Origin of the sequence: Sphingobacterium chuzhouense, assembly GCF_014692525.1 — a bacterium.
GTDB classification, from domain to species: Bacteria; Bacteroidota; Bacteroidia; order Sphingobacteriales; family Sphingobacteriaceae; genus Sphingobacterium; species Sphingobacterium chuzhouense.
The window spans coordinates 807,399-865,069 of the sequence record NZ_JACNYL010000002.1 but is presented as its reverse complement, the minus strand read 5'-3'; the positions used below and the strand labels follow the sequence as shown (position 1 = coordinate 865,069).

General features: G+C 40.3%; 56 protein-coding genes (2 of these 56 cut by a window edge). 31 read left to right on the top strand and 25 right to left on the bottom strand.

Translation table 11 applies throughout. From position 1 onward, the window contains the following. The 5 genes from H8B21_RS10125 to H8B21_RS10105 all read left to right on the top strand — a co-directional run. Window positions 1-703, top strand: the end of a protein-coding gene (locus tag H8B21_RS10125) for an FAD-binding and (Fe-S)-binding domain-containing protein (protein ID WP_317170387.1). The gene continues 2,219 nt to the left of window position 1, outside the view; 703 of the gene's 2,922 nt are visible here — the last part of the coding sequence; its start codon lies beyond the left edge, outside the window; the stop codon is at window positions 701-703. A 45-nt stretch (window positions 704-748) separates the two neighbouring features. Beyond that, window positions 749-1,390: a hypothetical protein gene (locus tag H8B21_RS10120; RefSeq protein ID WP_190313629.1), complete on the top strand. Its 642-nt coding sequence runs from the start codon at window positions 749-751 to the stop codon at window positions 1,388-1,390. 12 nt (window positions 1,391-1,402) lie between these two features. After that, window positions 1,403-2,218 carry an alpha/beta hydrolase gene (locus H8B21_RS10115; protein ID WP_190313628.1) on the top strand — a complete coding sequence of 272 codons (816 nt, stop codon included), beginning with the start codon at window positions 1,403-1,405 and terminating at the stop codon, window positions 2,216-2,218. Between the two features lie 8 nt (window positions 2,219-2,226). Then, window positions 2,227-4,545 carry a TonB-dependent receptor gene (locus tag H8B21_RS10110; RefSeq protein ID WP_190313627.1) on the top strand — a complete coding sequence of 773 codons (2,319 nt, stop codon included), beginning with the start codon at window positions 2,227-2,229 and terminating at the stop codon, window positions 4,543-4,545. A gap of 76 nt (window positions 4,546-4,621) precedes the next feature. Beyond that, window positions 4,622-5,374, top strand: coding sequence for a DUF4249 domain-containing protein (locus H8B21_RS10105; RefSeq protein WP_380906780.1), 753 nt, complete (start codon window positions 4,622-4,624; stop codon window positions 5,372-5,374). 1 nt (window position 5,375) lies between these two features. Here the strand turns inward: H8B21_RS10105 and H8B21_RS10100 are convergent, their stop codons facing one another. After that, complete coding sequence (locus tag H8B21_RS10100) at window positions 5,376-5,984, bottom strand: polysaccharide deacetylase family protein (protein ID WP_190313625.1); 609 nt, start codon at window positions 5,982-5,984, stop codon at window positions 5,376-5,378. A gap of 58 nt (window positions 5,985-6,042) precedes the next feature. On the opposite strand from H8B21_RS10100, the gene H8B21_RS10095 reads away from it, so the two are divergent. From H8B21_RS10095 to H8B21_RS10080, 4 genes are read left to right on the top strand one after another with little or no spacing between them, the layout of a single operon-like run. Continuing rightward, a complete protein-coding gene (locus H8B21_RS10095) occupies window positions 6,043-7,413 on the top strand; it encodes a TolC family protein (RefSeq protein ID WP_190313624.1) in 1,371 nt (456 codons plus the stop codon). A 10-nt stretch (window positions 7,414-7,423) separates the two neighbouring features. Further along, window positions 7,424-8,737 (top strand): efflux RND transporter periplasmic adaptor subunit, encoded by a 1,314-nt coding sequence (locus tag H8B21_RS10090; RefSeq protein ID WP_190313623.1) that lies wholly within the window; start codon window positions 7,424-7,426, stop codon window positions 8,735-8,737. Between the two features lie 7 nt (window positions 8,738-8,744). Further along, window positions 8,745-9,632 carry a helix-hairpin-helix domain-containing protein gene (locus tag H8B21_RS10085; RefSeq protein ID WP_190313622.1) on the top strand — a complete coding sequence of 296 codons (888 nt, stop codon included), beginning with the start codon at window positions 8,745-8,747 and terminating at the stop codon, window positions 9,630-9,632. Between the two features lie 5 nt (window positions 9,633-9,637). Continuing rightward, on the top strand, window positions 9,638-10,171 hold the full coding sequence (locus H8B21_RS10080; protein ID WP_190313621.1) for an adenine phosphoribosyltransferase: 534 nt from the start codon (window positions 9,638-9,640) through the stop codon (window positions 10,169-10,171). On the opposite strand, the gene H8B21_RS10075 is transcribed toward H8B21_RS10080, so the two are convergent. Together H8B21_RS10075 and gpmI are read right to left on the bottom strand one after the other, a co-directional pair. Beyond that, window positions 10,131-10,724 carry a hypothetical protein gene (locus H8B21_RS10075; RefSeq protein ID WP_190313620.1) on the bottom strand — a complete coding sequence of 198 codons (594 nt, stop codon included), beginning with the start codon at window positions 10,722-10,724 and terminating at the stop codon, window positions 10,131-10,133. The genes H8B21_RS10080 and H8B21_RS10075 overlap by 41 nt on opposite strands. After that, on the bottom strand, window positions 10,711-12,246 hold the full coding sequence (gene gpmI, locus H8B21_RS10070; protein ID WP_190313619.1) for a 2,3-bisphosphoglycerate-independent phosphoglycerate mutase: 1,536 nt from the start codon (window positions 12,244-12,246) through the stop codon (window positions 10,711-10,713). The genes H8B21_RS10075 and gpmI overlap by 14 nt, the downstream gene beginning before the upstream one ends. A gap of 269 nt (window positions 12,247-12,515) precedes the next feature. On the opposite strand from gpmI, the gene H8B21_RS10065 reads away from it, so the two are divergent. The 4 genes from H8B21_RS10065 (at window position 12,516) to H8B21_RS10050 (ending at window position 15,414) form a co-directional block, all read left to right on the top strand. Further along, window positions 12,516-12,908, top strand: coding sequence for a DUF4783 domain-containing protein (locus tag H8B21_RS10065; protein WP_223814950.1), 393 nt, complete (start codon window positions 12,516-12,518; stop codon window positions 12,906-12,908). 82 nt (window positions 12,909-12,990) lie between these two features. Then, window positions 12,991-13,845: a carboxylating nicotinate-nucleotide diphosphorylase gene (gene nadC, locus H8B21_RS10060; protein ID WP_190313617.1), complete on the top strand. Its 855-nt coding sequence runs from the start codon at window positions 12,991-12,993 to the stop codon at window positions 13,843-13,845. Between the two features lie 27 nt (window positions 13,846-13,872). Next, a complete protein-coding gene (gene plsY, locus H8B21_RS10055; protein ID WP_190313616.1) occupies window positions 13,873-14,520 on the top strand; it encodes a glycerol-3-phosphate 1-O-acyltransferase PlsY in 648 nt (215 codons plus the stop codon). Window positions 14,521-14,607: 87 nt separating this feature from the next. After that, complete coding sequence (locus H8B21_RS10050) at window positions 14,608-15,414, top strand: M48 family metallopeptidase (RefSeq protein WP_190313615.1); 807 nt, start codon at window positions 14,608-14,610, stop codon at window positions 15,412-15,414. Window positions 15,415-15,449: 35 nt separating this feature from the next. Here H8B21_RS10050 and H8B21_RS10045 read toward each other — a convergent pair whose 3' ends face one another. The 6 genes from H8B21_RS10045 to H8B21_RS10020 form a co-directional block, all read right to left on the bottom strand. Then, entirely contained in the window at window positions 15,450-17,117 is a 1,668-nt protein-coding gene (locus H8B21_RS10045; RefSeq protein ID WP_190313614.1) for a DNA polymerase/3'-5' exonuclease PolX, read from the bottom strand. Window positions 17,118-17,120: 3 nt separating this feature from the next. Beyond that, window positions 17,121-18,434: an NAD(P)/FAD-dependent oxidoreductase gene (locus tag H8B21_RS10040; RefSeq protein WP_190313613.1), complete on the bottom strand. Its 1,314-nt coding sequence runs from the start codon at window positions 18,432-18,434 to the stop codon at window positions 17,121-17,123. A gap of 68 nt (window positions 18,435-18,502) precedes the next feature. Continuing rightward, window positions 18,503-18,832 (bottom strand): 2Fe-2S iron-sulfur cluster-binding protein, encoded by a 330-nt coding sequence (locus H8B21_RS10035; protein WP_190313612.1) that lies wholly within the window; start codon window positions 18,830-18,832, stop codon window positions 18,503-18,505. Beyond that, window positions 18,833-19,837, bottom strand: coding sequence for an NAD(P)/FAD-dependent oxidoreductase (locus H8B21_RS10030; RefSeq protein ID WP_190313611.1), 1,005 nt, complete (start codon window positions 19,835-19,837; stop codon window positions 18,833-18,835). It lies immediately after the preceding gene. Window positions 19,838-19,848: 11 nt separating this feature from the next. Then, window positions 19,849-20,292, bottom strand: coding sequence for a MarR family winged helix-turn-helix transcriptional regulator (locus H8B21_RS10025; protein ID WP_190313610.1), 444 nt, complete (start codon window positions 20,290-20,292; stop codon window positions 19,849-19,851). A 171-nt stretch (window positions 20,293-20,463) separates the two neighbouring features. Next, window positions 20,464-21,459 carry an acyl-ACP desaturase gene (locus H8B21_RS10020; protein ID WP_190313609.1) on the bottom strand — a complete coding sequence of 332 codons (996 nt, stop codon included), beginning with the start codon at window positions 21,457-21,459 and terminating at the stop codon, window positions 20,464-20,466. 100 nt (window positions 21,460-21,559) lie between these two features. On the opposite strand from H8B21_RS10020, the gene H8B21_RS10015 reads away from it, so the two are divergent. Further along, entirely contained in the window at window positions 21,560-22,783 is a 1,224-nt protein-coding gene (locus H8B21_RS10015) for a cysteine desulfurase (RefSeq protein WP_190313608.1), read from the top strand. A gap of 2 nt (window positions 22,784-22,785) precedes the next feature. Then, on the top strand, window positions 22,786-23,205 hold the full coding sequence (locus H8B21_RS10010) for a SufE family protein (RefSeq protein WP_165294341.1): 420 nt from the start codon (window positions 22,786-22,788) through the stop codon (window positions 23,203-23,205). 14 nt (window positions 23,206-23,219) lie between these two features. Here H8B21_RS10010 and murI read toward each other — a convergent pair whose 3' ends face one another. Then, a complete protein-coding gene (gene murI / locus H8B21_RS10005) occupies window positions 23,220-24,044 on the bottom strand; it encodes a glutamate racemase (protein ID WP_190313607.1) in 825 nt (274 codons plus the stop codon). A gap of 140 nt (window positions 24,045-24,184) precedes the next feature. On the opposite strand from murI, the gene H8B21_RS10000 reads away from it, so the two are divergent. Both H8B21_RS10000 and aroQ read left to right on the top strand, forming a co-directional pair. Next, window positions 24,185-25,813, top strand: a complete 1,629-nt coding sequence (locus H8B21_RS10000) for a gliding motility protein RemB (protein WP_223814949.1) — start codon at window positions 24,185-24,187, stop codon at window positions 25,811-25,813. Window positions 25,814-25,850: 37 nt separating this feature from the next. Continuing rightward, window positions 25,851-26,267 (top strand): type II 3-dehydroquinate dehydratase, encoded by a 417-nt coding sequence (gene aroQ, locus H8B21_RS09995; RefSeq protein WP_190313606.1) that lies wholly within the window; start codon window positions 25,851-25,853, stop codon window positions 26,265-26,267. Between the two features lie 18 nt (window positions 26,268-26,285). On the opposite strand, the gene lgt is transcribed toward aroQ, so the two are convergent. After that, the gene (gene lgt, locus H8B21_RS09990; RefSeq protein ID WP_190313605.1) at window positions 26,286-27,107 is read right to left on the bottom strand and encodes a prolipoprotein diacylglyceryl transferase; all 822 of its coding nucleotides are present in this window, start codon (window positions 27,105-27,107) and stop codon (window positions 26,286-26,288) included. A 170-nt stretch (window positions 27,108-27,277) separates the two neighbouring features. Between lgt and H8B21_RS09985 the strand changes: the two genes are divergently transcribed. Genes H8B21_RS09985 through H8B21_RS09975 form a run of 3 tightly spaced genes read left to right on the top strand, consistent with a single transcriptional unit; the run spans window position 27,278 to window position 30,296 of the window. Continuing rightward, window positions 27,278-28,396, top strand: a complete 1,119-nt coding sequence (locus H8B21_RS09985) for a M42 family metallopeptidase (RefSeq protein ID WP_190313604.1) — start codon at window positions 27,278-27,280, stop codon at window positions 28,394-28,396. 39 nt (window positions 28,397-28,435) lie between these two features. Then, complete coding sequence (locus tag H8B21_RS09980) at window positions 28,436-28,777, top strand: DUF3467 domain-containing protein (RefSeq protein WP_223814948.1); 342 nt, start codon at window positions 28,436-28,438, stop codon at window positions 28,775-28,777. Window positions 28,778-28,784: 7 nt separating this feature from the next. Then, on the top strand, window positions 28,785-30,296 hold the full coding sequence (locus H8B21_RS09975; protein WP_190313603.1) for a bifunctional GNAT family N-acetyltransferase/carbon-nitrogen hydrolase family protein: 1,512 nt from the start codon (window positions 28,785-28,787) through the stop codon (window positions 30,294-30,296). Window positions 30,297-30,314: 18 nt separating this feature from the next. On the opposite strand, the gene H8B21_RS09970 is transcribed toward H8B21_RS09975, so the two are convergent. Next, on the bottom strand, window positions 30,315-30,758 hold the full coding sequence (locus tag H8B21_RS09970; RefSeq protein ID WP_190313602.1) for an acyl-CoA thioesterase: 444 nt from the start codon (window positions 30,756-30,758) through the stop codon (window positions 30,315-30,317). A 50-nt stretch (window positions 30,759-30,808) separates the two neighbouring features. Then, a complete protein-coding gene (locus H8B21_RS09965; RefSeq protein WP_190313601.1) occupies window positions 30,809-32,074 on the bottom strand; it encodes a DUF819 family protein in 1,266 nt (421 codons plus the stop codon). A gap of 65 nt (window positions 32,075-32,139) precedes the next feature. On the opposite strand from H8B21_RS09965, the gene H8B21_RS09960 reads away from it, so the two are divergent. Continuing rightward, complete coding sequence (locus H8B21_RS09960) at window positions 32,140-33,417, top strand: Gfo/Idh/MocA family protein (RefSeq protein ID WP_190313600.1); 1,278 nt, start codon at window positions 32,140-32,142, stop codon at window positions 33,415-33,417. A gap of 2 nt (window positions 33,418-33,419) precedes the next feature. After that, the gene (locus H8B21_RS09955; RefSeq protein ID WP_190313599.1) at window positions 33,420-34,493 is read left to right on the top strand and encodes a Gfo/Idh/MocA family protein; all 1,074 of its coding nucleotides are present in this window, start codon (window positions 33,420-33,422) and stop codon (window positions 34,491-34,493) included. A gap of 5 nt (window positions 34,494-34,498) precedes the next feature. Here the strand turns inward: H8B21_RS09955 and H8B21_RS09950 are convergent, their stop codons facing one another. Continuing rightward, window positions 34,499-35,122, bottom strand: coding sequence for a 7-carboxy-7-deazaguanine synthase QueE (locus H8B21_RS09950; protein ID WP_190313598.1), 624 nt, complete (start codon window positions 35,120-35,122; stop codon window positions 34,499-34,501). 191 nt (window positions 35,123-35,313) lie between these two features. Here H8B21_RS09950 and thrS point away from each other — a divergent pair, with 191 nt between their 5' ends. From thrS to H8B21_RS09925, 5 genes are all read left to right on the top strand, one after another. Then, window positions 35,314-37,239 carry a threonine--tRNA ligase gene (thrS, locus tag H8B21_RS09945; protein ID WP_190313597.1) on the top strand — a complete coding sequence of 642 codons (1,926 nt, stop codon included), beginning with the start codon at window positions 35,314-35,316 and terminating at the stop codon, window positions 37,237-37,239. 47 nt (window positions 37,240-37,286) lie between these two features. Beyond that, entirely contained in the window at window positions 37,287-37,814 is a 528-nt protein-coding gene (infC, locus tag H8B21_RS09940) for a translation initiation factor IF-3 (RefSeq protein ID WP_380906790.1), read from the top strand. A gap of 42 nt (window positions 37,815-37,856) precedes the next feature. Next, window positions 37,857-38,057 carry a 50S ribosomal protein L35 gene (rpmI, locus tag H8B21_RS09935; protein ID WP_105715938.1) on the top strand — a complete coding sequence of 67 codons (201 nt, stop codon included), beginning with the start codon at window positions 37,857-37,859 and terminating at the stop codon, window positions 38,055-38,057. A gap of 101 nt (window positions 38,058-38,158) precedes the next feature. Then, the gene (gene rplT / locus H8B21_RS09930) at window positions 38,159-38,503 is read left to right on the top strand and encodes a 50S ribosomal protein L20 (protein ID WP_105724249.1); all 345 of its coding nucleotides are present in this window, start codon (window positions 38,159-38,161) and stop codon (window positions 38,501-38,503) included. A 238-nt stretch (window positions 38,504-38,741) separates the two neighbouring features. Beyond that, window positions 38,742-39,332: an RNA polymerase sigma-70 factor gene (locus tag H8B21_RS09925; protein WP_190313595.1), complete on the top strand. Its 591-nt coding sequence runs from the start codon at window positions 38,742-38,744 to the stop codon at window positions 39,330-39,332. A gap of 47 nt (window positions 39,333-39,379) precedes the next feature. Here the strand turns inward: H8B21_RS09925 and H8B21_RS09920 are convergent, their stop codons facing one another. From H8B21_RS09920 to H8B21_RS09900, 5 genes are all read right to left on the bottom strand, one after another. Then, window positions 39,380-40,201, bottom strand: coding sequence for an endonuclease/exonuclease/phosphatase family protein (locus H8B21_RS09920; protein WP_190313594.1), 822 nt, complete (start codon window positions 40,199-40,201; stop codon window positions 39,380-39,382). Between the two features lie 77 nt (window positions 40,202-40,278). Further along, window positions 40,279-41,304, bottom strand: coding sequence for a BT_3987 domain-containing protein (locus H8B21_RS09915; RefSeq protein ID WP_190313593.1), 1,026 nt, complete (start codon window positions 41,302-41,304; stop codon window positions 40,279-40,281). Between the two features lie 36 nt (window positions 41,305-41,340). After that, window positions 41,341-43,209, bottom strand: coding sequence for a RagB/SusD family nutrient uptake outer membrane protein (locus H8B21_RS09910; RefSeq protein WP_190313592.1), 1,869 nt, complete (start codon window positions 43,207-43,209; stop codon window positions 41,341-41,343). A gap of 10 nt (window positions 43,210-43,219) precedes the next feature. Then, entirely contained in the window at window positions 43,220-46,540 is a 3,321-nt protein-coding gene (locus H8B21_RS09905; RefSeq protein WP_223814947.1) for a SusC/RagA family TonB-linked outer membrane protein, read from the bottom strand. A 169-nt stretch (window positions 46,541-46,709) separates the two neighbouring features. Continuing rightward, complete coding sequence (locus H8B21_RS09900; RefSeq protein WP_190313590.1) at window positions 46,710-47,768, bottom strand: FecR family protein; 1,059 nt, start codon at window positions 47,766-47,768, stop codon at window positions 46,710-46,712. Between the two features lie 210 nt (window positions 47,769-47,978). On the opposite strand from H8B21_RS09900, the gene H8B21_RS09895 reads away from it, so the two are divergent. The 3 genes from H8B21_RS09895 to H8B21_RS09885 all read left to right on the top strand — a co-directional run bounded on the left by H8B21_RS09895 (window position 47,979) and on the right by H8B21_RS09885 (window position 50,339). Further along, window positions 47,979-48,155, top strand: coding sequence for a hypothetical protein (locus H8B21_RS09895; protein ID WP_190313589.1), 177 nt, complete (start codon window positions 47,979-47,981; stop codon window positions 48,153-48,155). 187 nt (window positions 48,156-48,342) lie between these two features. Then, a complete protein-coding gene (locus tag H8B21_RS09890; RefSeq protein ID WP_190313588.1) occupies window positions 48,343-49,518 on the top strand; it encodes an FN3 domain-containing metallophosphoesterase family protein in 1,176 nt (391 codons plus the stop codon). Between the two features lie 251 nt (window positions 49,519-49,769). Then, window positions 49,770-50,339 carry an RNA polymerase sigma factor gene (locus H8B21_RS09885; protein ID WP_223814946.1) on the top strand — a complete coding sequence of 190 codons (570 nt, stop codon included), beginning with the start codon at window positions 49,770-49,772 and terminating at the stop codon, window positions 50,337-50,339. Window positions 50,340-50,408: 69 nt separating this feature from the next. Here H8B21_RS09885 and H8B21_RS09880 read toward each other — a convergent pair whose 3' ends face one another. The 6 genes from H8B21_RS09880 to H8B21_RS09855 all read right to left on the bottom strand — a co-directional run bounded on the left by H8B21_RS09880 (window position 50,409) and on the right by H8B21_RS09855 (window position 56,900). Further along, window positions 50,409-50,990: an OmpH family outer membrane protein gene (locus H8B21_RS09880; protein ID WP_190313586.1), complete on the bottom strand. Its 582-nt coding sequence runs from the start codon at window positions 50,988-50,990 to the stop codon at window positions 50,409-50,411. Window positions 50,991-51,108: 118 nt separating this feature from the next. Next, the gene (locus tag H8B21_RS09875) at window positions 51,109-51,642 is read right to left on the bottom strand and encodes an OmpH family outer membrane protein (RefSeq protein ID WP_190313585.1); all 534 of its coding nucleotides are present in this window, start codon (window positions 51,640-51,642) and stop codon (window positions 51,109-51,111) included. Window positions 51,643-51,779: 137 nt separating this feature from the next. Then, window positions 51,780-54,368 carry an outer membrane protein assembly factor BamA gene (gene bamA / locus H8B21_RS09870; protein ID WP_190313584.1) on the bottom strand — a complete coding sequence of 863 codons (2,589 nt, stop codon included), beginning with the start codon at window positions 54,366-54,368 and terminating at the stop codon, window positions 51,780-51,782. Window positions 54,369-54,493: 125 nt separating this feature from the next. Beyond that, on the bottom strand, window positions 54,494-55,231 hold the full coding sequence (locus H8B21_RS09865; protein WP_190313583.1) for an isoprenyl transferase: 738 nt from the start codon (window positions 55,229-55,231) through the stop codon (window positions 54,494-54,496). Window positions 55,232-55,324: 93 nt separating this feature from the next. Continuing rightward, the gene (locus tag H8B21_RS09860) at window positions 55,325-56,218 is read right to left on the bottom strand and encodes an NAD kinase (RefSeq protein WP_190313582.1); all 894 of its coding nucleotides are present in this window, start codon (window positions 56,216-56,218) and stop codon (window positions 55,325-55,327) included. 19 nt (window positions 56,219-56,237) lie between these two features. Further along, a complete protein-coding gene (locus H8B21_RS09855; protein ID WP_190313581.1) occupies window positions 56,238-56,900 on the bottom strand; it encodes a CBS domain-containing protein in 663 nt (220 codons plus the stop codon). A 194-nt stretch (window positions 56,901-57,094) separates the two neighbouring features. Between H8B21_RS09855 and H8B21_RS09850 the strand changes: the two genes are divergently transcribed. Continuing rightward, on the top strand, window positions 57,095-57,671 hold the 5' portion of the coding sequence (locus H8B21_RS09850) for a 1-acyl-sn-glycerol-3-phosphate acyltransferase (protein ID WP_190313580.1). Its footprint extends 257 nt past the window's final position; only the first 577 of its 834 coding nucleotides appear in the window; it begins with the start codon at window positions 57,095-57,097; its stop codon lies beyond the right edge, outside the window.

Genomic DNA, 57,671 nt, shown 5'->3' with positions numbered 1-57,671 from the left:
TACGGAATATAACGATACGGCGATTGGCATAACAGCACATAAATTGTTAACCTCATTGGGATATGACGTCATTATACCGAAGCATGTAGAAAGTGGACGGACGTATTTATCCAAAGGTTTTGTCAAGGAAGCTAAGAAAATTGCCGAAAGAAACGTAGAACTCTTAAAAGATCTGATAACAGAAGACACACCGCTTTTAGGGATAGAACCGTCGGCGATCATCACGTTTCGGGATGAATATGTAGAGTTAGTAGGTACGCATTTGCGGGTTGAGGCGCAGACATTGTCTAAGTATACGTTAATGATTGACGAGTTTCTTATCAGAGAAATAGAACTTGGAAGGATCCGGCAAGAACAGTTTACAAAAGGGACGAAAAAAGTTAAATTGCATGGACATTGTTATCAAAAGGCATTTCATCTAGTTGGTTATACAGAAAAATTATTGTCGTTTCCCCAAAATTATAGCGTGGAGGTCATTCCTTCAGGCTGTTGTGGTATGGCGGGTTCTTTCGGCTATGAGGAAGAACACTATGAGGTATCGATGAAAGTCGGGGAACTCGTGCTGTTGCCTGCAGTGCGTGCTACGGATGAACAAACCCTTATTGCTGCTGCGGGAACATCCTGCCGCCATCAAATTAAGGATGGCACGGGACGGAAATCGTATCATCCCGTAGAAATATTATATGACGCTTTGGTACAGTAAACAATTTATTCGTATTTTGTGATTCAATAAACAATACATTTGGATATGAAAACTACATTTTTACAGGCAGCTGCGGTCATGATGCTGGCATCGACATTAACGGGCTGTGGAAATAACCAAAAAGATGGCGAAAAAACGACGGAGGAGGCATTGACAGCCAACCTTAGGCAGTATGTAGCCACTTCTACAACGGATAATCCAGCAATATTTTTATCGTTGGTGAAATCGACAGAAACGGAATCTTCGATGGTATATACTGCAAAATCTTTGAACGACAAGGATACGCTCGCACTTCAAATCGAAATCAGCAAAAATATTCCGGGAGGTATATTTGAAGATGGAGAGGTGAACGAGGAAAAAGCCTTCCAGGAGGGGGCTATCAAATTTAGTTCAGTTGGAGAAGAATCAGACAATTTTGTAAAGGCTATAGCGGCTCTTTACGAAGAACCGGTTGATAATGGGATGACAGATGCTGTACTAGAGCCTCTAGTATTCTCTTCCAATAAAACCGCCGTGGATTTAACGGGCAACGGGACTTATGCATTTAAGCTATTTTTTGCTAACAGTGTAGGCGAAGAAGCAGAAGTGTTTGCGGAATTGAATCTGTACAACCGCTCCTTTAAAATGTGGGCGAAAGATGCGGAGCAACATCCACGGATATTGTCGGCGTTTACAGGTGGTTTGTAAGAAAAGTTGGGCATGAAGAAACATATTTTTCTTTTGCTGGCAGTAATTGCCAGTATACTGCAATTACATGCGGCAACGGTTGATACAATCACTGTACGGAGCGCACGGATGGGTAAGGATGTCAAAGCTGTTGTTGTTTCTCCAGAAAATAAAAAGGCAACCTCTACACTTTATTTGCTGCATGGGCATTCGGGTAATTACGCCAGTTGGCTGAAAACCGCTCCTCATATCAAACAACTTGTGGATACCTACGGATATATGGTCGTTTGTCCTGACGGCGGTTTCAATAGTTGGTATTGGGATACGGAAGATAAAGATTATCAGTATGAAACATTTATTACCAAAGAACTTGTACCTTTTGTTGAGCAGCAGTATCAGGTTGGATCCGACCGTGTCAATCGGGCGATAACAGGATTGAGTATGGGGGGGCATGGTGCTTTGTATCTAGCTTTTCGTCACCAAGATCTATTTGCTTTCGCAGGTAGCACATCCGGAGGTGTAGATATTCGTCCTTTTCCAAATAACTGGAGCATGAAAAAACATCTCGGTGATTATCACGAAAAACCGGAGGTTTGGGACGCACATACGGTTATCGAATTAACACATCTCATTAAGCCGCAATCGCTTAATTTGTTTATTGATTGTGGAACAGAAGATTTCTTTTTTCAAGTGAATAATAAGCTACATGAAAAGCTTACTTATATGAATATACCGCATCACTATCTCACCATGCCGGGTAAACATAATCACGAATACTGGGCGAAATCCATTGATTTTCAAATGGCTTTTTTTGCGCAGTGTTTCCAAGATCAAAGCGTAAAGAAATAAGTCGTTAGATGAATAGGTTGTGGTTGATTTTTGTGGTTCTGTTTATGGGTATAGATGCTTTTGCGCAACAAGTCGTACTCAGTGGAATCGTTCGTGACGCCGGCTCGGGAGAAACATTAATCGGTGCGGTTGTCTCGGTGGAACCAGGTAGGCAAACAGCTAGTACCAACGCGTACGGCTTTTATTCATTAACACTTCCGGAGGGAAAGCATCAGGTTACCTTTAGTTACATTGGTTACCAATCCTACTCGGAGGAGATTGATTTAAGCAGTAGCCAACGTTTAAATGTAGAGCTCCGGCGAGGGGATAACACATTAGAGGAAGTGGTTGTCTCTGCAGAGCGGAAGGATAATAATGTTTCTAATCCGCAAATGGGCGTACTTAATTTTACAATGGAAGAAGTTAAGAATGTTCCTGTTGTTTTTGGTGAAAGGGATTTGCTAAAGACCATACAACTGTTGCCCGGGGTGCAGAGTGCCGGAGAGGGGACATCTAATTTTTACGTCCGTGGCGGTGGTGGTGATCAAAATCTTATTTTGCTTGATGAGGCAACGGTCTACAATGCCTCTCATTTATTGGGATTTTTCTCTACGTTCAACTCCGATGCGATTAAAGATGTGCAGCTTTATAAAGGTGGTATCCCGGCTCAATTCGGAGGGCGTATATCGTCCGTCTTAGACATCGCGATGATGGATGGCAATCAAAAGAAATTAACAACGGAAGGGGGAATAGGCTTGATCGCTTCCCGTCTGAAAGTAGAAGCTCCTTTAATCAAAGATAAAAGCTCGTTTATGATCAGCGGACGCCGAACCTATGCCGATATGTTCTTAAAGCTGTCAAATGACGAAGATGTCAAGAAAAGCAAGCTCTATTTCTATGATCTCAATGCGAAACTCAATTTCAGGTTTAATGATAAGAACACGCTCTATCTATCGGGTTACTTTGGAAAAGATGATTTAGGCTATTCCAACCTCTTTAATTTTGATTGGGGAAATGCTACAGCAACAGTTCGATGGAATCATATTTTTAATGATAAACTCTTTAGTAACACCTCACTGATATATAGTGATTTTAGTTATAATGTACAGGTATCTAGCGATGATAGTAACTTTGGTATAGCATCCAAGATCCGTAACTGGAATTTTAAACAGGATTTTTCCTATTATCAAAATCCGATAAGCACTTGGCGTTTTGGTGTCCATGCTCTGCAACAGTCCATTTACCCTGCCAGTATAACAGCAGGTGAGAACACATCCGTTAATTCCGTTGACGTGGACAGTCGTCAAGGAATAGAGGCCGCAGCATATGTGTCGCATACCTGGAGTCCGGCTGATTGGCTGTCATTGCTGTATGGCGTTCGCGTTAACGACTTTATGGTGATGGGTCCGGGTACATTTTATACCTATGACGAAGATGGGGAGGTTATCGCAGAACAATTTTATAACAAAGGAACAGTAGCCAGGCATTATTTGAATATCGAACCACGTTTTTCGGCTAGTTTCCTGTTAAGTGAGCGACATAGTATCAAAGCATCTTACAACCGTATTGCACAAAATCTACATCAATTGACCAACACAACGGCAAGTTTGCCTACGGATCAATATGTGGTGAGCAGTTTGAATATTAAACCGCAAATCGCTGATCAGGTTGCTGTAGGGTACTTCCGGAATTTTAAAGACAACCGATATGAATTTTCGTTAGAGACCTATTATAAATACATGGATAACCAGATAGATTTCCGAAATGGAGCCGATTTGCAGGCTAATCAATATCTGGAAGGTGATCTGTTGTACGGGATCGGGAGATCTTATGGTATCGAAGCATATCTTCGGAAAAGTACAGGCAAGTTGCATGGATGGATCAGTTATACCCTGGCAAGAAGTGAACGTAAGTTTGACGAGATTGACAATGGACAATGGTTTAGAGCACGTCAAGATAGAACACATGACGTTTCCGTGGTCAGTATGTACGAACTTTCGAAAAAATGGACGTTGGGAGCGACGTTCGTATATCATACGGGAAATGCCGTGACGTTTCCGAGTGGTAAATATGAGGTTGATGGAAAAACAATGTTCTATTATACCGAGAGGAATGGCTATCGTATGCCCAATTATCATCGGTTGGATTTGTCAGCTACTTATGAGCCTGTCCTCTCTGATAAGCGTTTTCGTTCGAGTTGGACATTTGGTGTCTACAATGCTTACAATAGAAAGAATGCGTACATTATTGACTTCCGTGAGAACAAGAACAATACAAATATAACGGAGGCATATAAAATAGCGCTCTTTGGTATTATTCCGTCCGTTACATGGAATTTTAAATTCTGATAATATGAATGTAAAGAGCTACATCTATATATTATGCACATTGTTATTTTTTTCCGCGTGCGAAGAAATAATAGATGTGAACTTAAATGATGCAGATCCTAGGGTGGTAATTGAGGCAAACCTCTCTGATTTGCAATCTATCCAACGTATAAGAGTATCGAAGACTGTTGCTTTTGATGAGCCGATCAATTCGGTTGGTGTAACGGATGCGGTTGTACTTGTGCTCGATAGTAGGGGAGGATATCATAATTTTCAGCATGAAAAAGATGGGGATTATGTAGCTAGGGATTTTACGCCGGCATCGGGGCAAAGCTATTCTTTGTATGTGGAAGTGGATGGAGAATCTTTTCATTCCTCTTGTCATATGCCAACATATGTCGAGGTAGACTCTACGGGTATTGCCCGGGAGAATATTCTAGGAGATAGCTACTACTTTGCAACTTTTAAGTTTAACGACCCTCAAAATACACCTAATTATTACAAGTATGATATTTCCATCAATGATGCAAATTTTCGCTTTTCTAGCGTGTTTCAGGATAAATTCAATGACGGTTTGTATGTAACGCACCAAGTTTCCGATTTAAATACGGATTTGGAACCGGGGGATTACATTTCTGTGCGACGCTATTGTATCGATGAAAAAGTATTTGACTATTGGAATGAGTACCAAAGTACAAATCCTGGTTCTGCTGCTCCGGGAAACCCAACATCAAATATATCCAATAATGCGCTTGGTTATTTTTCTGTAGCTTCAGCACAAGAATTTCGATTGCAGATTGTGGACATGGATTTCGATTGGGATAATCTTGACGACAGCTCGTTACCATAAATTACAACGCCCCAAAATCATACCCCTTTTGTTTCAAATAGGTAATTACTTTAGGTAGCGCATACGATACGCGTGGCATGGCCTTGATATTGTCATGGAAGACAATAACAGAACCATTTTTTACATGACGAATCACATTTTGATAGCATTTTTCGGGACTTATGTATTCATCGAAATCACCCGAAAGGACATCCCAAAAGACCACCTCGTACGTCTTGTGCAACATCTTCAGCTGTGACTTTTTTGCTCGGGCATAAGGCGGGCGAAATAAGGCTGTTCCTGTTAGTTGCTGGCATTTTGCTATGTTATCCAGATAAATATCATCTTCTGTATCCCACCCGCGAAGATGGTTATATGTATGGTTTCCTACCTGATGTCCTTCGGCGAGGATACGTTCAAAAATCGCTGGATTCTTTTTTATATTATCGCCGACGCAAAAAAAAGTTGCTTTGATTTTGTGCTCAGCAAGCGTATCAAGTATGAAAGGTGTAACTTCCGGGATCGGCCCATCATCAAAAGTAAGGTATACTTTCTGTTCTTTTCTCGATTTATTGAACGTTACTTTTGGATAGTACCATCTTAAAAAAAAAGGAGCAGTAACAAAATACATGTTGATAATATCAGATATTTGTCCCAAATTTAAAAATCATTTATGCTTAATTAATCAAATGAGACAAAAAATATCCTATTATATTGTATTATTTTTCATTTTGTTGGTTATCGGGTCCCCCTTGGGATATGGACAAGTAACATTACAGGAAGCCATAGAGACAACGCTTGAGCGTAATCTACAAATTAAACAAGCAGAATTTGGGTATCAATTAAGCGAACAGGATCTTTATCAATCAAAATCAGAATTGTATCCAAACTTGAGTATTGGTGCTGATAATTCCTATAATTATGGTTTGACCTTTGATCAGACCTCGGGACAACTGATCCGCGGAAACTTCTGGACAACCACAGCAGGAGCGCAGTTATCTTCGAGTGTCGCCCTATTTCAAGGCTTCCAAAAAATCAACCAAATTAAAGCGAATAAAATAAAACTTGCTGTCGACGCGACGGAAGTTGAAAAAGTTAAAAACGACTTAATTTTATCTGTGGTGACCAACTATTTGGAGGCGATTACAAATGGGGAGTTGTACGAAGCGGCACAGCAACAGGTTAAGCTTTCCAGGGAACAGCTACGACAGGACAGTATACAATTTCAGGTTGGTAATAAGACATTGGCTGATTTATCACAGGCCGAAAATCAGGTGGCAACGGATGAACTGAATATTATGTCTTCTGAAAATGCTTATGAACTTTCGTTGCTCAACTTAAAACAACTCATGGAATTATCACCGGATACTACATTTAGCTTGGAAAGACCTAGTATAGCTGATATCATGGCGGAATATGCGATTGCTTCCTTCGATAATGTATTTAAAAAAGCGATGCTGACTCAACCTGTAATTGAACAGGCTGGCTATAACAAGGAGCTGGCGAAGAAAAATATAGATATTGCTAAAGGGGCTTATTACCCTACGCTGAATTTGTCTGCTGGATACGGCTCGAATTATTCTTCGCGTGCGTATGATCAGTTTCTGGTGGGGGACTTGATCGTGTCAGAAAAAATCCCGTTCTTCAATCAGGTTGATTTAAACAAATCGTTTCGTGGCGGTCTCAGCCTTCAAGTGCCCATTTTTAATAATAATCGGACAAAGGTAGCTGTAAATAAAGCAAAGATAGGCTATTTACAGGCAGAAAATGAAGAGGCACTGGCACGCAGAAATCTGGAAAAAACTATTGCACAGGCTATTTTAGATTTAAAATCTGCCAATAAGCAGTATTTTGCCTCACAGGTAGCTTTTAATACGTCTAAAGTCGCTTATGAAACCATTAAGGAACGTTATGATGTGGGCATGGCCAATTCAATGGAAATGTTTACTGCACAGACAAATATGAATAGCGCAGAATTTGAAATGATTCGCCGGAAATACGAAATGGTATTCCGTGGAAAAGTCATTGATTATTATATCGGAAACCCTATAACTTTTTAAAATATCATTCATGGCAAAGAAGAAGAGCAACCTACCTAAAATATTGGTTATTTCTGCAGTAATAATCTTGGTATTCGTTGTAATAGGCAGTAAGTTCGGTTGGTTTGGTGATGGCGGTGTACAACAGGTCGCCGTGGATGAAGTGGCGGAGAGAACCATCTCAGAACTTGTTTCTGCGAGCGGGAAGGTACAACCGGAATTTGAAGTGAAATTGAGCTCGGAAGTTTCGGGCGAAATTATAGAATTGAATGTCCGTGAAGGGCAAATTGTCAAAAAGGGAGATGTATTGTGCCGTGTAAAGCCGGATCTGTTACAATCCAGCTACGACCAAGTGGTGGCGATGGTGAGCCAACAAAAGGCAAACCTTGCGGCAGCACAACAAATGTTGAAACAACAGGAAGCGAGCCTTATCAATGCGGAGGCTATCTATAACCGAAGCCTAGAGCTGTTTAATAAAAAAGTGATATCGGCATCGGAGATGGACAAAGCAAGGGCAGATTATGAAGTTGCTCGTGCTACGGTGGAGTCTCAACGTCAGCAAGTCGAAGCTTCCCGGTTCGGGGTGAACCAATCGCAAGCACAGTTGCAGGAAGCAGGCAACAGTTTGGCGCGTACAACGATATATGCGCCTTCGGATGGTGTTGTTTCTTTATTGTCGATAGAACTCGGTGAGCGTGTTGTCGGAACAGCGCAGATGGCGGGAACGGAAATTATGCGTATAGCTCATATGTCCACCATGGAAGTAAATGTGGAAGTAAATGAAAATGATATTAACCGCGTAAGAGTGGGCAATGAGGCGACAATAGAGGTGGATGCCTTCCAGGGGCGTAAATTTAAGGGAGTGGTGACTGAAATTTCAAGTTCCTCTACTTCCGCAGGAACGGAAACCGTAGCGACTACAGCTGAGCAGGTAACAAATTTTAACGTGAAGGTCCGTATCGAGGCATCTTCATATGAAGATTTGATAGATGACGATAATAAAAACTCTTCTCCATTTAAACCTGGTTTATCGGCAACGGTGCAGATCCATACCAAGTCGGAAAAAGGCCTTGTTGTTCCTATTCAAGCAGTGACTGTGCGGGAGAATATAAATAAAGCGGATTCAGTAGACAACGCTGACGTAAAAGAATATGTGTTTGTACTTAACGGGGATGTGGTAAATATGAAGGAGGTAACTACTGGTATCCAAGACGATAATAACATTATTGTTAAAAGTGGATTAAAAGCAAAGGACAAAGTGGTGTCGAGACCTTTTAATGCCATTTCTAAGATTTTGCAGGAGGGCACACGTGTGAAAGAAGTCGATGCAAGTGCCTTGAATTAACAGTGTAATGAAGAAATTAGCCCTTCTTTTTGAAATGAGTGAGAACGAACGCAAGGGATTTCTTGTGCTTTCGATTCTCATTGGGCTGATAGGGATTACGCCTTTTATATATAGTTTCTATGTACGGCATACGGCAGACGACTTGGTATTGATTTCCTCTATAGTCGAGGAAGAACAAAAAAAATTTGCGTCGACGTCAGATTCACCAGAAATACATGCGTCTTATACGGAGCTTTTTCCTTTTGATCCTAATAACTTGCCTGTTGAGAAATGGAAAATGTTAGGTTTTACTGAAAGGCAGGTGCAGGTTATTAAAAATTATGAATCTAAAGGCGGGCGCTTCCGTACAAAAGCGGATGTCGCTAAAATGTATGTTGTTTCCGACGAAGACTTTAAGCGGATTGCGCCGTATATTACATTGCCAGAGACAGTTCCTATACCACAACGGAAGGTCGCTTCTTCATCTAAGGAAAAAACAAAGCTATCAATAAAAAAAATAGTAATTGACTTATCCTTAGCAGATACGACGGTCTTGCAGGGAATTAGCGGGATTGGGCCGGTACTTGCTTCACGTATTGTGAAATTTCGCGACGCCTTGGGTGGTTTTCATCGTATTGACCAGATAAAAGAAGTATACGGTATTTCTGAAGAGCAATTTGTAAAGATGGAATCGTCTTTGGTGTTGGGGGATAGCTTAATTAAAAAGTGGAAGGTAAACCAGTTGCCGATGGAAAGGCTGGCGCAGCACCCATATATCTCTCGTAAGGAGGCTACGCATATCGTACGTTATCGGGAGCAGCATGGTGCTTTTGCATCGTTGGCTGATTTAAAAAAGATGCATGCACTAAATGATGATTTTTTACGTAAAATTGCACCTTATTTGGATTTTAATTGAAAAGCATGCTAGAAGAACGTCTCAAATCCGTGATTCGGGATATTCCTGATTTTCCACAACCGGGAATTGTATTCAAAGATATTACACCTATTTTAAAAGATCAGCAACTTTGTGGTGAGATTGTCGATAAATTGATCGAACATTTGCAAGGGGTAGAAATTGATGCCATCGCTGGAGTGGAAAGCCGTGGTTTTTTATTTGGTATGCTCTTGGCCAATAGACTGAATGTTCCTTTTATTCCTGTACGAAAACAAGGAAAACTACCTTTTAAGACCATATCAGAATCTTACAAGTTAGAATACGGGCAGGCGACTATTGAGGTGCATGAGGATGCTTTTGCTCCGGGTAGCAAGATATTGGTTCACGATGATTTGTTGGCTACAGGTGGAACGGTCGTGGCCACTTCCAAGCTATTGGAAAAACTTGGAGCTGATATTGTCGGATATGCGTTTATCATTAGCCTGGACTTCTTGCAAAGCGAGGGGCGCTTGACACGATTTAGTGACCGCGTGATTTCTCTGGTGCGGTTTGATTCTTAAATACCGCTTCGATGTGATAGTACTTATCGCCAAGGATCAAGACAGATTGATGTTTTTCTAGACTATATTCTTTATTTTTAGCATAATAGAGTGTTTCATGCGTTTCGTATAGTGAGTTTTGAATATTCCGCTGTATACGAAACGCAACTGGTTCTCCATTGTCCTCGTACTCGATTTCAACAGCAGCGATATCAATTTTAGGATCAGAGGAGGTTATTTTTACTTTATTAGCTATGCTGTCCTTTTTTAGAATGCCTGCATAAGCAGGTTTGTTTAAATCAATGGAAGCGAAACTAGAAAGTTCATTTTCCCAGTCTGCAATTTGTATTTCTTTGGCTTCCGATAGACTATCCTTAACCACGGTTTTGTCTACAACAGGTTTTTCCTGCGCTAAACGCGCAATTTCCGCTTTAAAGTACGTTGGAATATCAAAATACGTTTCCCGTGTTACTTTCCTGTCCTTTGGACTGGAAGTGCACGATAAGAACAAAGCAGTAACAGCTACCGCCATTACTGCTTTGCACCATGTGTTTTTCTTTTTATACCAATACATCGCCACTCATATCTGCTGGAATATCAGCACCTAATAATTTTAATACGGTAGGGGCTATATCGCCCAACTTTCCGTCTTTAACTTGTTGATAATCTTTATCTATCAAAATACAAGGCACGAGGTTGGTTGTATGGGCCGTATTTACGGAACCGTCTTCGTTAATCATAAACTCGGAGTTTCCATGATCCGCCAAGATAATAAAGGAGTAACCATTTTCCAAACCTGTTTCAACTACTTTCTTCGTGCAGGCGTCTACAGTTTCAACGGCCTTTACGACTGCATTGAAGACTCCCGTGTGTCCTACCATATCCGGGTTAGCAAAGTTTAAACAAATAAAATCCGGTTTATTTTCTGTTATATCATTACAGATCGCCGTTGTAATGCCTTCCGCACTCATTTCGGGTTGTAGATCATAGGTAGCCACCTTTGGAGAAGGAATAAGCAAACGGCGTTCACCAGGGAATTCTTCTTCGCGTCCTCCGGAAAAGAAAAAAGTAACGTGCGGATACTTTTCTGTTTCAGCGATACGAACTTGTGTTTTGTTTTGGCGGCTTAATACTTCCCCCAATGTATTTGTTAAGTTTTCTTTCTGGAACACGACGTGGACATTTTTAAATGTCTCGTCGTAGGAAGTCATCGTTACATAGTATAACGATAACGAATGCATGTCATATTTTGGAAAATCTTGTTGTGTCAAAGCAATCGTGATCTCTCGGCCACGGTCGGTTCGGAAATTATAACAGAATACAACATCACCTTCTTGAACAGTAGCCAATGGTTTCCCATCTGCATCGGTTACCACAATGGGCTTAATGAATTCATCTGTTATTCCATCGTTATACGACTCTTTTATCGCTTGCTTTATATCTGTTGCTGGCTTGCCAGTTCCTTTTGTCAAAAGATCATAGGTTTCCTTGACGCGTTCCCATCGGTTATCTCTATCCATCGCATAATAACGCCCTATAGCGCTCGCAATAGTTCCGGTGGAATGAGTTAAGTGGTTTTGTAAATCTTCTATGTAGCCAATTCCGCCATTCGGATCGGTATCACGTCCGTCCATAAAAGCGTGGATGAATACTTGATCCGGTTGAAGACCCGTTTTCTGCGCAGCATCACAGAGCGCTTTCAAATGGTCAATATGGGCATGTACACCGCCGTCAGATAATAACCCGATGAAATGTACCTTTTTCCCTTTTGTTTTGGCATATTCAAAAGCCTCTTTAATTACAGGGTTCGAGTTGAATTCTCCTTCATTTGCTGCTTTGTTTATCCGTCCAAGTTCTTGGTACACAATACGGCCGCCGCCAAGATTCATATGGCCTACTTCTGAGTTGCCCATTTGTCCTTCTGGAAGCCCGACAGCCTCTCCAGAAGCTTCTAACCGAGAATTTGGGTAAGTGGCTAATAAATGATCTAGAAATGGGGTTTTCGCTGCGCGTACAGCGTTTGAATTATCGTCTTTACCGTAGCCTAAACCATCTAAGATTAGTAGCGCTACTCTTTTGTTTTCTGAATTGCTCACATACAAACCTAAATAAATTCGCTTTTATATGCAATTTTAATTAAGCACATATAAATGGAATTATTCATAATCGTATGCTTTCAAAGGCATTCATGAGCACTACGTGGTTTATTTCGCTCTTCTCTGCCATAAGGGCTTTCTATTACAGAGAAAATATATTTATTTTATAGAACAATGGCAATAAGTCATCACTTTAAGCACGCGTATTGGCATAGTTTTAGTAGGTTCTCGGACAGAAATAGAAATAAGAATTTATGAGGTATAAAAAGATGTTTAAGTATGCTGTTATAATGTTCTGGTGTATAGCAGGTATGTCGGCATTTGCGATGAATACCTCCTTCGATGATGTAGTGAAAAATGCATCAGTAGCCTTAAAGGAGGGCAATGCAAAGAAGTTGTCAGATATTTTTGATAACAGTGTCAATCTTTCCGTACAACGGGACGAAGGGGCTTTCACGAAATTTCAAGCAGAGCTGTTATTAAATGATTTTTTCCGAACAAATAAAGTGGATGGACTGAAAGAAGTGCAGCGTGCTAACAATTCAACTACCTCGTTCGTTGTGTTTTCTTTGAAAGCCAATTCAAAAAACTATCGGGTATTCATAAAATTTATACAATCTAACAATAAGGATTTTAAGGTTGCTGAACTACGGATTGAGTAAAGATAAGCTGTTAAAAGTTGATATAGGATTTTATATTAAAATATATTTTTGTCATCTTCGCTTATTAATTTAATTCGAATAAATGGCAGTTGAGTTGAGTAAACTGGAGCAGTTTGTGGCGTTAGCACTGCGAGAAGATGTAGGAAATGGCGACCATACTTCCTTGTCCACTATCCAAGAAAACGTAAAGGGGGAAGCAAAACTGCTTGTAAAAGATACGGGTATTCTAGCCGGAGTCAGCGTAGCAAAAGATATCTTTCATATCATAGATCCAGATTTGCAGATTGATATAGCATTGGAAGATGGTATGGAGGTCAAGCCTGGAGATATAGCGTTTTTTGTGCAGGGTAGTGTACACAGTATCTTAAAGGCTGAACGACTGGTATTGAATGTGATGCAACGTATGTCAGGGATTGCCACACGGACTAGTCTATATGCCAAACAATTAGTTGGAACTGATGCGAAGGTGTTGGATACGCGAAAAACGACGCCACTGTTGCGTTTTTTGGAAAAAGAAGCTGTGCGTATTGGAGGAGGGGCTAACCATCGATTTGGACTTTACGATATGATTCTCATCAAAGATAACCATGTAGACTATGCTGGGGGAATTTCCAATGCTATAGCGCGCGCCCAAGCTTATCGAACTACGAAAGGTTTATCTATCCCTATCGAAATAGAAGTACGGAGTTTTCAAGAACTGGAAGAAGTATTATCCAATGAATATGTAGACCGTGTAATGTTTGACAATTTTACCCCGAAGGATGTGGAGAAGGCAGTACAGCTGGTGGATGGTCGTTTGGTAACAGAGGCCTCTGGCGGAATTACATTCGAAACAATCCGCGATTATGCGTTAGCTGGAGTTGATTATATTTCGGTGGGGGCATTAACACATTCTGTAAAAAGTTTGGATTTAAGCTTAAAAGCTAAAATTGTATAGTTATCTTTAGGAAGCTTAAATTAATATATGATTTCGATTTATCTAATAGGCATAGTTATCTTAGCTTATCTGTTTGGTTCCATCCCATCTGCGGTATGGTTCGGTGAGGCTTTCTATGGGGTAGATGTGCGGGAATACGGAAGTGGGAACGCAGGAGCAACCAATACCTTTCGGGTTTTAGGCAAAAGAGCCGGGTCGATTGTCATGTTTGTAGATATATTCAAAGGCTGGACAGCAACGAATTTGCCTTTTCTTTTGGATTCTACTATTGTGGGTATACCGAGTTCCGTGCAATTTGTTAACTTCCAATTGGCGCTGGGTGTTATCGCGGTATTAGGACATCTTTTCCCTATTTTTGCTGGTTTCCGGGGTGGCAAAGGCGTAGCGACACTATTCGGGATGGTTATTGCCATTCATCCAGAGGCTGCGTTATGTTGTGTAAGTGTCTTTTTGTTAACATTGATTATCACACATTATGTGTCACTTAGCTCTATATTGGCAGGATTTACATTTCCATTCAGTATCGCATTTATTTTCCATACATCCGTTCCCGCTGTGTTGTTATATGGAATAGCCATCTGCGCGTTGATATTGGTTACGCATCAAAAAAATATTGAAAGGCTTTTAAAGGGGCACGAATCCAAGATTTATTTGTTTAAGAAAAAGAAGGACTAGTTTTGTAGCCAAAAAATGGCAACCCCAAAAGTTTTAGGCATAGGATTTGTATTGTTTTTATAAGTTTGCGAACAAGCTTATATTATTATGAAAAAGATTTTTAAATATACTTCTCTAGCGGCTATTATATCGATTATGGCAGCATGTTCGACTGTGCCATTGTCGGGTAGGAAGCAGCTGTCACTCGTAAGTGACGATCAGATACAGCAGCAGGCTGCTGTGGCATATAAAGAGTTCTTGGGTGATCCGAATACAAAAGTAGTAACCGGAACATCTGATGCAGCATTAGTGAAAAAAGTTGGTAACAGGATTGCATCGGCTGTAAACCAGTATTTGAAGGCCGAGGGTCTATCCAATCAATTTAATTTCAACTGGGAATTTAATTTGGTGCAAAGTGCGGATGTGAACGCTTGGTGTATGCCCGGAGGTAAAGTGGCGGTATATACCGGTATTCTACCGTTTACGGCTAATGAAGATGGCTTGGCAACAGTGATGGGTCATGAAATCGCACACGCAATCGCTCGTCACTCCATGGAGCAGATGTCCAACCAATATGCTTTGCAGGTAGGAGCGCAGGTGATAGGTGTTGCAACTTCAGGAAAGAGCTCTATTGTGCAAGGTTTGGTAAACAATGCTTACGGTATCGGAGGTCAATTGGCTTCGTTGAAGTTTTCACGTAGCAATGAATCAGAAGCGGATCAGCTTGGTTTGATGTTTATGGCGATGGCAGGATATAATCCACAACATGCGGTATCTTTTTGGGAGCGTATGGCTGCTGCGAAATCAAAAGCCAATGCGCAACCGGAATTTTTGAGTACGCACCCCAGTGATGCAAGACGGGTTGCTGATATTCAGAAGCTCATACCCCAAGCGATGCAGTATTACAAAAAATAAAAAAAGAAAGGGTTCGTCAATTCGAGCTCTTTCTTTTACCTTTTCTTCTCCGCGAAATACTGTTCGATTTCCTCAAGAGAAAACGCATTAAGACAGCGTTCAGGTGATAATCCACCTTTTCGGGCTACATATACGCCGTATTGCATATCGGTTAAACCCTCGGTACGGTGTGCATCAGGATTAATGGATAATAAAACGCCTTTTTCCAGTGCGTATCGTTGCCAACGCCAATCCAGGTCTAACCTTAGTGGGTTAGCATTAATTTCGATGACCACCCGATTAGCCGCACAGGCATCTATTACCTTTTTGTAATCAATCGGATAGCCGGGTCTGCTAAGGAGCAAACGCCCCGTCGGATGTCCGAGAATAGTGGTATATGGATTTTCAATAGCCGTAATCAAACGTTGGGTAGCTTTTTCTTCGTCCATACGCAAATTGCTATGGATAGAAGCAACAACAAAATCAAATTTTGCAAGGATATCGTCTGGATAGTCTAGACTCCCGTCGGAGAGGATATCCGATTCTATTCCGCTGAAAATCCGAAAAGGAGCTAATTTATCGTTTAACCGGTCGATTTCCATCCATTGTTCTTTTACGCGTTCTATAGGAAGACCACTCGCATAAACGGCTGTCTTAGAGTGATCGCAGATGCCGAAATAACTCAGGCCAAGTTCATCTTTGCAGTACATCGCCATCTGTTCCAGCGAATGCACACCATCGCTATAGGTGGAGTGATTGTGCAGCGTGCCTTTTAAATCAGCATAGGTAATAAGCTTAGGGAGTTCTCCGTGTTTCGCCCAATTGACTTCTCCTGAACCTTCTCTTAGTTCGGGCTCGATATATGATAACCCAAGCGCCTTATAGATTGCTTCTTCAGACGAAAAAGCTGGTAAGTTTGCTTGGATAGTTTGTAGTTCTTTTATATGTATTTCACTCCCTGTTGTAAGCAACAAATCGATAGCAAAACGTTCTTCGGAGGTGGATTGTATGCGGTAGCGGACACCCAACTCATCGGTTAACTGAACAACAGTATCTTGATATTCTTCAACAATGTACGCCGGTGTCTCTTCCAAAAAAGAGCGTATTTCTGAAATGCTACAGGTTGTCAATATATCAACGGACGCTATGATTTCACATTTCCGTCTAATTTCTCCCGTAAAAGTATGTTGTTGATCCGGAAAATAGGATACCAGACTTCCTAACAAGGTTGCAGCAATTTTCTCTACTTTAGCGTACAGAAATAATCCTTGATTTGCGTTGGAAAATTCTATGGATTTACGGATTTCTTCTTGTGTTTTCAAGCCGAAGCCCTTTGCTTCCATCAATCGATTTTCGTTGCAGGCATAGAGAAGCTCTCCAATTGATTCAATACCGAGGTCTTTCCAAATTGAGCGTATTTTTTTTGGGCCCAACCCTTTTATCGTAAGCATGGCCATAACGCCTGGCGGGGTTTGGGCGATAAGGTTATCCAATTCGGGGAATGATCCCGACTCAAGAATCGACATGATTCTTTCGGCTGTGCTTTTACCGATACCCGGTAGTGTACTGAGCTGGTCTATCGTAGCACTTGCTGCGGGAAAAGGTAATTTATCAATCTTGAAAGAGGCAGAGGCTATAGCTTTTGTTCGAAACGGATTTTCGTTGAACAACTCCATGAGTTGACTATACAGTTTAAAAGTTTTGGCTATGGCTTTGTTTTCCATGATTTATGAATGATATTCGAGTTCTGTTTCTTTTTCTACGTCTGGTCGTTTGTATTTATTAATGATTAGACGGATACCGCTGTTTTTGGTAAAAAATTTAATTGTCCAGTTAACAAAGGTCACCAATTTGTTCCTAAATCCAAAAATAGAAACCAAATGGACAAACATCCAGGTGAGCCAAGCTAAAAATCCTTTCATATGGAAACGACCCATATCGACAACAGCTTTATTCCTTCCAATGGTGGCCATGGAACCTTTATCAAAATACTTAAAATTAGTAGCTTGTTGATTATTCATATTTTTTAGGATATGCTTAGCTACATATGCACCTTGTTGTTGCGCAGCGGGTGCCACACCTGGAAGACCTCTGGGGGTATCTTCCGTAATCATCGCTGCAACGTCGCCGATAGCATAGACGTTTTCCATTCCACTTACCCGGCATTGGCCATCTGTTTGGATACGGTTACCTCGCTGAATGATTTCCGGATGTATTCCTGTTGGAAATTGACCCATTACACCCGCTCCCCAAATCACTGTTTTAGTCGGAATACTTTCTCCATTAGAAAATGTAATGGTATTGCCATCGTAACCGGTTACCTGCGCGTTAAGTAATACATTAACACCAAGATCCCGCAAGTAACGTTCGGCGTCCTGTGAAGATTTTTCCGATAACGCCGCTAAGATTTTTCCAGTACCTTCGACAAGATATACTTTCATTTCATTTTTGGATAGCTCCGGATAATCTTTTTTAAGCATGTGAAGCTGAATCTCGGCGATAGCACCAGAAAGTTCTACGCCCGTAGGACCGCCGCCCACCACAACAAAATTAAGAAACCGCTCGCGGTCGTGATAGTTTTTCCGCAGTACGGCTTCTTCTAGGTTTTGTAAGACGTAGCTTCGAATATTTAAAGCCTCATGAATACTCTTCATGGGCAAAGCATATTTTTCTACTTGCTTATTACCGAAGAAATTGGATGTAGCACCTGTGGCAATAACCAGATAATCGTAATCATAGTCGCCAACCGATGTTTTAACAATCTTCTGCGTATGGTCGATTTCGGTGACATCAGCCATTCTAAATCGAAAGTTCTGTTGTGATTTGAACATTTTGCGGATAGGAAAGGAAATGGCATCCGCTGCTAATGTTCCCGTAGCTACTTGGTACATCAGTGGTTGAAAAGTATGGAAGTTATTCCTATCAATCAATAATACTTCAACTTCCTTGTCTTTTAAGCTTCTGGCAACTTCGACACCGCCAAAACCGCCTCCGATGATAATCACTCTCGGAAAACTTCTTTCGGAACGATTTAATAACATGATAAACTAATTTTGTTCTATTTTGAGGCAAAAGTACGAAAACGTAACGTAAAAAATTGTGCTATTTGTTATTGTAATGCACCTTTGATTTTCAGCCTCAATCCGTCGTCGTCGTTGGTAAGATGTAATTGGCAGGCTAGCCTGCTTTCCATGTCTGCATCTGGTAGTGTATCAAGCATATCGAGCTCCTGGTCGGTAGCTTCCGGAAGTTGGTCGCCGCCATCCAGTACCTGTATGTGGCAGGTAGCGCATAATGCCATGCCTCCGCACGTAGCCAGAATATTATAGTCGGAAGCTTTCAGGATTTCCATCAGACTTAAATTAATATCCGTAGGAACTTCGATGGTCTGCGTTGTTCCATCGCGATCTTCGACGGTAATGTTGATTATATTTTCCATTTAAAATGCATTGACACCGTTTACGGTTGTGTATTTAAAACTTAACTTTTGATCCGGATAAACATATTTGAAAGCACTTTGGCACATCAAAGCGGCTTCGTGGTAACCACATAAGATCAGTTTAAGTTTCCCAGGGTACGTGTTGATATCGCCAATTGCATAGATGCGTTCTATATTGGTGGCATAATCAAATGTGTCTACCTGTATTGCATTCTTGTCAATATTTAACCCCCATTCCGCAATTGGACCCAATTTTGGACTTAATCCATATAGTGGAATGAAGTCTTCCGTAGGCACGGCAATGTCCTCCTTCTGCTTGTTGGTCAGGTGGATGTGTTCCAAATGACCATTTCCACTCAGGGAAACCAGATTATGAGACAAAAGCAGATTTATTTTTCCCTCTTGTGCGAGCCGATAGACTTTATCCGCCGAATCGGGGGCACCTCGGAAAGAATCATTGCGATGCACCAGTGTCACCTCTTTTGCGACATTGGCAAGATAGACGGTCCAGTCTAGCGCGGAATCGCCACCGCCAGCGATCACGATACGTCTATCGCGGAAACGCTCCGGATCTTTGACCATATAATGCACATGCGATTTTTCATAAAGCTCTAAATTAACCAAATCAGGCTTACGCGGTTCGAAGCAACCTAATCCGCCCGCAATGACGACCACCTGGCAATGAATGACCGTACCATCGGAACTAATGACATGATAAGAACCGTCTTCTTGCTTTTGCAAACTTTCTACGCGTTCCCCTAGTGTGAATGTAGGTTGGAATGGTGCAATTTGTTCCATTTGTTTGTCGATAAGTTCCTGGGCTTTGATATTAGGGTAGCCCGGAATATCATAGATCGGCTTATGCGGATATATTTCCGAAAGCTGTCCACCAACTTGAGGCAATACATCTATTAAATGGCATCGCATTTTTAATAAGCCGGCTTCGAATACGGCGAATAAACCAACAGGACCTGCGCCTATAATGCATATATCTGTTTTGATCATAATTTTTCTTTTTACTTTCCGTGAATATTCAAATTATCATATATCGTATTCAGTATTCTAGTGAAATTTTTGAAATCCTCCTCGGAAAGGTTTTCCCAAGCTTTCATGCGGATTTGAGCAATCTCCGGAGAGAGTTCTTTTACTTTCTTTTTGCCTTTCGGTGTAAGTTGTACAAGTAAACATCGCCTATCCTCTGGATGACCCACACGTTCCACCAATTCTTTTTTAATGATAATGTCAACAATACGGGTTAATGTAGGCTGATCCTTTCCTGTTTTTTCGGCCAACTCCTTATGCGTCATGGGGTCTTCATTATATAAGACTTTCAGGATCGACCATTGATCAATAGTGATATCAAACGCCTGTTCTGAAAAAGAAGTCTGTGCATATTGTTTTACTCGTCTGGCCGTACGATCCAGGAGGAAAGAATACTGTGTATATTGTTCCTTTTTCATTAGAATAATCTGTTTTTTTATAGCAATGAAGCTTGCATGAATGATTGATGTTCCTTTTTGTATGGTCATTCATGCAGGTTGCATAGCAATTATTAGTGTGACAAGTAAATTTACAAAAAGATTAATACACTACAAAAAAAGGCTTGGATTTTGACCAAGCCTTTTTCGATATTACCCATGAATCCATTTAAACTTATATTGAATTTCGGGAATTTTTATTCTTTCCGCTAACCTCGTGAGGCGATCGGGCAATTTCATGAGATAGTCTCGCGCTTTTTCTCCTTTTTCGTTTAAGTCAGTCACTTTGTCGATAGCCCATTCGCGGTTAAGGTCTCGAAGAATATCGACATAGTCTAAAGCTGTGTATACTTCTATGCGTTGCGCCGCATCGGAGAAATGTGCAAATGCTTCTCCTTGTGGCTCGCCTGCTTCCCGTAGGAAATGGGCGGGCATGACGATCTTTTTACGCATCATGTCTTCGAAAGCGATCATGACCTCGCTCGGATCGACTTTCATGGCATGTGATATAAACGACATATAAGCTTTGGCGTGCCGGGCTTCATCGGCAGCGATAACGCCGCACATTTTCGCCAATAGCTTATCACCAGACTTTTTTGAAATACCGGCTACCCGTCGGTGCGATACATTAGTCGCCAACTCCTGGAATGAGGTATAGATAAAATTGCGATAAGGATCAGCGCCTGTACCGATATCAAAGCCATCATGTATTAAATATTGGGTTGATATTTCAAATTGCCGCATATCGATGCGCCCTGATAAGTATAAATATTTGTTCAGCAAATCGCCATGACGATTTTCTTCTGCAGTCCACGCTCTTACCCACTTCATCCATCCGCCTTGCTCATTTTTCTCGACATCCTCCACCATAGTCAACCATGACTCATAGGTGGGGAGTGCCTCTTCGGTGATTGTATCGCCGATTAACACGGCTACTAAATCATAAGGAAGCTCTTTTGCACTTTCCTGCAGGTCCCGCACTTCTTCGAAAAAAGTATCGCGTGAAGCATCTGGTAAAAAATCGGCAGGTTGCCACATTTCTTCTACTGGCTTTAGATACTCGCTCATTTCATTTAACATGAACGGCTCTAAATATGCCATAACCTCTTTTCTCGAGCCCTCAGGGATATTTAATGGTAATTCTTGCATATCTTATACAAAGATAATTAATTGAGAATAAAATACATCCTCTTGACGTGTTTTCGTGCTTAATATACTAACTTTGTAGGATATTTAAGGAGTATAAAGATTGAGAACATTTGATATAGAGAAGATACGAGCGGATTTTCCGATTTTAGGCAGGGAAGTGAATGGTAGACCATTGGTTTATTTTGATAATGGTGCAACGACACAAAAACCGAAACAGGTTATTGAAGCCATTACACGTTATTATGCCGATATGAACAGCAATGTACATCGTGGCGTACACTATCTGAGCCAGATTTCCACCGATGCTTTCGAAGTAACACGCCGTAAAGTACAGGCATTCATTAATGCAGAACATGAGCACGAAATCATCATCACCAAGGGAACAACCGAGGCAATCAATATTGTTGCTTCATGCTATGGCCGTGCATTTATAAATGCAGGGGATGAAGTTATCATTTCTGCTATGGAACACCATTCGAATATCGTGCCTTGGCAAATGCTTTGCGATGAAAAAGGTTGCAAGCTTCGTATTATCCCTATGGATGATAGGGGAGAGTTGGATCTTGAAGCGTATAAATCGTTGTTTTCGGAACGGACGAAACTCGTCTCTTTCACGTATGTGTCCAATGCATTGGGTACGATAAATCCTGCAAAAGAGATGATTGATATCGCGCATGAGCATGATGTACCCGTACTTATTGATGGTGCGCAAGCGATACAGCATCTAGCCATAGACGTACAAGCACTTGATGTGGATTTCTTTGCGTTTTCAGGACATAAAATGTATGGTCCAACTGGAGTTGGCGTATTGTATGGGAAAGAAGAACTATTAAATAAAATGCCGCCTTATCAAGGTGGTGGCGATATGATTAAGGATGTAACCTTTGAAAAAACAACCTATAATGAATTACCGTTTAAGTTTGAGGCAGGAACACCCAATATTGAAGCGGGAATTTGTCTGGGTGATGCAATAGATTATATCGAAGGTATCGGCTTGGATGCGATCAAGGCTTATGAAGATGAGCTTTTGGATTACGCGACATCGCGCTTGTCGGAGATTGACGGAATCCGTTTTATAGGTACAGCAAAACAAAAATCTTCCGTTATTTCTTTTGTTGTGGATGGTGTGCATCCTTATGATATTGGTGTCATACTCGACAAATTGGGTGTGGCTGTAAGAACGGGGCATCACTGTGCGCAACCTGTTATGAATGCTTTTGATATACCCGGAACGGTGCGTGTATCGTTGGCTATGTATAATACGAAAGAAGAGGTGGATATCTTAATAGACGGCTTGCAAAGAGCATTAAATATGTTGGCATAAAGATGACGATAAACGAAATACAAGACGAACTCATTGAAGATTTTTCTTTCTATCAGGATTGGATGGAAAAATATGAATACATTATCCAATTGGGGAAAGAAGTTCCTCTGATAAAAGAAGAATATAAAAAAGACGATTATATTATTAAAGGATGCCAGTCAAAGGTGTGGTTGTATCCAGAAATGCGGGACGGAAAAGTATATTTTACAGCAGATAGCGATGCGGTTATAACAAAAGGCTTGGTAAGTTTGATGGTAAAAGTGCTTTCTGGACATACGCCGCAGGAGATTGCACAGGCGGATCTTTATTTTATTGACAAAATCGGATTGAAGGAGCATCTTTCACCCACACGTGCAAACGGTTTGTTATCCATGGTAAAACAAATGAAATTGTATGCCGTGGCATTGCAAATGAGGGCTTAATATTCTTTTTGTATCTAGACGGAGATGTGTTGAGCGTGTATTTGTTCTCCAAAAAATATAGCTGCTTTCCCTTCAAAATCGACAGGATTATCCGTTGTAAAAAACTGCATACTACCATTTTTGGAACAGATTTTCTCCACTTCGGAGTGACGATTTAAATAATCGACTAAACTTTTGGCTATCAGTTCGCCTTGCGGCAAGACTTTTACATGGGAAGGGGTGTGTTGACGTATGAGAGGTAATAATAGAGGGTAATGTGTACAGGCAAGAATAAGTGTGTCAATATTGGAGCTTTGTTCAAGCACGCTTTGGATGTCTTTTTTGATAATTTCGCCAGTTATTATTCCATCTATTTCATTTCTTTCAACAAGTGGTACCCATAATGGACAGGCGTGTTGATATACTTTTATTTCTGGATGGAACCTTGTGATTTCTATTTTATAGGACTCGGATAATACCGTTCCCTGTGTGGCAAGTACGCCGACTTCGTTCGTTTTTGTGTACTGATGGATAGACTCCGTCGTGGGGCGAATAACGCCAAGTACTTTCTTTCCTGGGGGAAGGTCGTTTTGTTGAATAGTGCGTAAAGCTTTTGCGGAGGCCGTATTGCAGGCAAGGATAACGAGATTACAGCCCATTTCAAATAATTTGAATACGCAGGCTTTTGTGAAGTCATAAACTTCTTCAAATGACCTTGTGCCGTAAGGAACACGCGCATTATCCCCTAAATAAATGTAATCATATAAGGGCAAAGCGTCCTTAATTTTACGAAATACGGTTAACCCTCCGTAACCGGAATCAAATATACCAATCGGGCCTTGCTTTGCTGTATTTATCATTGTATTTCCATCAGCTTCTTTTGTTAGGCAAAGATGGTTTTTCTTTGTAAGTTTTCCAACTATAATATCGTTACCTTTGGTGCGGAATAAAATTAGGAATAATAATTGTTGGGAAGAACAGGTACTATATATTTTCATCTATGAAGTTTCATTACTTTTTTGTTTTCGTGTCCTTAGCATTGTTTACTGCCATGTCTACTGTAAAGGGGCAAGTTAAAAACCAACCTTACTCATACCAGCACTATCAAAAATACGACGAGCTTCTTTATTCGCCAGATACACGGATGCATACCGCTACCAAACCTTTTCTTTTTAAAGGGGATTTATTGGCTAAGTATGATTCTATCCAAAGCTTGAACCAAGTTGATTCCGATAATATTTTTATGCGGAAGATATTCAACGAGCATTTAGTAGAAATACATAAAGAGGACCATAGTTTTTATTTGGACTTTCTGCCTGATTTTGTGATCGGCAAAGAAATGATTGGTGCGGATAAGAGAACGACCTGGTTGAATACCCGTGGAGTTCAAGTAGGGTTAAATATTAAGGATAAATTTACGTTTTATGCGAATGCTTTTGAAAATCAAGGGGTTTTTCCGAATTATCTCACCGATTATATCGACAGAGCGGGTGTGATTCCCGGGCAAGGAAACACAAAACACCTGTCAAATAACAAAAAAGATTGGATGTATGCTACCGCAAGTTTGTCTTATGATTTCAATGAATATTTTCAAACCACTTTAGCATACGACAAAAACCATATTGGCGATGGTTATCGGTCTTTGTTATTATCAGACTTCTCTTCAAATTATGCGCATTTGAAATTCACGGGTAAGATAGGGAATGTACAGTATACATCGATATGGGCATATATGAACGATCCAAGAAATCCACGCATCGACTCGCTTAATTCTGGTGGAAGATTTGGCGATGGTATTAAATGGGGCGCTTTCCAATATTTGGATTATAATGCAACAAATCGCTTGTCGATTGGGTTTTTTCAAGCCGTTGTGTGGGCGAACCGTAACGAAGCTGGGCATCGTGGGTTTGATTTTAATTATGCTAACCCTATTATTTTCTTACGTCCGGTGGAATCCAACAACTCGACGTCACCTGATAAAATGTTCTTAGGGCTAAATGCCAAATATAAAGTATTCGATAACATTACTGCTTACGGCCAGTTCCTGTTGGGAGAATTCACCGCTAAGGAATTTTTTGCGGGAGATGGATATGCGCATAACAAATGGGGTACGCAGCTGGGCGTGAAAGGCTTTAACCTATTTAAGGTACAGAACCTTAATTTCCTGGCTGAATATAATGTAGTAAGACCGTATACATATCAACATTTTGTTTCCATTTCTAATTATAGTAATAACGGGGAACCGTTGGCTCATCCTAGGGGTGCTAATTTTAGGGAATTACTTGGTATGGCCAATTATTCGTGGAATCGTTTCGATTTTTCTCTACAGGGTGTATATAGCCGTTATGGTACCGATCCTGATTACTTGACCAATATGGGTGGCGATATTTTTCAATCGTATAGAACCATCCCCGATATGTATGGTAATTATATCGGACAGGGAGTAAAGAATGATCTTTACTATGCGGATGCAAAAGTGGCTTATGTGCTGAATCCGAAATATAATCTGCGCTTCGAAGTCGGATATACGCAACGGTATAATAGGATAGAAGGCTCACCTACAGAAAAATCCGGCGTGGTCAGTTTTGGCCTTCGTTCTTCGTTCCGCAATTTTTATGGAGATATTTAGGATATTGTTATCTTTATGCACAGCATTTAGATAGTGTATGAAGAAAATCATGATCATAAACGGCCCTAATCTGAACTTATTAGGCGTACGGGAGAAAAATATTTACGGAAGTCAAGATTTCCCATCTTTTTTTGACGAATTAAGACAACGGTATTTGACGGTTGATCTGTCTTATTTCCAAAGCAATCACGAAGGCGAAATTATCGACAAATTGCATGAGATTGGTTTTTCTTATGATGGTGTAGTGCTCAATGCAGGAGCTTATACCCATACCTCAGTTGCAATTGGCGATGCTATTGCTGGTATTACCACCCCTGTAGTAGAAGTACATATTTCAAATGTGCATAAGCGCGAAGCCTTCCGTCACCATTCCTATCTTGCTCCAAATTGTGTGGGGGTGATTTGTGGTTTTGGTTTAAATAGTTATAAATTGGGAATAGATAGTTTTTTATAAACTTCTATTCCCGCTGTTTTATACTTTTTGTTTTGGTTTTCGAAAGATAAGGTATAATCCACCAACCATAAACGGAATACTTAACAATTGCCCCATATTGAATTTCATGCTATCTTCAAAAGCTTCTTGGTTTTCTTTGTAGAATTCCAATACAAACCGGGCGCCAAATAACAAAACCAAGAATATACCAAACAGATAGCCTGCTTTTGGTTTCGCGTTCTTTTGGTACATCGTCCACAAGATAAGGAAGATAATAATATAAGCAATGGCCTCGTACAATTGTGCCGGGTGGCGAGCTACCATATCCACCTTTTCAAAAACGACACCCCAGGGTAGGGAAGTTGGCAGTCCGATGATTTCCGAATTAAAGAAGTTACCCAATCGTACAAATGCTCCCGCCAACGGGACAACGATAATTAACCTATCAGTAATCCACATGAAATCTGTTTTCGTTTTTCGGGAAAACAGCCATAAGGCTAATAAAATACCAATAGCGCCCCCGTGACTGGCAAGACCTTGGAATCCGGTGAGCTCAAAACTGCCATTAACCATGCGGAAAGGAAGAATCATTTCCAATGGATGTTTGCTATAATAATCAAACTCATAGAACAGACAGTGACCTAACCGCGCGCCGATTAAAGTTCCTAGAAAGATATAAATACTTAATTGATCCAATAGTTCTTGTGTTTTTCCTTCTCTTTTGAAAATTTTCAACATGAGAATATAGGACACCACAAAGGCAGCTAAAAAGCATAAGGCGTAATAGCGCAGACCAAAAGAACCTATTTCAAAAATGATAGGATCTATATTCCAGTGTATAACATTCAATAGTGCGTGCATAAGTCTTCTGTTGTGTGGTGAATTTTGTGTGGTAAATATAAGGTTATCCTTTATAAAATCAATATTGCATTAAATTTCTTAATGCTATTTGCGTGAATTTTCTAACTTTGGTAGGACTATGTAGTCACTGATCACTAGTGCCTGGTTACTGAAATGAAATACATGATAATATGGTAAATAAAAAAGAAAAAGAAAAAAAGAAACATATTTCCTTTGTCACGGATAAATCGCTAAGGTTTTTTGAAAAATATATCAATAACCCTTCGCCAACTGGTTTTGAATGGGAAGGACAACGCTTATGGTTAGACTATCTGAAGCCTTACGTTGATAAAACTTATATTGATAATTATGGTACGGCTGTAGGTATTATTAATCCTGACGCACCGTATAAAGTAGTCATCGAAGCGCATGCAGATGAGATATCCTGGTTTGTTAACTATATTACTAAAGAAGGGCTTATATACGTGATCCGGAATGGTGGGTCTGATCATCAGATCGCACCATCGAAACGTGTGAACATCCATACCGATAGCGGCTTGGTAAAGGCGGTTTTTGGATGGCCGGCTATCCATACACGTTCAGGCGAGAAAGAAGATGCTCCTACGTTAAAGAATATCTTTTTGGATTGTGGTGCGACTTCTAAAGAAGAGGTCGAGGAGATGGGAATCCATGTAGGATGTGTTGTTACTTACGAAGATGAATTCACGGTGCTTAACAATCGTTATTACGTAGGGCGTGCATTAGATAACCGCGCTGGAGGGTTCATGATTGCTGAAGTAGCACGTTTATTAAAGCAAAACAAGAAGAAATTACCTTTTGGCCTGTATATCGTGAATGCTGTACAGGAGGAAATAGGTCTGCGCGGAGCGGAAATGATTACCCACTACATCAAACCTAATCTTGCCATCGTCACCGATGTAACACATGATACGCAAACGCCTATGATTAATAAAATTACGCAGGGCGATTTAGCATGTGGCCAAGGCCCCGTATTGTCTTATGCGCCTGCCGTGCAGATTAATCTGAATCGATTGTTAATTGATGTGGCTAAGGAAAACGATATTCCATTCCAGCGTCAGGCATCCTCTCGTTTCACGGGGACCGATACAGATGCTTTTGCTTATTCCAACGGTGGCGTTCCTTCGGCCTTAATATCATTACCTTTGCGATATATGCATACAACGGTAGAAATGGTACATAAGGAAGACTTGGACAATGTTATACGGCTTATTTATGAAGTGTTGCTCAAAATAGAAGATGGGCAAGATTTTAGGTCATTTATCGTGTAAATAGAAAGTGAAAAAATATCAAAAATTATAAAAACCAAAATGGACGTTAATTTTATGGACTTGAAGAATAACAATAACGAAGAAGCAGAAAATAACGAATTGAGTATAGAATTAAGCGAGGAGATTGCAGAAGGTATCTATAGTAACCTAGCGATTATTACGCATTCAAGCTCTGAATTTGTATTAGATTTTATCCGCATCATGCCCGGAGTACCGAAAGCAAAGGTCAAATCCAGAATTATTTTAACACCAGAACATGCTAAACGGCTGTTAGGGGCATTACAAGATAATATTAACCGATTTGAAGCAGCCAATGGTGCAATCAAAGCAAGTGAGCCGGGTCTGCCATTAAATTTCGGAGGCCCAAAAGGAGAAGCGTAGGAGGAATATGGATATACAGGTTAGGAACTTAACGACAGAAGACTATAAGGATCTGAAGCGCTCTATGGAGAAGGCTTATGGTGGTGATACAGGCGATGTGTGGACACGAGAAAATATTGTTGATTTGATAGAGGTCTTTCCGGAAGGACAATTATGCGTGGAAGTAGACGGGCGTGTAGTAGCCTGTGCACTTTCATTGATCATCGATTCGAAGAAAACCAATATTTACAAGAAATATTATGAGATTATAGATGACGGAAAGTTTTCTACTCATGATTATGAGGGTGATATTCTTTATGGAATAGAAGTGTTTGTACATCCTGACTTTCGATCTCTACGTTTAGGCAGACGTTTGTATGACGCGCGGAAAGAGCTTTGTGAGCAAATGAACCTCCGGGGAATTGTTGCGGGAGGGCGTATACCGAACTACCATGCCTATGCAGATAAAATAACGCCAAGGACTTATATTGAAAAGGTAAAACGGAAAGAGATTTTCGATCCGACACTCACTTTTCAATTGTCAAATGATTTTCACGTCTCCAAGATCCTGAAAAATTATCTTCCCGAGGACAAAGAGTCGAATGAATTTGCGACACTATTGCAGTGGGATAATATCTATTATGATCCCGATGCAAAATCTTCATCTGCTTCTAAACAAACGACCCGACTGGGTTTGGTACAGTGGCAGATGCGGTTATTTAAAGATATAAATGACTTCTATGATCAAGTAGAATTCTTTGTAGATGCTGTCAGTGACTATGGTTCAGACTTTGTCATGTTTCCGGAGTTTTTCAATACGCCATTGATGAGCCCGTACAATGATCTGCCTGAGCGTGCTGCCATGGAGAAGCTTGCGGAATTGACCAGTGAAATTGTGGAAAAGCTCCAAGAATTTGCAGTATCTTATAATGTTAATATTATTGCCGGGTCCATGCCGATCATGGAATATAAGAAGCTTTATAATGCGACCTATCTATGCCACCGAAACGGAAAAGTGGATGTGCATAAAAAGATTCATATCACACCCAATGAGTTTAAATATTATGGGATGGTGGGAGGAAACGAAATTAAGGTCTTTGATACGGATTGTGGCAAGGTTGGACTTTTGATATGCTATGATGTGGAGTTTCCGGAAGTCAGCCGTATCATGGCGGATCAAGGCATGCAAATACTTTTTGTGCCCTTTATGACGGATACACAAAACGGTTATCTACGGGTAAGGGCATGTGCGCAAGCGCGTGCTATTGAAAACGAATGTTATGTAGCGATTGCAGGTTGTGTAGGCAATTTACCACGCGTGAATAATATGGATATCCAATATTCACAATCTGCGGTGTTTACCCCATCAGATTTTGCATTTCCCAATAATGGTATCAAAGCAGAAGCCACACCGAATACCGAAATGGTACTGATTGCTGATGTGGATTTATATGCCCTTCGGGATTTGCATGAATATGGTACAGTAAAAATATTGAAGGATAGAAGAAAAGATCTATATGCAGTGAATCTCCTAAAATAGGGAGATTCACTACAATGATTATCCTGCAGTTTCTACATAATCTTCCGCTTTTGGAATAGCGTCGAAAATGGAATGCCAGGTATCTGGAATAGTCGTTAGTTTTCGTTTTTGAAGATCTAACCAAGCGCCGTCAATCTCCACGGTTGCTGCTTTTATGCCATTCTCTTTGTAAATCTCGTGACGAAAAGAGAATCGATAATTTTTAAGGTTAAGCTTTGTCATTTCGACCTTTACGGATATACGTTCGTCAAGTCCGATTTCTCGGTAATATACGAGCTCTTCCCGAAATAAAATAGGACCGATATGATATTTGGCAAATTCTTCAAGCGACAGCCCGGCCCGGGTCATCATATTACTCCGTGCTTGTGCACAAAAGTCGGCGTATGCCGAATGCCTAAGGTGCATGTTTGGATCTAGTTGAGCCCAAAGCACCTGTCCTTCGTAATAGATATTCTGTTCCATGTTTATTTTGTTGTTTGTAATTCAATCTCCTAATCCTCAGCTCCTAACATCTAGCTAGGAGAAACCAATTGCATTAGTATAGCTGTTAACCATCCGGCATATGTGCCAATTGCATAGCTGAATACGGATAGGATAACCCCTACAGAAATAAGAGAGGGATGAAAAGCTGCTGAGGTCACGGTGGCAGATGCTACACCTCCAATGTTGGACATACTACCTACGGCAAAATAGAAAAAAGGCGCCTTAACCCATTTTCCAACCAAAAATAACAGTAAGGCATGTATACCAAGCCATATTATTCCCACAATAAATAACCCAGGGTTCTCCAAGATTGCAGCAATATCCATTTGCATACCGATCGTTACAATCAACATATAGAGTAACGTTGTTCCTAATTTGGAAGCTCCCGCATTTTCCAATTTGCGCGCCGGTGTAAAGGAGAGTGCAATCCCTATCAGCGTCGCGACCAAAACTATCCAAAAGAAGCTGTTGGTCAACGAAAATTTTTCCAATTCAGGGAAGTTGATTGTCATATATGACGCTATCGGATCTGCCAATAACGAAGCAAGGCCCGTTCCTCCCAGAGCAAGTGCTAGCATAATTATAAAATCTTTTGCTTCGGGCATACGACTGTTTGTTTTTTGTTGTTCGTCCATCCGTTTGGTCAGCGCTTCTACATCCGAAGCGTCTGCATTAAAAAACTGATTGAATTTTTGTTGCTTGGTCGCTCCATATAACAGGAAAGCCATCCATATATAGGCAACAAATACATCTACAGCAATGATAGAAGAAAACAATCTTGGGGAGGGTTGTAATATCTCTTTAAGCGCTACTTGGTTCGCACTTCCGCCAATCCAAGATCCCGCTAGTGTACCCAAGCCACGCCATACTTCATCGGGGCCGGCACCACCTACTATTTGGGGAGCAAATAGCGAGGTAATCCAAACAGCAATTGGTCCACCCAATACAATACCTACTGTTCCGGTCAAGAACATCAAACCGGCTCGTTTGCGTAGATTCCACATTTCTTTCAGATTCAGATTTAAAGTAAAAAGAATCAAACACGATGGGAGGAAGAAACGACTACCGATACCAGTAAGGGGAGAGTTTTCTCCATCTATAATATTGGCGGAATTAAGCAGCCCAGGAATAAAATAACAAAGTAACAACGGTGGAATAACTGAATAAAACCTTGCTATATATTTATTTTTGAGGTTTGCCGTATAAAATACGATACCTAAGACGACCATTAATAACCCCAGTACAGCGGCATTATCCGTGATAAGTGGTGTAACTTCTCTGATAGCATTTTGCATATTTTGTGGTAATTGCTAAATTGCTCGTGAATTTATATATTCTTTTTGAAACCATAACACATAAGATGATTAATCGTAGAGATTTTATCAAGAGTAGCGGGCTGGTTATCGGCTCGACAGCTATAAACACTCCGATATTCGGGTCGGTTGCAGAAACAAAGAAAAAAAACATTCGCGTCGGATTGATCGGATGTGGAGGAAGAGGGACGGGAGCGGTATTTCAAGCGCTGGCAGCAGATCCCGATGTACAGGTAACGGCGTTGGCAGATATTTTTGAAGATAACCTGAACAACACGTTATCAGCTTTAAAACAAAAGTATGGTGATCGTATAACCGTAACGGAAAAGACCTCCTATCTCGGTTTTGACGCTTATGAAAAGCTGATTAAATCGAAAGTGGACGTTGTGTTATTGTGCACACCGCCGAATTTTAGACCTGCCCATTTGGCGTTGGCCGTCAAACATGGCAAGCATGTTTTCTGTGAAAAACCCGTGGCCGTGGATATACCTGGACTCCACCAAGTGGAAGCGGCCATCAAGTTGGCAAAAGAAAAGAAATTGTGTTTGGTTAGTGGATTTTGCTTTCGCTATTCCTTTCCAAATAGAGAGATTATTTCCCGTGTGCATGATGGTGCTATCGGAGAAATCAAAGCTATTTCTTCGTTTCGCCACGGTGGTGAGCTAAGTTATAAAGAAAGACAGCCAGAATGGAATGATTTAGCCTATCAATTAAGAAATTGGTACTATTACCAACGATATTCAGGTGATATGATTGTCGAACAGACGATACATAGTGTAGATTATATGTCGTGGATATTGAATAATGAACTTCCACAAAAGGTGACTGCCACAGGTGGGCGTCAAAGCCGTCCATGGAATAAGTATGGAAATGTTTATGATCATTTCGCTGTTGAATATGAATACGAAAATGGATTCCGAAGTTTCCATTTTGGTCGACAGCAGAATGGAACAACACCACGTAATACGGTAGAAGCCATGGGAACAAAGGGATACATGAATGTGGGAATTAATACCAACTATGAGATTTTTGGGGATCAACCTTGGCATAATACCGAACGTCTCAACAATATGTACCAAACACAACATGATGAACTGTTTAAGGCGATAAAAGAGAAGCAAGTCATCAATGATGGTGATTTCATGATAACCTCAACGCTAATGGCCATTTGGGCGAGATTATCAGCATATTCGGGCAGAACGTTGTCCTACGATGAGGTTATCCATTCGGAAGAAGTTTTAGGCCCCCCTGTGGAGGACTATCACTGGGACATGAAAATAGATGAATTAGCAATTCCGAGACCTGGTCATTATAAGTTTACGTAGCGATGGAACAAATAAGGATATTGGTTGTGGGTTGTGGTAATATGGGAGCATCGCATGCTGCAGCCTATCATAAATTAGCAGGGTTTGAGATTGTTGGGCTGGTATCCAGAGGCGATAGTAAACATCGCGTTAACACCATGCTTGAGTCGGCATATCCGACATTCGATCATTATGATGATGCTTTGAGCCAAACAGAACCGGACGCGGTATGTATTGCGACATATCCCGATACACATGAAGAGTATGCATTAAAGGCGTTTTCGGCCGGAGCACATGTTTTTATCGAAAAGCCGTTGGCAGATAGTGTTGTGGGGGCTGAACGGGTGGTTCAAGCAGCTAAGGACTCGGGTAAAAAGTTAGTAGTTGGTTATATTCTTCGTTATCACCCATCTTGGATCAAATTTATAGAAATAGGAAAAACATTGGGCAACCCCTTGGTGTTCCGTATGAATTTAAATCAGCAAAGTCAGGGATATATGTGGGATGTACATCGGAATTTAATGAAGAGTTTGAGTCCTATTGTAGACTGTGGTGTGCATTATATCGACGTGATGTGTCAGATGACGGAAGCTCGCCCCATTCGGGTATCTGCTATAGGCGCCCGTTTAACGGATGATATACCATTGGATAACTATAACTACGGACAGCTACAGATTCATTTTGATGATGGTTCTGTAGGTTGGTATGAAGCTGGGTGGGGACCGATGATAAGCGAAACGGCTTTTTTTGTCAAAGATGTGATTGGGCCTAAAGGTGCGGTCTCTATTGTCGCTAATAAAGCTGGGGCAAAAGGTCAATCTGATTCTGTAGAGGCTCATACCCAAACAGAATCTTTACGCGTGCATTATGCTGATATCGACAACAACAACAACAAGTTTATTAGACCAGATGAATGGATAGATTTAACTGATGAGCCATCCCATCAGGAACTATGCGACAGGGAGCAATTGCATTTTCTACAGTCAATACGCGAGGATCTGGATTTGTCCAAATCGATGGAAGATGCCATTAACAGTTTAAGAATTGCTTTTGCCTGCGATGAATCCGTTAAAACGGGTGGGATGGTGAAGTTGTGAAATGCTTACGGTATATTCAGATACTTATGCGTTTGCAGGGAAATTTCCCACTGCGGATTATCTTTTACGTATTCAATAATCAGCGGTGTCATTTCTGCGGTTTTAGACCATTCGGGCTGTAAATATAGCTTACAGTTTTTGCCGACAAATCTGGCGTGTTCTTCTGCCCATTGGAAATCGCTTTTATTGAAAACAATTACTTTTAATTCGCCTGCAGCATTCAATACATCAGGACGTGGGCCTTTGAATTTTTTTGGAGATAAACATATCCAATCCCAAAAACCAGATAGCGGATAAGCACCTGAGGTTTCTATAAATGTCTGTATGCCTGCTTCCTTTAACCCTTTTGTGAGGTAGTCTAAATTGTAGAGTAGGGGTTCTCCTCCTGTAATAACAACCGTTTTTGCAGGGAATTTTTTTGCATTTTCTATAATGGCATCTGCTGACGTCAGTGGATGCAGCTCTGCATCCCAACTTTCTTTGACGTCACACCAATGACATCCTACATCACACCCTCCTAAACGAATGAAATATGCCGCTTTTCCAGTGTGGTATCCTTCGCCTTGTATCGTGTAGAATTCTTCCATGAGAGGAAGTAGTGTGCCGTCTTCCGGAACTTGATTTGACATTGCTTTTTCCTTTGAGAGGACAAAGGTACGAAAAAAGGCATAGACATATAGCAATGTGTATCTTAGCTTTCGTTTCTTATATATATTGAATATCTTTGCGTTCGAAACTTACAGATAATTTACAGCGTAGTATGCTGGCTGTCTGTAATAGTTAAACTTCAATTTTTAATAAATTAAAATCATATTCGTAGATGATTAACATTACACTGCCCGACGGATCTGTCCGTCAGTATGAAAAGGGAACGACTGCGATGCAGATAGCCCAATCGATTTCCGAAGGTTTAGCCAGAAACGTATTAGGTGCCGAGGTGAATGGTGAAGTATGGGATGCTTCGAGAGCGATAGAAGAGGATGCCTCTGTTAAATTATTGACCTGGAATGACGATAAAGGAAAATCCACCTTTTGGCATTCATCTGCCCATTTATTGGCGGAGGCGTTGGAGGCGTTATACCCAGGGATAAAATTCGGTATAGGCCCAGCAATTGAGACAGGATTCTATTACGACGTAGATTTTGGCGATCGCGAGTTTTCTTCCGATGACTTCAAGCAGATTGAAGATAAGATGTTGGAACTAGCAAAGCAAAAAGAAACGTTTGAACGTAAGTCGGTTTCAAAGGCGGATGCTTTGGCGTATTTCACAGAGAAAGGCGATGAGTATAAGCTGGATTTGATCAAGGATTTGGAGGATGGTAAAATTACGTTCTATACACAGGGTAATTTTACAGATCTTTGTCGGGGACCACATATTCCGCACACGGGTGTTATCAAGGCAATTAAATTGACAAACGTGGCGGGGGCATATTGGCGTGGAGATGAAACACGTAAGCAACTTACCCGCATATATGGTGTCAGTTTTCCAAAAGCATCTGAGCTGACAGAGTATTTAAAATTTATCGAGGAAGCAAAGAAACGCGACCACCGTAAGCTTGGGAAAGAGTTGGAGCTGTTTGCCTTTTCAGAAAAAGTGGGAGCAGGGTTACCTCTTTGGTTACCTAAAGGCACCGCTTTGCGTCAGAAATTGCAAGACTTTTTACAACGAGCACAAATAAAAGCTGGTTATGAACCGGTGGTAACACCACATATTGGGCATAAACAGTTGTATATCACTTCGGGGCATTACGAAAAATACGGTGCAGACGCATTTCAACCCATCCATACTCCGGTTGAGGGAGAAGAGTTCTATCTAAAACCGATGAACTGTCCGCATCACTGTGAGATTTACAAAGTAAAACCTCGGTCGTACAAAGACCTACCTGTGCGTTTTGCGGAATTTGGTACAGTTTATCGCTATGAGCAATCGGGCGAGTTGCACGGATTGACACGCGTACGTGGATTTACACAAGATGATGCGCATTTGTTTTGCCGACCCGACCAGGTTAAAGAGGAGTTCAAAAAAGTGATCGATCTCGTGTTATACGTTTTTGGAGCATTGGGATTTGATGACTATACGGCACAGGTTTCTTTACGTGATCCAGAGAATAAAACAAAATACATCGGTACCGATGAAAATTGGGATCTCGCAGAAGCGGCCATTATCGAAGCTGCAACAGAGAAAGGACTCCGTACGGTTGTAGAATATGGAGAAGCAGCATTCTACGGGCCTAAATTGGATTTCATGGTGAAGGATGCACTGGGACGCAAATGGCAGTTGGGAACCATTCAAGTAGACTATAATCTACCTGAGCGTTTCGAACTTGAATATACAGGTAGCGATAACCAAAAGCACCGTCCTGTGATGATACACCGTGCACCATTCGGTTCATTAGAACGATTTGTTGCGGTGCTTATAGAGCATTGTGGGGGGCAATTCCCGTTATGGCTTGCACCAGAGCAATTTATAATTTTGCCAGTATCTGAAAAATATGAAGAAACTGCAAAAAACCTTTTAGATTCGCTAAATAATTCCGATATTTGCGGACTGATTGACTTTCGTGATGAGAAAGTCGGTCGTAAGATACGTGATGCGGAATTGAAAAAAATCCCTTATATGTTGATTGTAGGGGAGAAAGAGGTCGAAAGTGGCACAGTTTCTGTTCGTAAACATGGATCTGTAGATTTAGGCTCAATGAGTCCACAGGCATTTAAGGAATTATTAATTAAAGAAATAACCGTTTAATATTTAAACATTTGGCATTAAAAAGATCAGGTGGTTTTAGACCGCCAATGAGAAAGAAAGAACCAGAACATCGCATTAACGAATTCATCAGGGTACCAGAGGTGCGTCTGGTGGGTGATAATGTTGAACAAGGCATTTATCCTACTCGCAAAGCATTAGAAATGGCAGATGAGCTGGAACTTGACTTAGTGGAGATTTCGCCAAATGCCAATCCTCCTGTTTGTAGGGTCATTGATTATAGCAAGTTTGTATACGAGCAGAAGAAGAAGCAAAAGGAAATCAAATCGAATGCTAAACAGACTGTTGTAAAGGAGATCCGTTTTGGACCAAACACCAGCGATCATGATTTCGAGTTTAAGCTAAAACATGCGATTAAGTTTTTGGAGAACGGAGAGAAAGTCCGCGCGTATGTGCATTTTAAAGGACGTGCTATCGTTTTTAAAGAACAAGGTGAAATCCTATTGTTACGCTTTGCTCAAGCATTGGAGGACTACGGAAAAGTAGAATTGCTACCTAAATTAGAGGGTAAGCGGATGTTCTTGACACTTGCTCCGAAGACTGCTCCAAAAAAATAAAATACGAGAATCTAACAGATTGATATAAAATTTAATTTCATTATGCCAAAAGTAAAAACCAATTCCAGCGCGAAAAAACGCTTTAAATTGACTGGAACAGGTAAGATTGCAAGAAAAAGTGCTTATAAAAGCCATATCTTGACAAAAAAGGAAACAAAGCAAAAACGTAATTTGACACAAACAAGTTATGTTTCTGATGCAGATATGGGCAACGTAAAACGTATGCTTGGCATCGGTAAATAAGTTTTATTTCGATTTTTATAATAATAATTTTTTAACCGGGTATTAGGTCGTAAGATTGCTGAGAAACGTAACGCCTCATACCAAACTAAATTTAAAATAATATGCCACGTTCGGTTAACGCAGTAGCTTCGAGAAGAAGAAGAAAAAGAATCATGAAAATGGCCAAAGGCTATTTCGGTTCAAGAAGCAAAGTTTATACTATTGCTAAAAATACAGTAGAAAAAGGTTTACAGTACGCTTACCGCGACCGTAAAACCAAAAAACGCGAGTTCAGAGCTTTATGGATTCAACGTATCAACGCAGGTGCCCGTCAACACGGAATTTCTTATTCACAATTGATCGGTAAGTTAAATGCTAAAAACATCGGTCTAAACCGTAAGGTGTTGGCTGATTTAGCAATGAACAACCCTGATGCTTTTAAAGCCGTAATTGATACCGTAAAATAAAGTTTTTAACCCGTTATCAATTTGTTAGATAGTTAAGAGGAGCCTAAAAAGGCTCCTTTTTTTGTTTTTTTAGATATGGTAAATAACCTGTCATTCTTGTAATTTTATCCAGTTTTCGATATATTTGAAATAGCATATAAACCTAGAGGGAGATCATTTCTTTTGTTATTTTGTTAAAGAGCTGTTAACGGAAAGTTTATATTGCAAACATATTTTTATGAGATAAAGATTGGTTGTCATGTCATCACCTACTGAAGTTTATTTGGTTAATATTCGTTTGAAAGAAGGAGACCATGCTGCATTCCTTGAGATTTACAATCGTTTTAATAAGCGTTTATATCATTTCGTACGGAAGTTTGTAGCGGATTCTCATATAGTGGATGATATTCTCCATGATGCTTTTCTTAATTTATGGAATGCCCGTCACCGGATCAAAGAAAATTATCCTATAGAAAGTTATCTGTTTCGTATTACTCGTAATTTGGTGTTTAAGCATTTGAGATCGCAATTGAGATCCGCGGAAGCTATGATAGAGTTAGCATATTTCGAAGAGAAAAAGAATGTTCAAGATACTGTTTATCATACGGTAGTTGATCGCGAATACAAGAAAATTTATGAATTAGCAGTTGATAGATTACCACCGCAACGGAAGAAGATCTTCATCATGTCAAGAGAAGAGGGACTAAGTCATAAAGAAATAGCCCAGTTTCTAGGCATATCATCCAATACCGTGAAAGAACACATGTCTTTAGCGATGAAAACGATTAAGGATTACATAACTAAAGATCATGGGGTTGTTCTTTCTGTATTGTTCTACTTTTTATTTTAGGCAATATCTTACTTATATCTTAACCCGATTTTCGGATAGTATTGGTACTAAAAGTTTATCTTAAACGTAGCTAACACTGGAAAGTGATCGGATTCGGACTTTGCCCAAGTATATACGCTATACATCTGACTTGTGAAAGCAGTCTGCGGTGTATAAATAAGGTAATCTATTGTTGTTCTCGGGTTGTCGGTAGAGAAGGTTGGCTGATTGCAATTTACATCCATACAACCATAGGAAAAATGCTGGCGTAAAATGTTCATAGGATTAGAGTTTGGGGTCGCATTGAAATCAGCTCCGACGATAACAGGTTTATCAAATGTTTGGGTTAACGCAACAAAATCCGTTGCCTGCTTAATCCGGTTAGCTTCATTGGACAAATGATCAAAATGCGTAGAAATAAAATAGAACTCTTTTTCGTCTTTTTCAACTAATATCCGAGCCACGGAACGACGTTCTCCTCCCAGTTCGGGAGTGACATCAAGATTATATCCTTTCTTCTCTTTTATTGGAAGTTTCGAGAGCACGGCATCTCCATATTCACCTCCCCATGTATTAATAGCGTTAACAAAATAGTGTTCCATACCCGTTAGTTCTCCGAGCTTTTTGGCCACATCACCATGTATAGCATTTCGAGTCGTATTTTTGTCTACTTCTTGTAAAGCTACCAAATCGGGATTAGCACGTTTTATAACGTCAGCAATGACTTGAAGATCAGGAATACCACCACTTCTGGCACCCCATATATTATATGTCATTACGGTAACTGTTGTTTCATTCTCTGATGGAGGTGGATCGTCGGGTTTGTCTGCGTTATTTTTCCCACACGAATATAAGAGAGTTGCGGCGAGAATAAGATGAAATAGTTTCATGGTTATGTTGATAATATTTTTATTTAGGATAAAGAACACTTCCGAAAACAGAATAATTTCGGAAGTGTTTAATTTGTTTAGAAGGCTATCAGTTCTGCTATACCTGTGGTATCGCCATTAGCACTGGTACTATTTAATACGGTAACTTTGAAATATTGGCAAGTTACGGCTTGCTCAAAATAGAGCGTTGCTTCGGGTGCTCCAGATGGTGTCGCTGTCATGGAAAAGATTCCAGCGGACTGCCACGTGGTACCATCGTTGCTAGTTTCGATATGTATATTCCGGGGGAAAAGATAATCTTGGGATGTGGGACCTTGACTTCCGCTCGGACGACGACCGTATATTTGCAAACCATGTAAAAGGTGTGAATTTTCCATATCTACCGTTATATGATGTGGATGAACAGGGCGCTGATTATTATCATCACGTCTCCATTCCGATAACCAATGTGTTGCTAAATTTCCGTCAATGGCGTCAACAGCATTTCCGTCGGATGCTTGTGAAGAGAAATCATGAATTGTCCAGTCTCCCTTTGGAAGAGGATCATAAGGATTAGTCTCGTAGAATCCGTTGATGATAAAGTAAGTCGTTTTCAAGCTTTCCGAGACAGGGATATCGGGCGTTACATTACTAATAGTAATCGGCAATAGATAAGACCTTGTACCATTCAGTTTTAATGGATTTACGTCGAGAGAAACAGAGTTACTGCCGGTCTTCCCTGCTTGTATTTCTGCGGTCGTATTGTTCAGTTTATAACTGTCTAAGGGAGGTAATTCATAGTTGGTATTATTCTGTTGGTTATAACTGTCTACCTCTTCTTGAGCTATCTCAAAAGTTACCTGTACATTTTGGGTAAGAGGAATTAATCCTCCGTATCCTGCTCCGAAAGTGATGGTTGTCCATTCATCTTTTATGGGTAAAGACTGCTCTACGGCTCCGTCACTGGCTAACTGCATAAATATTTTAGAATAGGATTCCTCGTTTTCTATCGGATATTCAGGTACTTTACAATTTTGCCAAAACAGCAGGATAAAAGTTGCTGTTATAAATATCGTGATATATTTGGCTGTCATGTTGAAAATTAATTTTATATCGCGTTTCATAGCATTATTTTTTTGTTATCTGTTTATATGAGCTATTTACCATCCCGGATTTTGTACCAGATTTGGATTACGCTGAATTTCAGTTTGTGGGATAGGGAAGAAATAGAAGCTTCTTCTGAATACGCGATTCTCAAAACGTGTGCGTTGAAAAAATTCTAGATCAGTATTTGATGTTCCTGCTTCCACGTTCATGCCATAAAAAGGTCCGGCGTCAGTTCGATCCGCAATTTTCCATCTTCTTGTATCAAAATAACGGAGATGTTCCATCGTTAATTCGACTCTTCGTTCCGTACGGATGTGTTGTCGCATTTCATTTTGCGATAATCCGGATGCCAAAGCGGGAATTCCACCTCTTTCCCTTATCTGATTAAGATATTTTAGTATGTCCGGATTTCCGGGTTCAGACTCGTTCAATGCTTCCACATAATTCAGCAATATCTCTGCATAGCGCATCATCACAAGGGCTCTAGCCACGTTGTTTTGTGTAGGATGGTATGTTGGAGAAACGTTCTTTCGGAACAAATATCCGGTTTCTGAATAGTCGTGTGATCCTCCTTTACCTGATTCACCTGTATAATATAATTGGATTTCGCGTACGCCTAAACTGGACGTTGTATTGATCCAATCGCTACCACTATAGGTAATCGTTGCATAAAACCGAGGTTCTCTGTTGACATACATATTAAATGTGTTTTTTGCACGTGTCGCGCCAGGCGCGTTAAAATTGGAGAATCCAGTTTCGGTATAGCCGCTTGCCGTATTGATAATAGGACTTCCATCTGTGTTATGCCCCGTAATAGGCACTTGACCGTTTGCCATGCGATAGGCATCTACTAATTGTTGGGTAGGCCCCATAGAAGCATAGCCGTTCGCCAGACGAGGTGTGGACGAACGCTGGTATCCATGCATATTAGCATTATTGCGACCAAGAATCCACTCGATGTTCCAGGAATCAAGAAATACGTCTCGGTAGGATAGATAACCATTTATACTACCGTCACTATTTGTTTTCTTATATAGTCCTAGCCTACCTGATGATTCGGCATAGTCGATTATATCCTTAGCAGCTTGTGCTGCTTTTACCCATTTGTTGATATCATAGGTGGTATTTATCAACGCCTTACCGTCTTTGTTTTGGAAATTTACGTAATCCGTATTCCCATTGACCAAAGGACTGGCAGCATATAATAAAACTCTGCTTTTTATCGCACGACATAATACTTTACTAGCACGTCCCATGTCATTTTCCAATACTTGGTCACCGTCGTAATAATGCTCTCGGTCTAAGTCATTCTCGGCTTGGTTTAGTTCGGACACAATATAGTCCACGCATTCATCATAAGAACTTCTGGCCATTTGCATGGAAGGATCGGTAAGGGGTAAATCCGGATCGATTTCCTCATCTCCCAAAATAATAAATGGACCATATTGTTTCAGTATTTCAGCATAGAAAAATGCGCGGAGAAAGCGTGCTTCCGCTTTTCTTCTGTTAATAAGCGTCTGGCCATCTTGTTCCGCTAATATTTCTACATTTCCATCAATACGGTTGATAAATGTCGTTGCGGTACGGATTCCTTTATAATAATGGTCCCAGAAGTTCCAATAATTAGAAGAAGCATTCCAGTTTCCTAGGTTTACGCGAAAGGGAGTATTCCTTTGTGAGACATCATTATCATCCGATAATACATCCCAAGGTGTGTCATTGGTTCGGTGCGCTTCGTCTCGTATAAAATTATAGGTATTGGCTAGCCAACCTTCTGATTGTTGTCTTCGGCTGAATATCTCGTCTAATGTCAATCTATCATCAGGTACTTGATCCAAGAAGTCTTTATAACACGAGGTATTCAATGAAAGGACGACAGCCAATAAGAGAAATTGTAATGTTGTTTTATAATTGAATTTCATAACCTTGCTTTTAGAAGTTAACATTTACACCCAGAGAATATGTAGTGATGTTGGGATAACGTGTGCCACGGCCATCACCCAATTCTACATCCCAAAACTTGAATGGGCTCCAAGTGAACAGATTATATCCCGAGAAAAAGATGTTTGCACCTGTCAGCCCAACTTTACCCACGGTCGCTTTCGGCAACTGATAAGTTAATTGTAGGTCTTTTAACCGGATATATCGTCCGTTTTTTAGCCACCACGTGCTGGTTACATAGTTGCTGTTTGGGCTTCCGTCGGATAAACGTGGATAGAAAACATCCTGTCTGGGATTGTCAATCGTCCAGCGATCTTCAATGTTGCTTAGAAGATTTCCTCTACTCATGGATACGGAGAACGGCATCAATCCTTCACCGTTCATCAACACATCCACATTGCCCACGCCCTGAAATAACGAGGATATAGACCAATTTTTGTAGCTAAAGGATAACCCAAAGCCAAAGATAAATTCTGGAATCGTTCCGTACCCCATCGGTAGCCGGTCAAAATCGTCTATTTTGCCGTCACCATTGACATCTTGAAATTTGATGTCACCTGGTTGTACCGTGCCCGGATGCAAAGGACCGTTGTTGATTTCATCGTCCGACTCAAACAATCCAAGGGCTACAAGCCCCCAGCGCTGGCTTAGTCGTTTACCTTTTGCATCTAACCAAGGATAAAGCGGATCAGGCTGGTCATTGTCCACCACTTTATTTCTATTGAAAGTAAAATTCCCTAAGACTTGGAAACCAAAATCGTTAAATCTTTTGTTCCAAGTGATCGAACCATCCAACCCCTTGTTATCAATAATACCCAAGTTGCCAAAAGGAGCAGATTGAAGTCCTACGTAGCTCGGTACGTTTCCTCTACGTAGGAAGATACCGCTCCTGCGTTCTTTGAATAAATCGAACTGAAAGTTCAGTTCATTGTTGCTAGTTTGTATATCAAAACCTAAATTGCTTTTGATCGACGTCTCCCACGTGACATTAACACCGTATTCGCCAATATTATATCCATTGAAACTATTGTTCCGGTTTTTTCCGAAATTATATCCGGTTTTTTCCTCGACCGTAGAAATATAGGCAAAACGGTATTCATCATCGCCAATCATAATGGAACTGCTACCTACTTTACCATGTGAAAAACGGATTTTTGCAAGTGATATCTTGTCTTTGAGACCCTCGAAGAAATTTTCTTCGCTTAGTACCCAGGCTAAACCAAAAGAGGGGAAGAAACCAAAACGATTGTTTGGAGCAAAGTTTTCAGAGCCATTATAACCGAAATTTGCTTCTGCAAAATAGCGGTTGTCATAGCTATAGGTTGCTCGTCCAGACAAACCTAGGTAACGATAAGGGAGGGAACTCATAAAATCATCAGCCTGTGCATTAAGTCTGTCACTTTTGTTAAAAAGCAACATTCCTGTTGTTGCATGCTTACCAAATTCTCGGTTATAGTTTAATGCAGCTTCCACATAAATGGTACGCTCTCCCTCGCTAGGACGAGTAAAGTTCAAAAAGCGCTCCCCAACAAAGGTTTGTTCGTATTGCATTTCTCCGTTGGCATCCCGCCCTGTAGCCAAGAACGAATCTGGACGTTTTGTTCTCCGCATACTTGTGTAGTTGTACACGTCAAAAGAGAACATGGCAGTAGCCGAAAGTCCTTCTGTAATAAATGGGAGTTCTTGTGTCGCCCGTAAATTTGAGAAAAGCTGATTGCGCCATTGATTGGCGTAGCCTGTTTGTGTCAACTGAGCATAGGGATTAACAAGCGATCCAGCACGTTGATCGGGTACTATGCCGTTCTCATACATAATGGGATGAAGTACAGGTGTTACTAACCATGCATCTTCAAAAATATCACGCTGTCCTGCGGCTGGATAATTTGCATTGGCTAGATAGCCCTGAATCCCTAATTCTATTTTAGTTAGATTCGATGCTCTTACGGTTAAGTTCGAAGTGAGGTTGTATCGTTTGTAACCAACCTGTTGATTGTAGTTAACTAAATCGTCTTGCTTATATAATCCCACCTCATCTAAATAACTGACGCCGACATAATAATTTGATCTGTCCGATCCACCGCTGATATTGAGGTTTCCGCGTCGTTGATGTCCGAATTTGTTAAATAGAGCACCCATCCAATCTACATTTGGATACAGATAGGGATCTTCGCCACTAATGGTTCTCTGAATTCTTTCCTCACTATAGATGGGCGCTGCACCTCTGTTTGTCAACGCTTCATTGGACATGTGCATGTAAGTAATACCATCTGCGAACTCCGGTAGTTTGGTAAACTGCGTCAACCCCTCGTAATAACGAAAATTGAACGTTGGTTTTCCGGCCACTCCGCTTTTTGTTTTGATTATGATGACGCCATTTGCTCCGCGAACACCGTAAACCGCCGTAGCAGCAGCATCTTTTAAGACCGTAAAACTCTCGATATCTTCCGGATCGACATTTGCCATTTTACGGGGCGTACCGTCAACTAATACTAAAGGTTCGCTTAGCCCTTGACTAAAAGTCGATATTCCCCGGATCCAGATACCTGCATCGTCAAAACCGGGTTCACCTGTTCGCTGTACCGATACAACTCCCGCAATTCTTCCTGCTAAGGCATTTGTTAAATTCGCTGCAGGTACCTGCAGACTTTTCGCATCTACAGTCGATTGTGCTCCGATTAAACTAATCTTCTTTTGTGTACCAAATCCTACAACAACAACTTCATCAATCCCTGTTTCAGTAACCTCCATCGTAATATTGATTGATGATTGATCGGCAATAGGAATTTCAACGGTTTTATATCCCACTATTTGGAACACCAAGGTAGCGGGAGTGGAGACCGCAAGAATATATCTTCCGTTGATATCCGTCGTGGTTCCCACTGTTGGTCTTTCTTTAACTCCTACCGACACACCGGCTAATGTTTCCCCTTCTTGATTGGTTACCCTTCCGGTAATCTCACGCTGCTGTTGTGTAGGAGAAGATTGTTGTGGGGTGGAAGACTTGACCAATCGCACAAAACCATGACGTACTTCGTAGGTCATGTTGTGGTTTTTAAGAATATCGGTTAGGATTTCCTTCGCTAATTTATTCCCCGAATAATTGATGTTATTGGATAAAACGCTTTCATCATTACTGTAAGCAAGGGGAATTTGATATTTAGTTTGTAATTCTTCAAGTGCCTCTTTTAAACTGACATTCTTGAAGTTCACACGTATGTTTTTATCCAACTCTTTCTGTCCGAAGCTCTTGCTGCTGGCAAGTAGCATGCAGGTAGTGCATAAGAGGTAGGAGAGTACAAAAGATATACGCATAATCTGTATGAATTTAGGGATACAATGATTGTGTCTTTTTTTTCGCATCTTTGCATAATTAATAAAGGTCAATACTTTGTTGATACTCGGGATGCCATCAGTAAGTTTCTCAGGCGCACTAATGGTATCTGCTGAAAGGAACCGGAAATGCCTGGCACTTCCGGTTTTTTTAATTATCTATTTTCGATATTTTCCAAATTTTTGTTGTTGGGTCTCGTGTTAATTTTCCATTGCTTAATTCGACTAAAGTATTTAAAACTTGTTCTATTTTCTTTCCTTTGAAAGTAATTGTCATATTCGTGTTAGCAAAAGCAGAGTCTATCGCTATAGAATCGCCATAATTTCTATAAGCCTTTTTCAGAACTCGAGGAAGGGGTTCATTTAAGAATACCAGTTCATTGTCGAGCCAATTTTTATGATGATAAGCCGATACTTCCCATTTATTAGAATCGTTTAGATATGCTTTCTCTCCAGGCAATAAGCTGACCTTTCCGCGTGTCGTTTTCTCGAGAATTGAGAGCATGTCATTCTTTTTTTCTGCACTCCCATCGCTAGTCAGCTTTAGTGCTTGACTATCAGACGTAGCATAAACATTTACTTTTCCGGAGTTTACTTCAACGGTTTTTCCTATGTCGGTATCTATATTAAAAGAAGTACCAACTACCTGCGTCGTAAATTTTTTCGATACCACCAAAAAAGGCTTGCTTTCATCCTTAGTAATGTCGAAAAAAGCCTCTCCATCCAGTTTGACTAGACGAATTGGGATTGAGTTTTTCTTTAGATACGATAACTTGGTGTTACCATTCAGTTGTATGGTACTGCCGTCACTCAGCGTGATTTTTTTGCGCTCACCGTGCTGGGTAGAAACCATAACCCATTTAAGTGCCGGAGTAGATTCTTGTTTTTGAAGGAGAAACAGGAAACCTAATGACAAAAGTCCGACAGCTGCTATACCGGCCACCCAGTAATATAAAATGTTTCGCTTTCTAGTGACAGAGTTATCCTTCTGAATCCGTTGGATTAAGCGTTTTCTTGTCTTTTCTTCATTTTTATAAGTTATATCGTCAGAGGCAACTGAAACTTCTTCATACATTTCACGCATTAATCCGAGTAATGCTTTCGAATCGTTTGTTGTATGCAATAGTGCCCGAAGTTTTTTGAGTTCTTCGGGAGAGATTGTTTTTGATTGTAGCTTCTCTATGAGACGCAGGATTTCTTTGTCGTCCATACCTTATATTATCCATGGGGGGTGGTTTGGTAGGGGTCGAAAAGAAAATTTTATTTAATAAGCTGATTTTTAGCTGATTATTTTTTACGCCGAAACCGTTTTTAAACGCTCATAAACGACTATCAACGTTTATTCTGCGGCTAATACTTTTAGATTTAACGATGTTTGCTTCATAATTATCAGGATTATGATACAATAAGTTCAATGCTTATGAAGCAACAAAAAGAAGTTCCGGTATTTATCGACCCGACCACTGATGTAGGCTTTAGACGCCTCTTTGGAGACAAAGAAAATCTTATCAACTTTTTAAATATTATTTTTCCCGAGCGTAAACATATCGTTTATCTGGCCGACCGCGACACGGAGCGCGTGGGAGTCGCCGATTAGCTTGATGGTGAATAAGTGTAAATAAAAAAAGCGGGAGTTGGAAAATAGATGCCTTGTACGGTCACCTGAAAACATTCGCCCGGATAACTGGCCTATGTAACAATAATAGACCAATAGAGAAACAATACGGAAAGAAAACGGAAAAATTATTAAAATAGCACCATGATAACCCCCAAATATAAATAGTATGATTAAGTTTTTTAAATCCTTCCTGATTATATGTATCTGTATATTGCTTGGTCTCACGGGTATAGCACAAGAAAATATCCGTATAAACCATGAACCTTACTTACAGGCTTTGACGGATAATAGTGTTTCTATTGTCTGGACAAGTGATAAGCCTGCCATCGCCTGGGTGGAGTTGGCTCCGGAAGATGGAACTCATTTCTATCAGGAAGCGCGCCCCAAATATTTCGCTTCCAAAGATGGTTTCAAGAAAGTGGGAAAATTACATGAAGTAAAATTGACAAATTTAGAACCTAATACAATCTATCGCTATCGAGTGTATTGTCAGGAGGTGCTAAAACATGAAGGAACCGATGTGCTATATGGCAAGACCGTCGCAACGAATGTTTACCGACAGGAACCACTGCGATTCAAGACCAACGGATCGAAAGAGAATATCAGTTTTGCTGTAGTCAATGACATCCACGGCAGGAACGACCTTCTTAAAAATCTGATTGGTCAGGTGGATTTGAAAACTACCGATTTCATCGTTTTCAACGGGGATATGGTAGACAATCTGTTAAGCGAGCAACAAATGTTTGGCGGATTTTTGGACACAGCGACCGCTCTTTTTGCTGATGAGATTCCAATATACTACGCACGTGGCAATCATGAAACAAGAGGCCCATTTGCACCAGAGTTTAGCCAATACTTCCCCACAAGCTCGGGTAAGTTATACTACGCTTTTAGTATAGGTGATGTCTGTTTTGTGGTGTTGGATTCAGGGGAGGATAAGCCGGATTCTGATATTGAGTATAATGGGATCGTAGACATGGACAACTATAGATCAGAACAAGCCATATGGTTGGAAGAAGTGCTGCAATCACCTATGTATACCAAGGCGAAATATAAAATTGTTATCAGCCATATGCCTCCATTTGGCGGATGGCATGGTGAATTGGATATTGCCGATAAGTTTGTACCGTTGTTAAATGAAGCAGGCGCACAGATTATGCTAAGTGGTCATTTGCACCGCCATATTGTTCAAAAGGCTGATAACACGACAAGGTTTCCGGTTATTGTCAATAAGAACGATCACATACTGAAGGTAGAAGTCAATAGTAGTTTTGCTACCTTCAAGATGTTTGATGAGGAGGGGAAATTTATTGAAGAAGTTAAGATTGATGCACAGAGATAACTTTTGAACACATATAACTATCCATTAAGAATTGGAAAAAAAACTTTTTCCAATTCTTTTTTTGTATATTTAATACTATAAAATCGAGATGTAAATAATCATTAACCACGAGGTAATGATTATCTTCGATGAGCTCGCAAGCTCGGTTATTTACTCGAGCTCTCATCAGCCATAAGAGAAAAATAAATAGATGAAATTAATTCATTTGTAAATCTTGAAATCGTTGCGTAGTGGAAATATCCGATAAAAAGTTGGTAGATTTTTGTTCAGGGAAAGAGGTAGGATTACAATACTTCATGTCGAAATATGGACATTCTTTACGTTATTTCGCTTATACCATTACGCATGATAAGCATGTCGCTGAAGAAATCGTATCCGATTCTTTTTTCAAATTGTGGAATGGAAGAGCAAAAGTAAAAACAGAGCAGAATATTAAAGCTTTTCTTTATTTGGCTACCCGTAATGCCTGTTTTGACCATGTTGGAAAAGCAACTCTTCCACTGAATTCAGAAGGGGATGAACTTCCTGAAATTTCTAGTTCTGACACTGATATTTTAAACAGAATTATCTATGTGGAGCTTGTGGAACTTCTTATAGTTGAAATAGAGAAACTACCTGAACAACAAGCGGAAGTTTTTCGATTGACATATTTAGAGGGGCTGAGTACGCAAGAGATTTGTGAAAGATTAGGTACGACAGCTAGCAATGTCTATTTTGCCCGTTCCAAAGCGTTGAATACGTTGCGGAAAGTACTAGAAGGTAAAGGATTAAAATATTATAGTGCGTTTTTGCTATTTATAGGATTGGATAAGTTTAATTAAGCATAACTACTACCATATAATAAACAAAGGAGACCTAAATGGTCTCCTTTGTTTATTTGTTAAGTTCGATTATTGCTGAGGTTCTGTAGGTACGGCTGGTGTTACTGGTTTAGCGTCTGGGCTAATACCTAATTTTGTACGTACGTCCATAGCGATATCTTCCCCACCTTGAAAATAAATGACGTTTCCGGATGATGTATCAAGTACATAAGCATATCCTTTTTCTTTAGCCACAGCATTAATGGCATTCATTACTTTTGTTTGGATAGGTGCCAAAAGTTCTTGTTGCTTTTTACCTAGATCTTCCTGTGCAACACGCTGTACTTCCTGTATACGTTGTTCCATACTTTGAAGTTCCTGCCCTAGGCTCTGTAATTCTGCATCAACTGTTTCCTTGTTGGCCTCACTACGGTTTCTATACTTTTCATTCGCCTCTGTTTGTTTCTTTTGAAACTCCTCCCACATACCCTGCAATTCTTTCGTCTTCGTATCGTTTAATGTTCTCAACTGATCGTTTGCCGTTTTAAATTCAGGAGTCAACTGAAAAATTTCATCAGCATTGATATGACCAATCTTTTGTTGAGCACTTACATGCTGTATGCCCAAAAATACCACCGCTACTAAAGCTACACTTCTAAATAAATTTTTCATTCTTCTCATTTTAATCATTTTGCTTGGTTCTCTTTTATCAACCAATGCGCTTTTTTGTTTTATAAAATATAACGTTAATAATTAATTGTAATTTCTTGTCACAAGTATAATAAAAAAATTAATTCGCCAAACTAGGATTAGGTTTTAAACCTAATTTTGTAATGATGTCATTACTTTTATCCAAGCTGGGGTTTGCAAATAAGATGGCAACCTCACTACCTTTATCCAAGATTAAATCCAAACTTTCACTTTTTGCTAGTTCTTGTATCGCCTTTGATACGCGATCTTGAACAGGCTGGATCAAACGGATTCTTTCTTTGTAAAGATCCCCTTCAAAGCCAAATTTTTGACGCTGGAAATCCTTTACTTGTTTTTCTTTATTGACAATTTCGTCTTCTCTACGACGACGCATATCTTCATTTAACAATACTTGGTCATTTTGATAGGCTTGATACAGCTTTTCAATTTCCTCATACTGCTTATCGACCTCGGCTTGCCACTTTGTAGAAAGATCATCCAATTGCTTTTGAGCCGTGGTATATTCGGGGATGTGTTTTAAAATATATTCAGAATCTACATAAGCCAAACGCTGAGCGGAAGCTAGGGTTACTGAAGCTACAATCAAACTGATGACAAATATTACCTTTTTCATATACTTTTAAATTTTATGCGCATTACTGCACGCTTTTTATCTTTATGCTTATGGAGTACTTTTTTATTCAAACGAAATGTCAAACCCAATAGCTACTTATTTCTCTAAATTTTAGGACAATTATAGTTCCAAAAAGTTTAAAAGCCGCCCATGTTTTGTAATATACTGAAAGTAAAGTTCTGTTTCCATGCGCTGGGCTGTAAGCCAGGGATCGGATCAAATGCATGACCATAATCTATACCCAACATACCAAAAATGGGTAGGAAGATACGTGCCCCTATACCGGCTGAACGACGCATTTTAAATGGATTGACTTCATCGAATTTATTCCAAGTATTCCCTGCTTCTGCAAACGCTAGAACAAATACGGTTGCCTGCTCATTTAACATAACAGGGTGGCGAAGTTCCAATTGATATTTTGCATAGATAGGGCTACCGGAGTTGATGGCTCTCGTTATGCCGTTATCTTGTGAACCTGTAGATTCAGGGATAATAGTACCGTTCGCGTAACCTCGCATAGCGATAATTTCTGATCCCTGTAGGAAGTCAAAGCCCATCATACCATCGCCACCGAGCTTAAAGCGCTCGAAAGTGGAAGTTTCTGTCCTATTGGTGTAATTACCTAAATAACCAAATTGTGCCTGGCTTTTCAAGACCAATTTTCCAACAATTCTCGTATACCATTGACTATCAAATTTCCATTTGTGGTATTCTGTCCATTTATATCTTACTTCTGGAGGAGAATTTTGATAATCGATATTGTTCCAACCAGAATATGGCGGCGTCAACTGCACGGAGAATTTGAAATGTGAACCCGAAGTAGGATATATCGGCGCATCTACCGAATTTCGGCTAATTTCCTGGGTGATGTTTATATTATACGCTGTACCGTTGTCAAATAAAAAGTAGCTGGGATAATTTTGTAATTTGTAACGTTGGAAAGACAACGATGTGTTGACCTGAAAATAGTTATCAGGCCATTGCAGTCGCTTACCTAATGTAGCAGTAACCCCTGTCATCCAAATACGGCTCAGTTCGTCATCTTCTACCATTTGCCGACCTGTGTAGGGATTAAACCCATAGGGGGAGGAATTAGAGGTATACGCGCTCAAACCAAAATAAATCGGTTTCTTGCCACCTAACCATGGCTCAGAGAAAGAGAAGCTATACGATTGGTATCTTTTTCCGGACGTTTGGCCACGAATACTTAACTTTTGCCCATCTCCACGCGGAAGCGGTTTCCAAGCATTTTTTTTGAAAAGGTTACTTGTGGAAAAATTATTGAATGTTAACCCCAATGTACCGATTACCTGTCCGGCACCATATCCTCCCGAAAGTTCTACTTGGTCAGACGGCTTTTCAGCAACGTTGAATACAAGATCCGTTGTTCCCTCTTCGTAGTTCATGGACGATTGTGGAATGTCAGGTTGGATTTTCTGTTCATCAAACATACCTAATTGGGAAATTTCACGGATACTGCGCATAATCAGCTCGCGGGAATATTTTTGTCCCGGTTTGGAATAAATGGAACGTAATACCACGCGATCATTCGTGACATCGTTTCCTTTGACGATGACATTGTTAATAGTGAATTGTTTTCCCTCATTTAAGACAATTTCTACATCTACAGTATCATTATAGATACGTTTAATAATAGGCTGTGCGCCAAAAGTAAGGTAACCATCGTTTTGATATAGCGAACTAATGTCATCACTGTTCCGGGTAGGTCCCATCAGCTTTGTATTTAATTTCTCCTCGCTATATACATCGCCTTTCTCCATTCCCAGTAACAGGTTCAAAACAGAGTCGGTATATTTCGAGTTCCCAGACCATTGAACATCACCCATATAGTAACGAGGACCCTCGTGAAGGCTGATATGCACATCCACCTCATTATTGTCATAACGGGAAATGCTGTCGACAAGAATCTGGGCATCTCGATACCCCTTGTCTTGCATCTTGGCAACTAAATTCTCTTTGGCCTCTTTGTATTTGTCGTCTTTAAATTTACCCGGCCCAAAAATACGATACCAACGACGAGGTTTTACCCCTTTTAAATATTTGCGTAACTGGCGTTCTGAAAATGCTTCGTTTCCATCAAAATATACACGGTGAACCTTTATTTTTTTGTTCTTGGTAACATTGGCAATAACAATTTCGTTGTTCGCTTCAGCACTGTCCTTTTTAGTAGTAATTTCTATTTCCGGATAAAGGAAAGACTTTTCCCGGAGGAATTTCTGGATAGTGGAACGAGTCGTTTTCAAGAGGTTTTCGTTGACAATTCTACCTGAACTGGTATTCAAGCGTTTTTGTACCTCCTCTTTCTCTCCTTTTTTCAAACCTTCAATATCAATGCGCGTAAGACGCGGACGTTCCCGAACACGAATCTCTAGATAGACATTGTCTCCTTGAAATCTATCAGCGTATAATTGTACATCGTCGAATAAGTTTTGCGCCATTAAAGTTTTGATGACATTTGCCGTTTCTTCGCCAGGGATCTCGATATATTGACCGACTACAAGCTTAGAAATAGTAATCAATACATCGTTATCCAGATACTCCGTGCCAGAAACCCGTACGCCGCCGATGATGTAATTTTTAGGATCTAAATAGCTGATGTCATCAGGGTCGTTTAGGTTAATCGGGTTGTTTCCTTGGATTTGAGCGAATAATGGTTGCCCTCCGAAAACTAGTGTAAATGTTATTAAATATAGTAAGCGCTTCATTTATTCTATTTTCTCGGTGCTAAAGTACACCAATCTCTTGTTAATTTTTGTTAAAAGAAATAATTAATAACCAGCCTTTTAAATTAGGCTCTGAACTGATCGTGCAAAGGTAATAAAATATAATATTATAGCTGTTCGCTTGTTTTGCCGAACCTTCTTTCTCTTTGCTGATAATTGTAAATGGCTTCGAAAAGATCTTCACGTGTAAATTCAGGCCACATTTTCTGCAAAAAGCAAAATTCCGTATACGCCATTTGATACAGAAGATAATTGCTGATACGCTGTTCACCGCTTGTCCTAATCATGAGATCAGGGTCAGGTATTTCGCTGGTGTATAGGTTGTCACGGAAAGTTTGTTCGTTAATATCTTCCACGTTTAACTTGCCCTCGGCTACTTGTTTAGCGATGGATTTGGTCGCGTCAATAATTTCTGTTCGGGAACCGTAACTCAATGCGAGTGTAAGTACACACCTGCTGTTATTTTTTGTTAGTGCTATCGTATCTTCCAATTTTGTCTGGCAGTTTTGAGGCAAATCGCTAATATTACCGATAGTGTTTAAACGAATATTATTTTCAAGAAAAGTCTTGGTTTCTTTTGCCAATGTATCGACCAGCAGTTCCATCAACGCGTTGATTTCCATCTTCGGCCTATTCCAATTCTCAGATGAGAAAGCATAAAGCGTTAAATAGGGCACACCGATCTCTATACAGCCTTCTAGTGCTTCCCGAACAGCGGTCACCCCATTTTGATGGCCGAAGATGCGCAACTTTCCAAAGCCTTTTGCCCATCTACCGTTACCGTCCATAATAATAGCCACGTGTTGTGGTAACGCTTTCGGATTTATCTTTTGTTTGAAACTCATTTTTTAATCGGACTTCCCTATAGAGGATTTTATGGTGTAAAGATAGGCGTTTTCGAACAATAAGGACGTATTAAATTGTGTTAAAATATGTCGCTAATAGTTTCTAACGTCTAATCCCCACAGCAGTTTTTCACGTAATGTGCCGAAGAAACTATCCGATGCTAAGCGGATGAGATGTACTCTGAAAGGGGCGCGCTTAATGCGCAGCTTAGTTGTGGTATCCAACGTTTCATTTTGCGAGTCGCAACTGAGGATATATTTATCTGTTCTGCTTTCGATCTCCAGTTCCAACTCACTGTCTGCCGAGATAACAATCGGCCGCACATTTAGATTGTGCGGGGCAACAGGCGTGATCACAAAATTGCCACTTCCCGGCATGATAATAGGACCTCCACAACTTAGGGAATAAGCTGTAGACCCCGTTGGTGTGGCAATGATAATACCATCAGCCCAATAAGCGTTCAGAAGTTCTCCATTTAAGGTCACATTGATGGTAATCATGGACGACGTGTCGTGGCGGAAAACGGTGATGTCATTCAACGCAAAATTGGCGTCACCGAAAATACGTTGCTGATCACTGCTTACTTCTAATAAATCCCGTGCTTGCAATGTGTAATGCCCTGCAAAAATATCATCGAGTGCTTGGATTATCTTTGTTTTGTGAATGGAAGCCAAAAAACCAAGTCGTCCAAAATTGATTCCCGCAATGGGAATCCCCGAATCCCGAACTTGTGATACTGCAGAAAGCATCGTGCCATCACCGCCGAGGCTCAGTAAAAACAAAATATCTTGTGGGAGATCGCGATGGTTATAATAACGTAGGAATGTATCTGGACAATCTAGTTGTTCTTTCAAAAAATCGTAGAAATCGGAATAAATATAAATGGTGATATCCTTTTCTTTCAAATAGGAAAACAATTGTTCAACATAAGGAACAACGGATGAATTGAAAGCCCTGCCATATATAGCGATGGATTTTTGTTGCATAAAATTAATTAAGGTGAGTTTATAAATTTAGGTAATTCATTAAGATATCGTAGCGTTCTTTGATGTCTGAATCTTGGCTGCCGTCGTTGAATGTAGCTTTGACAACGTAATCAAAACGCCATAGAGAGGCAACCACCGTCGAAATATTTTGTTTGTCAACCTTGATGGTCATTTCGATTTTAGTAGTATCTGGAATATCACGAACGGCTGTATTGAGAATGCGTACATTTTCCGATTCAAAGATATGGGCGATATGTGAAAATGATACATCATTTTTCCCCAGTTCCAGCACAATGATAGCGCCAGGATCTTTATTGCCTAGCGTCTCGTTGATAGCAGATAATAGATCTACCGTAGTGACAACGCCAATATAAGCGTTCTCTTTATCCAAGACAGGAAGGATTTCCAGTTGATGCGCGTCCATATACTGGAGCGCATCATAGATATGTTGATATTCGTATAGATAAACAAAACGTAACGACACCATCAAGCTACTTACAGTTTTTGTTTCATCATGTGCAGAGAGCAAATGATCTTCTGTAACAATGCCCAATAAGTCGTGTTCGTCAACAATAGGAAGCTGTGTAGTATGGAGCTCATCCATTTTATCTAATGCGAACCCAATGCTATCGTCTGATTGGACATCAAAATAGTTCTTTGCTAGAATTTCACCTATATACATGATGAGCTGTTTTAAAAATTAAACAAAGAAAACCTAAAACCGTTTTCTATACTAATGTTTAATTATGTGCTAAATTAACAATATTACCTTTATCCCGTATACTATTCATGTAAATAACTTTTTACATCATTAAAATTTAAATTTATTATTTTTACGCCAACAATTATGCAAACACGGGACTTATAAAAAAACAAATGGCCAGAGAAGAAGAGCAGGTAAAGTTTATTCAGATTCGTGAAGTAATTCGAAAAAAAAGCCCGAAGTTGGCCAAATGGATTCCGAGCCCGTTAATAAGCTATTTGGAACGTGTTATCCATGAAGATGAGATAAACGATATTATGACTAGGTTCCGGGACCTATACGGGTTAGATTTCGTCGATGCTTTAATAGAGGATTTAGGGGTAGAGGTAGTATTGGAAGGTGCGGACAACATTCCCGTTGATGATAGCGTCATATTTGCTTCTAATCATCCCCTCGGAGGACTAGATGGTATTGCCATCATGCAGGCAATAGGGCGGCATCGACGCGATGTCAAATTTCTAGTGAACGATATATTGATGAATATCCGAAACCTAGAACCTCTTTTTGTCCCAGTAAACAAAGTGGGAGGGCAAGCAAAAAGTGGAATTATCGCAATCGACCAAGCTTATGCATCTGATAATGCATTGTTGGTATTTCCGGCAGGTTTGGTTTCACGCAAAATACGAGGGAAGATTGCGGATCTGGAATGGAAGAAGAGCTTTATTTCAAAAGCGAAAAAATATAAAAGAG

Coding starts and splice junctions, on each gene's coding strand:
- H8B21_RS09950 (WP_190313598.1), bottom strand. CDS start 35,122: ATGTCAAATCAAGTTCCGGAAGACGGCACACTACTTCCTCTCATGGAA.
- H8B21_RS10120 (WP_190313629.1), top strand. CDS start 749: ATGAAAACTACATTTTTACAGGCAGCTGCGGTCATGATGCTGGCATCG.
- H8B21_RS10075 (WP_190313620.1), bottom strand. CDS start 10,724: ATGTATTGGTATAAAAAGAAAAACACATGGTGCAAAGCAGTAATGGCG.
- infC (WP_380906790.1), top strand. CDS start 37,287: ATGAGAAAGAAAGAACCAGAACATCGCATTAACGAATTCATCAGGGTA.
- H8B21_RS10050 (WP_190313615.1), top strand. CDS start 14,608: ATGAAAAAGATTTTTAAATATACTTCTCTAGCGGCTATTATATCGATT.
- H8B21_RS09860 (WP_190313582.1), bottom strand. CDS start 56,218: ATGCAACAAAAATCCATCGCTATATATGGCAGGGCTTTCAATTCATCC.
- H8B21_RS10100 (WP_190313625.1), bottom strand. CDS start 5,984: ATGTATTTTGTTACTGCTCCTTTTTTTTTAAGATGGTACTATCCAAAA.
- lgt (WP_190313605.1), bottom strand. CDS start 27,107: ATGCACGCACTATTGAATGTTATACACTGGAATATAGATCCTATCATT.
- H8B21_RS10040 (WP_190313613.1), bottom strand. CDS start 18,434: ATGTTATTAAATCGTTCCGAAAGAAGTTTTCCGAGAGTGATTATCATC.
- H8B21_RS10030 (WP_190313611.1), bottom strand. CDS start 19,837: ATGATCAAAACAGATATATGCATTATAGGCGCAGGTCCTGTTGGTTTA.
- H8B21_RS09890 (WP_190313588.1), top strand. CDS start 48,343: ATGATTAAGTTTTTTAAATCCTTCCTGATTATATGTATCTGTATATTG.
- H8B21_RS09960 (WP_190313600.1), top strand. CDS start 32,140: ATGATTAATCGTAGAGATTTTATCAAGAGTAGCGGGCTGGTTATCGGC.
- H8B21_RS10110 (WP_190313627.1), top strand. CDS start 2,227: ATGAATAGGTTGTGGTTGATTTTTGTGGTTCTGTTTATGGGTATAGAT.
- rpmI (WP_105715938.1), top strand. CDS start 37,857: ATGCCAAAAGTAAAAACCAATTCCAGCGCGAAAAAACGCTTTAAATTG.
- H8B21_RS10025 (WP_190313610.1), bottom strand. CDS start 20,292: ATGAAAAAGGAACAATATACACAGTATTCTTTCCTCCTGGATCGTACG.
- rplT (WP_105724249.1), top strand. CDS start 38,159: ATGCCACGTTCGGTTAACGCAGTAGCTTCGAGAAGAAGAAGAAAAAGA.
- nadC (WP_190313617.1), top strand. CDS start 12,991: ATGGCAGTTGAGTTGAGTAAACTGGAGCAGTTTGTGGCGTTAGCACTG.
- H8B21_RS09880 (WP_190313586.1), bottom strand. CDS start 50,990: ATGAAAAATTTATTTAGAAGTGTAGCTTTAGTAGCGGTGGTATTTTTG.
- H8B21_RS09980 (WP_223814948.1), top strand. CDS start 28,436: ATGGACGTTAATTTTATGGACTTGAAGAATAACAATAACGAAGAAGCA.
- aroQ (WP_190313606.1), top strand. CDS start 25,851: ATGAAGAAAATCATGATCATAAACGGCCCTAATCTGAACTTATTAGGC.
- H8B21_RS10065 (WP_223814950.1), top strand. CDS start 12,516: ATGTTTAAGTATGCTGTTATAATGTTCTGGTGTATAGCAGGTATGTCG.
- H8B21_RS09925 (WP_190313595.1), top strand. CDS start 38,742: ATGTCATCACCTACTGAAGTTTATTTGGTTAATATTCGTTTGAAAGAA.
- H8B21_RS09905 (WP_223814947.1), bottom strand. CDS start 46,540: ATGCGTATATCTTTTGTACTCTCCTACCTCTTATGCACTACCTGCATG.
- plsY (WP_190313616.1), top strand. CDS start 13,873: ATGATTTCGATTTATCTAATAGGCATAGTTATCTTAGCTTATCTGTTT.
- H8B21_RS09895 (WP_190313589.1), top strand. CDS start 47,979: ATGAAGCAACAAAAAGAAGTTCCGGTATTTATCGACCCGACCACTGAT.
- H8B21_RS10010 (WP_165294341.1), top strand. CDS start 22,786: ATGACGATAAACGAAATACAAGACGAACTCATTGAAGATTTTTCTTTC.
- H8B21_RS09855 (WP_190313581.1), bottom strand. CDS start 56,900: ATGTATATAGGTGAAATTCTAGCAAAGAACTATTTTGATGTCCAATCA.
- H8B21_RS09900 (WP_190313590.1), bottom strand. CDS start 47,768: ATGGACGACAAAGAAATCCTGCGTCTCATAGAGAAGCTACAATCAAAA.
- H8B21_RS10080 (WP_190313621.1), top strand. CDS start 9,638: ATGCTAGAAGAACGTCTCAAATCCGTGATTCGGGATATTCCTGATTTT.
- bamA (WP_190313584.1), bottom strand. CDS start 54,368: ATGAAGCGCTTACTATATTTAATAACATTTACACTAGTTTTCGGAGGG.
- H8B21_RS09975 (WP_190313603.1), top strand. CDS start 28,785: ATGGATATACAGGTTAGGAACTTAACGACAGAAGACTATAAGGATCTG.
- murI (WP_190313607.1), bottom strand. CDS start 24,044: ATGATAAATACAGCAAAGCAAGGCCCGATTGGTATATTTGATTCCGGT.
- thrS (WP_190313597.1), top strand. CDS start 35,314: ATGATTAACATTACACTGCCCGACGGATCTGTCCGTCAGTATGAAAAG.
- H8B21_RS10020 (WP_190313609.1), bottom strand. CDS start 21,459: ATGCAAGAATTACCATTAAATATCCCTGAGGGCTCGAGAAAAGAGGTT.
- H8B21_RS10035 (WP_190313612.1), bottom strand. CDS start 18,832: ATGGAAAATATAATCAACATTACCGTCGAAGATCGCGATGGAACAACG.
- H8B21_RS10090 (WP_190313623.1), top strand. CDS start 7,424: ATGGCAAAGAAGAAGAGCAACCTACCTAAAATATTGGTTATTTCTGCA.
- H8B21_RS10115 (WP_190313628.1), top strand. CDS start 1,403: ATGAAGAAACATATTTTTCTTTTGCTGGCAGTAATTGCCAGTATACTG.
- H8B21_RS10000 (WP_223814949.1), top strand. CDS start 24,185: ATGAAGTTTCATTACTTTTTTGTTTTCGTGTCCTTAGCATTGTTTACT.
- H8B21_RS09865 (WP_190313583.1), bottom strand. CDS start 55,231: ATGAGTTTCAAACAAAAGATAAATCCGAAAGCGTTACCACAACACGTG.
- H8B21_RS09920 (WP_190313594.1), bottom strand. CDS start 40,201: ATGAAACTATTTCATCTTATTCTCGCCGCAACTCTCTTATATTCGTGT.
- H8B21_RS09985 (WP_190313604.1), top strand. CDS start 27,278: ATGGTAAATAAAAAAGAAAAAGAAAAAAAGAAACATATTTCCTTTGTC.
- H8B21_RS09910 (WP_190313592.1), bottom strand. CDS start 43,209: ATGAAATTCAATTATAAAACAACATTACAATTTCTCTTATTGGCTGTC.
- H8B21_RS10085 (WP_190313622.1), top strand. CDS start 8,745: ATGAAGAAATTAGCCCTTCTTTTTGAAATGAGTGAGAACGAACGCAAG.
- H8B21_RS10095 (WP_190313624.1), top strand. CDS start 6,043: ATGAGACAAAAAATATCCTATTATATTGTATTATTTTTCATTTTGTTG.
- H8B21_RS09955 (WP_190313599.1), top strand. CDS start 33,420: ATGGAACAAATAAGGATATTGGTTGTGGGTTGTGGTAATATGGGAGCA.
- H8B21_RS09875 (WP_190313585.1), bottom strand. CDS start 51,642: ATGAAAAAGGTAATATTTGTCATCAGTTTGATTGTAGCTTCAGTAACC.
- H8B21_RS09970 (WP_190313602.1), bottom strand. CDS start 30,758: ATGGAACAGAATATCTATTACGAAGGACAGGTGCTTTGGGCTCAACTA.
- H8B21_RS10045 (WP_190313614.1), bottom strand. CDS start 17,117: ATGGAAAACAAAGCCATAGCCAAAACTTTTAAACTGTATAGTCAACTC.
- H8B21_RS09915 (WP_190313593.1), bottom strand. CDS start 41,304: ATGAAACGCGATATAAAATTAATTTTCAACATGACAGCCAAATATATC.
- H8B21_RS09965 (WP_190313601.1), bottom strand. CDS start 32,074: ATGCAAAATGCTATCAGAGAAGTTACACCACTTATCACGGATAATGCC.